Here is a 57,671-nt window from a genome sequence, read left to right on the forward strand (position 1 = left end):
AATCAACGGTTAAAGCAAGTGCTTTATCGGTTCCACGAACATCAACAACACCTGCATCACTCGGACGGTTGGTAGTCATGTTCAAGGTACCAACCATGGAATCGTATTGGTTATATACCCAACGTTTTGAAGCAATATTTGGATGAGAGATCAAATGATCTGCAACCGCTTTCAAATCAGCAGGCTCCTGTATGTCTTCAATTTTAAACGCACGGTGTTCTGCCATGTAAGCAGGCTCGCGATATTCACGGTGATAAACAGGAGCTCCGCCACCTAGAACTAAATCATCAGCAGGAACATCAGCAACCAATTCACCATGCATGTAATATTCTAAACGCTTGGTATCGGTTACTTCACCAATAATAGCGCAGTTCAGGTCCCATTTATCAAAAATAGCCTCAACAACAGCTTCTTTTCCTTTTTCAACAACTATAAGCATACGCTCTTGTGATTCGGAAAGAAGAATTTCCCAAGGCTTCATATTTTCCTGACGAGTAGGAACTTTATCAAGATCGATGCGCATTCCGTGTTCACCCTTAGCAGACATTTCCGAATTTGAACAGATAATACCAGCTGCACCCATATCTTGCATACCGATAACCGCGCCTGATTTAATAACCTCTAGCGTTGCCTCTAATAAAAGTTTCTCTTGGAAAGGATCACCTACCTGAACGGAAGGCAAATCGTTTACTGAATCTTCAGTAATATCTTTTGATGCAAATGCAGCACCGTGTATACCATCTTTTCCCGTTGCAGAACCAACGATGTAAACTGGGTTTCCTACACCATATGAAGTAGCTGATACTGTTTCGCCAACTTTAACAATACCCGCCGACATTGCATTCACCAATGGATTAACGTTAAAGCTTTCGTCAAAGAAAACCTCGCCACCAACGGTAGGAATACCGAATGCATTACCATAATCGCCAATACCTTTAACAACACCTTTGACCAACCATTTTGTGCGATCCAAGTTAATATCACCAAATCGCAATGAGTTCAATTGTGCCACCGGACGAGCACCCATTGTAAAAATATCACGATTAATACCTCCAACACCTGTAGCTGCTCCTTGATAAGGCTCCAGCGCTGATGGATGATTATGTGACTCTATTTTAAAACAACAGGCTAAACCATCGCCAATATCAACCAAACCGGCATTTTCTTCACCAGCCTTTGCAAGCATACGGTGACCTTCTTTAGGCAAGGTTTTTAACCAAACAATAGAGTTTTTGTATGAACAATGTTCACTCCACATTACAGCAAAAACGCTTAGCTCGTTAAAATTCGGCGTACGTCCTAAAATTTCTTTAATCCTATCGAATTCTTCAGGTAAAAGACCTAGATCTTTTGCGGTTTCAACAGTAGTTAACTGATTTTCCAATGTTTTGAGGGTTTTAGAAAGAAAGTGCAAAGATAAAAAAAGATTTTAGGATGCTAAGGAAATCGAAAAAGAAGCTCAATTTCATTGGAGAGGTACCGAGAAATAGCAATTTTAAATTTTATACACCTGTGAAGTTTAAAATATTTTAACTAGTATTATAACTAATTACAAATCAATCCTAAACAGGCATTCATGTTTAAATATGAGAAAAAAATTTGGGGGTTAAAAATGTATGAAAATTGGTTTGAATATAAATCGAACGATAATTCAATATTTTCTCTCAATGCGTATTTACATATACGAGATAATTCGCACAAAAAAACCTTTCATTTAAAAAGAAACTCATATTCTGTTGAAAATATACTTAATGAAAGCGATGACCAGTTACTAGCGCGATTTTCAAAAACAAATAGATACCAAATAAAAAAGGCAATTAAGGAGGGTATAAATTGTTCCCAAGAGAATGACCTTCTTAAATTTGAAAACTTTTTCAATCAATTTGCCAAAGAAAAGCATCTACCAAAAGTAAGTGCCCGAAACTTAAAATCATTAGAACCAAATCTCACAATTAGCTTTGCTTGCCTAAACAACCATACGCTGGTAGCTCACAGTTATATTACAGACCAGGATTTAGGAATTGTAAGACTTTATCATTCGGCATCAAAAAGACTGGATGAAACTTATGAAAACTTAACAATAGGAATGGCAAACAAGCTTCTTCATTATAAGGATATGATTTTTTTTAAAGAGAATGGATTCAAAATATATGATTTTGGAGGGTATTATGAAAGCACGAATAAAAGCTTACAAGGAATCAATAGATTTAAATTATCGTTTGGAGGAGAAAAGGTAACCCATTCAAACTATTTTAGCCCAACATGTTTAGTTTTTCGCAAAACTTCTCAGATAATTGAAAAAGTAAAAAAACGAATAGCTTATCTACCTCATGTACCTTTTTAATAAGAGGTAGTAATGTATTAAAAGCACTCATTATATATATAAACACCCGAACTGCCTTCATTTATAACTTTCCTTAAAAACTAAAAAATTCAAAAAAGCATAACAATTTCTAATTTTTTAAGCCAAAAACTAGAAAGCATACATCATTACGAGTAACAATGTAACAAATTACCTCTTTTTGCCGCGAAAACAAAACAACAAAAAAGCATTTATTTAATAATAAAAAGACCGTTTTAAACATAAAAAACTACCAACATTTCATTATTTATGAATTTTATACCAAAAAAACACATGAAAAATTGAAAAATTTCAATTCAAAGACTTGCAATTGATACTTTTTGAATTATTTTTGCTCTATAAAGTAAAAAAACTAAAACACATACACATGTCGCTACTTCGTTTTAAAGCTTTGGAATCTGCAATGCGCAGACCAGCAGTAAAAGTTACACCACCTTCAACGAAAATTTCTGATTTTTATGGTGTCAATGTATTTGACAAAAGCAAAATGAAGGAGTTTCTTTCAAAAGAAGCTTTTCAAAGTGTTATGAGCTCAGTCGAATTAGGTATTCCTGTTGACAGAACAATGGCTGACCAAATTGCTGCTGGCTTAAAATCATGGTCAATGAGTAAAGGTGTAACTCACTACTCACACTGGTTCCAACCATTGACAGGCTCAACAGCCGAAAAACACGATTCATTCTTTGAGCCAACAGTAGATGGAAAATCGATTGAAAAATTTAGCGGTGATGCTTTAGTTCAACAAGAGCCTGATGCTTCATCGTTCCCTAACGGTGGTATCCGCTCAACTTTTGAGGCACGTGGTTATACTGCCTGGGATCCTTCATCTCCAGCATTTATCATGGAAAGTGGTTCAGGTTTAACATTATGTATCCCTACCGTTTTCGTTTCATATACAGGTGAAGCCCTTGACTTCAAAGCTCCTTTATTAAAAGCCTTAAACTCTTTAGATAAAGCTGCTACAGCGGTTTGTCAATATTTCGATAAAAGTGTAACTAAAGTAAATGCTTCATTAGGTATTGAACAAGAATACTTTGTTGTTGACGAAGACCTCTTTTACGCTCGTCCTGACTTAGTATCTACTGGTCGTACTTTATTTGGACATGAGTCGGCACGTAACCAACAATTAGAAGATCATTATTTCGGTTCAATTCCTGAGCGTGTTTATGCTTACATGCTTGATTTTGAAACCGAAGCTTTGAAATTGGGTATTCCTTTGAAAACTCGTCACAATGAGGTTGCCCCAGGACAGTTCGAATGTGCTCCAATTTATGAAGAAATCAACTTAGCTATTGACCACAACCAATTATTGATGGATTTGATGGATAAAGTTGCTCGTCGTCATAAACTAAAAGTTTTATTACATGAAAAACCTTTTGCAGGTGTAAATGGTTCGGGTAAACACAACAATTGGTCATTAATTACCAATACTGGTAAAAACCTATTATCACCTGGAAAAACCCCTAAAAACAACTTGATGTTCTTAACATTTTTTGTTAATACTATCAAAGCTGTTTATAATCATGCGGATCTTTTACGTTCATCAATCGCTTCAGTAAACAATGATCATCGTTTAGGTGCTAACGAAGCTCCTCCTGCAATCATTTCAATTTTCTTGGGTGAACAATTGAATGATGTTTTAGATGAGATCGAATCGTCGCATGTTGTTAATCGTAAGAAAAAAGAAATGTCGGGTGCATTAGGGTTAAATATTCCTAAAATCCCACAAATCTTATTAGATAACACTGACCGTAACCGTACTTCTCCGTTTGCGTTTACAGGAAATAAATTTGAATTCCGTGCAGTAGGTTCATCTGCTAACTCAGCTAATCCTATGACCGTATTGAATGCAATTGTTGCTGAACAGTTAAATCTTTTCAGACAAGATGTAGAGAAATTGGTTAAAAAAGGAGAGAAAAAAGATGTGGCAATCATGAAGATCATTCGTCAGTACATCAAAGAATCGAAGAACATTCGCTTTGAAGGTAATGGATACAGTGATGAATGGGCAGCTGAAGCTGAAAAACGTGGTCTTTCAAACATCAAAACTACTCCAAAAGCTCTTGATGTATTGATTAGCGAACAAACAGCCGAATTATACACTAAACAACATATTTTCACAGAGCGTGAGTTACATGCCCGTCATGAGATTTTCTTGGAAAATTACACCAAAAAAATTCAGATTGAATCACGTATCATGGGTGATTTAGTAACTAGCCAAATTATTCCGGTAGCGTTAAATTATCAAACTAAATTAGTTGAGAATGTACGTGGCTTGAAAGAACTTGGTTTAAATGGCACTTCAACTGATTCTCAAATGGCTACCATTACTCAAATTGCTGAACGTGTAAACATTATTCAGAAAGCAGTGAATGAGATGATTGAAGAGCGTAAAAAAGCAAACGCACTTACTGATGCGCGCGAAATGGCAATTGCTTATGACGAAAAAGTGAAATCATTCTTCGAAACGATTCGTTACAACGTTGATAAATTGGAATTAATCATTGACGACGCTCAATGGCCATTGCCTAAGTTCCGTGAATTATTATTCATTAAATAATTTATACTCCTTAATTTAAGTTAAAGGCTGCCTTTGGGCGGCCTTTTTAATGTTTTCCCAGTTCATTTAAAATCTAAAACGAACACCAAGCGTTAAACCTAATCCGCCAATGTTAATGTAAGAACGAAGATCCTTAGCCTTTTGATTAGGGTCAAAGTTTGGATTATTGATTGGCGGGATAGTACCAGGAATATATTCAGTATTTGATGAGGAAGTTACGGTTTTTTCATAATCAGTAAGTTTCATTCCAATCGGTAAATCATTTAACCCGATTTGAGTTACCTGGCCATTAGTAGTGTTTGTTCTGGTTTCGCTATACGCTGTAACCTCTTTATCCTTACTATTAACAGCAGCATTGTTGTATTCCATCTCCAAAAAAACTTTCACTTTATGTACAACCGGATAATTAAACCCTATTGCTCCTTGAAAACCCAATGAAGCTGTGGGATGAACTTTCTCTGTACGTGCAATTTCACGGGCAGTACCAGGAATGTTAACATTGTCGATAATATTGGTATTAATCTTCAAATAACCATATAGGGGAATAATAGCTCCAAAGCGGGCATAAGGTTGAATTTGCCCTACGTTACCTATACTAAATACCAAACTTGGTGCAAAAATCAAGGCACGAACATCGCCTGTGGCAACAGAATTAATTAAAGGAGGCCCATCTTGAATCACAATTACGTTCCTTCTCATTAATTGCGATTTTCCACCGAAATAATTTACATCTACCTGTAGGCCAAAATATTTTGTAAACATATAACCACCACTTAAACCGGCTCTCCACCCTTCACCGAAAGAACCGGTAATTGTAGATTCAGTATAATTAAGTACTTGGGCAGGATTTAAAGGGTCGCGTTCTTCATAATGATCACGCGGTTGAAAGGGTCCAACATTCGGAAATTCACCAGGAGTAATTTCAAAAAAATAGCTAACGCCAGTGCCTATGTACCAGCCACGGCCCTCAATAGGTTTGACATCATTTTCCTGTGCAAAAGCACTCGAACCAATTACAGTAAATAGCACGATAAAGAGTATAGTTCCTTTCATAAAGTTCAAGGTTGATTAAATTAAATTTAATCAATTTATTACGATAAAAGAACTGATTTAAAGGTTAAATTATTGATATGCAATAATTTACACGCAATAAATTATTAATAGAATTCTGAAACATTATCAGTTATTCATCAAAAATTAAATTGATAAAGTACTGATTCAGATTTCTATCATTAATCCTATCTTTGCGCCATGCAAACAGATGCCAGATACAATCAAAGAGGCGTTTCAGCTTCAAAGGAAGATGTCCATAACGCAATAAAAAATATCGATAAGGGAATTTTTCCTAAAGCATTTTGTAAGATAATTCCAGATATGCTTGGTGCTGATCCGGAATACTGCAACATCATGCACGCTGATGGTGCGGGAACCAAATCATCACTTGCTTATGTTTATTGGAAGCAAACAGGTGACATAAATGTTTGGAAAGGCATTGCTCAGGATGCGATCATCATGAATCTTGATGATTTACTTTGCATTGGTGCAACCGATAACATTCTGCTTTCATCAACAATAGGGCGTAACAAAAACCTTATCCCAGGAGAAGTAATTGCAGCCATCATCAATGGAACCGAAGAAATTTTAGCAGAGTTACGCAGCCACGGAATTAATATCTATTCAACAGGAGGCGAAACTGCCGATGTTGGAGATTTGGTGCGTACCATAATCGTAGATTCAACTGTAACCTGTCGGATGAAACGTGAGGATGTGATTTCAAACGATCGTATTCAAGCAGGAGATGTAATTGTTGGTTTATCTTCATCAGGAAAAGCTTCTTACGAAACGGAATATAATGGCGGTATGGGTAGCAATGGATTAACATCTGCTCGACATGACGTTTTTAATAAATCTATTGCCGAACAGTTTCCTGAAAGCTTTGACCCTGCTGTTCCGTATGATTTGGTGTTTTCAGGCGGAAAGAAACTTACCGATAAAATCGAGATTCCAGGTTTTGGACAAATCGATGCCGGAAAACTTGTACTCTCTCCTACTCGCACCTATGCTCCGGTAATTAAAATGATGCTGGAACAATACAGAAGTCAGATCCACGGAATGGTGCACTGTAGCGGAGGTGCTCAAACCAAAGTATTACATTTCATAGAAAACCTGCATGTAATTAAAGATAATCTATTCCCTATTCCTCCTTTGTTTAAACTAATTCATGAACAATCGGGAACTTCATGGGAAGAAATGTATAAAGTATTTAATATGGGGCATCGTATGGAATTATATGTGCCTGCAGCCATTGCTGAAGATTTAATTGGAATTAGCAAGGCTTTTGGAATCGATGCTCAAATTGTTGGTCGTGTAGAAGCTGCCGAGAAAGCACAAGTTACTGTTAAATCGGAATTTGGTGAATTCATTTATCAATAAAAAACAGATTAACGGATTAAGTTAGGTTATTCGAGACGGAAGCTTAAAGGGCAAAGAATAAAAGATTAATTCATACATCCTGAAAGTTATCTTTCTTTTAATATTACATAAAAAATCCCCTTGAAATTTTCAAGGGGATTTTTTTATGCTAGACTTGAACTATTTTTTAGCCTTCGTCATTCCTTTAACCGGAGTCGACGTACTAACCAGCTTCATTTCATTTACGATATGTGGAGCATCGCCTAATTTCTCAATACACCATAAAACATAACGAATATCGGCAACAATAGTACGTTTGTATTTCTTATCAAAAACAATATCACCTGACATAGCTTCCCAGTTTCCATCAAAAGCTAAACCGATCAATTCACCGTTTCCATTTAAAACAGGGCTACCAGAATTACCACCGGTAATGTCATTGTTGCTAATAAAAGCTACAACTAACTTACCATTTTTATCAGTAAATCTTCCGAAATCCTTTTTATTGTATAAGTCGATGTATTTCTTAGGAAGATCAAATTCAAAATCTCCAGGGTTGTATTTCTCCATAACTCCATCAATTGTGGTCACATAATTGTATGAAACTGCATCTTTTGGAGAATATGCCTGAACTTGACCGTACGTTAAACGCAAAGTTGAATTTGCATCAGGATACATGTTTTTAGTAGAATTCATTTCAAGGATTCCTTTAGCATACATCCTTCCTAATTCCTCATTTTTTCCATTGAAAGAATCTATGTACTTCGCATATTTATACCGATAATTTAGAATAAAACTATTTACGTAATTGTAAAGTGGATCGCTACTTAGGGCTTCCGACGTAGGATTTGCTAAGAATGCCATCGTTTTATCTTTAGATGCAAAAATTGACGTTGCAAAAACATCATCAGCAAACTTTTTGAAAGACGCTTCTGGGTCTGCTTCACCATATTTGCTCAAAATTTCATCGATCAAAGCAGGATGTTGATCCTTTGGAATATCTGTATAGAAAGCATACAGCTCACTTGCCAATATTTTCTTATCAGAAGGCAAATTAAATGATTTAAAGAAAGTAACAGCTTGATCTTTCAATCCTGTTGTTGATTTCGATATATCTGCGGCATTACCCATTCGTAACAATTGGTCAAGCGATGCAAATGTACGAGCAAATGAAACGGCACTAGATGCAAAAATCCCCTGGCTAATGTAAACCGGATGAGCAGCATAAGGAGAATACTGGGTATATGCTTTAGTCCAATCACTAAACAAGTCTGCATATTCAGCCTTGCCGGCAGCCCATTGTTGAAACTTAACTTCTTGAGCTTTCTTGTAATCAACTACTTTTAAGTGTTTAATCTGTTCGGTTTGGCCAATGTAATATTTCCAATAGTTAGCAATTTGAGCATACTGTGATGATAATAATAAACGTACGCTATCACTTTTATCCATTTGTTCTTTCCATGCTTTTAGGCGAATATCACGAAGCTTCACAATAGCAGGATTCACTTTATCAATTGCTAGTTGCACACCGTTTGATGATTCATAACGATTTGTACGTCCAGGGTATCCAAATACCATTGAAAAATCACCCTCTTTAACACCATTCATTGATACATTTAAGGCCTTTTTAGGTTTGAATGGAACGTTGTCTTTGGCAAAAGTTGCAGGTTTATTTTCTTTATTAGCATAAATACGAAACACTGAAAAATCGCCGGTATGGCGAGGCCAAACCCAGTTATCAGTATCTCCACCATATTTACCAACCGATTGAGGAGGTGCTCCTACTAGACGAATATCAGTATACTTCTGCATAACAAACAAAAAGTATTGGTTGCCTTTGAACATATCCTTAACGAAAGTGTCATAGCTAGTGCCTTCAGCAGCTTTTTTAGCGATTTCTTTACTAACCTCAGCAATTTTAGAAGCACGTTGAGTGGCATCAACACCTTTTAAAGCGGCATTAACTTGGTCGGTAACATCTTCCATACGTACTAAGAAAGATACCCACATTCCTTCAATAGGTTTTTCTTCAGCTTGGGTTTTAGCATACCATCCATTATCCAAAATATTATCCTGAGGAGTTGAATTAGCAGCAATTGCTTCATAACCACAGTGGTGATTAGTTAACAACAAACCTTGTTGAGAAACAACTTCACCAGTACAGCCACCATTAAACCATACAATGGCATCTTTCAAACTGGCATTATTAACATCATAAATGTCTTTAGGAGTAAGTTTAAAACCCTGCTTTTTCATCTCATCATAGTTTTTATGAATGAGCATAGGAAGCCACATCCCCTCATCTGCTTTTACTTCATTGCCTAAAACAATGAACGTAAGAACAAGTAGTAATAATTTCTTAAAGTTCATGATTAATTTTTTTTTTGAAAGGTGAAAATTAAGGTTTTTTAATAAGAGCATAGCTATGTGGCAACTTTTTTACAATGAAAAACGCCTCTGATAAATCAGGGGCGTTTGCTCTAAAAACAGCTAGTGCTTGTATTTAAAATGTTTAGAACATCAAGTTTCATGTTTTATATGAGTTTTCATATACTCATCAACAGAAAGAGGACCCGAACCATATATAAAATAGAATATGAGAAGGAATAACACCAAAATTGACAACCATAATTCGGAATTGATGGCATCAAAACCATGCGTTATGTTAACAAAAAATACGGCGCCAAATAACACTGGCAATTGAAACGCAACTGCCATTCGAGTTACTAAACCACAAGCAATTAGTATACCGCCAACCAAATGAGCAAAAGCTACATAATGAATAATAAAAACGGGCACATATTTGAAATGAGCACCCATTAATTCTTGCAAAGGCCCTGTATCACCAATAAATGAAATACCTTTTATAAAAATAAACACCCCTAAGGCTATACGAATAACATCAAGCCACATGGTATGGTGGGTATCGCCCCAATGTTCTGCTTTTTGTACAAGATTCATAATTTTTTCCTTTACATAAGTATAAATCAATATAACATTATTATATCTGAAAATCAATAGGTTAAATTCATTAAACTATAAACAATCTTATTTGAGTTCTCCAATGAGTTTTCGATTAATAGATTTTGCCTAATTGCGTTTTCCAACATCTATTTCGAGCTTAATATTAGATAAATAACTAATAAACAAGGCATTGTAAACGTTTATAAACATTAATTTAACCTGATTTTTCAGAACATTTAAGAGGATAGGGGCATTTCTTTTCCTTATTTGCTACATTTGCAAACCATTAAAAAAAACAAAACTAAACATGAATTACGACGTAATTGTAATTGGAAGCGGTCCTGGTGGGTACGTTACCGCCATTAGAGCTTCGCAGTTAGGATTAAAAACTGCTGTTGTTGAAGCCGAAAATCTTGGCGGCATTTGCCTAAACTGGGGTTGTATCCCAACAAAAGCTTTATTAAAAAGCGCTCAAGTATTCGAATATATAAATCATGCTGCTGATTATGGCATTAAGGTAAACGGCTCAGAAGCTGATTTTACATCAATTATAAAACGTAGTCGTGGTGTTGCTGACGGAATGAGTAAAGGAATTCAATTCCTGATGAAAAAAAACAAAATCGACGTACTTAACGGCTGGGGAAAAATAAAAAAAGGTGGCGTAGTTGAAGTTAAGGGAACCGATGGAAAAACCGTTGAATATACTGCTAAAAACACTATTCTTGCTACTGGAGCGCGTTCACGTGAATTACCTAATTTACCGCAAGATGGCAAAAAAGTCATAGGTTATCGTCAGGCAATGAGTCTTGAAAAACAGCCTAAATCAATGGTTGTAGTTGGATCAGGTGCTATTGGTGTTGAGTTTGCCTATTTCTATAATTCATTAGGTACAAAAGTTACGATTGTTGAATACTTACCTAATATAGTTCCGGTAGAAGATGAAGATGTTTCGAAAGCATTAGAACGCAGCTTTAAAAAATCAGGCATCACGATTATGAACAACTCTTCAGTTGAATCGGTTGATACAAGCGGTGAACTTTGCAAAGTAAATATCAAAACAACTACTGGCATGCAAGTAATTGAGGCTGAGGTTGTACTTTCTGCTGTTGGTATTACTCCTAATATTGAGAACATTGGCCTAGAAGAAGTAGGGGTGAAAACCGACAAAGGCCGTGTTGTGGTTGATAATTTTTATCGTACTAATGTTCCAGGTGTTTTTGCAATCGGAGATATCGTTCAAGGTCAGGCATTAGCTCACGTTGCTTCTGCTGAAGGTATTATTTGCGTAGAAAACATCGCAGGTCACCACCCAGAACCATTAGATTATAATAACATCCCGGGTTGTACTTACTGCACTCCTGAAATTGCGTCTGTTGGCTATACTGAAAAAGCTGCAAAAGAAGCTGGATACGAAGTTAAAGTGGGTAAATTCCCATTCTCAGCCTCAGGAAAAGCAAGTGCGGCGGGTGTTAAAGACGGCTTTGTAAAAGTAATCTTTGATGCAAAGTATGGAGAGTTCCTGGGATGCCATATGATTGGTACTAATGTTACTGAAATGATCGCTGAAGCCGTAGTAGCACGTAAGTTGGAAACAACCGGAATGGAAGTTCTTAAAGCAGTACACCCTCATCCAACAATGAGCGAAGCTATGATGGAAGCTACTGCTGATGCGTACGGCGAAGTAATACATTTATAATTTTAGGATATTCAATTAATCAAAAAAATAAGAGGGGTGAATGCTTATTCATCCCTCTTATTTTTTGGTTAAACCACACTACCAAAGAAGTCATATTTTCCATTTCCATCTTCACTATTAAGTTTCCTAATTCATTAAATTCGCAACATGAAGCTACACACAATCAATACCGGTTTTTTTAAATTAGATGGAGGTGCCATGTTTGGGGTAGTACCTAAAACCATCTGGCAAAAAACAAATCCTGCCGATAATAACAACCTTTGTACCTGGGCAATGCGATGCTTGCTGATTGAAGATGGGAATCGGTTGATTCTGGTAGATACCGGTATTGGAAATAAACAAAATGAAAAGTTTTTTAGCCATTACTTTTTGCATGGTAATGATACCTTGGATAGCTCATTAAAAAGCATAGGTTTCTCAAAAGATGATATAACCGACGTTTTCTTAACCCATTTGCATTTTGATCACTGCGGCGGTTCAATTGTTCGTGATGGAGACAAACTTGTGCCTGCTTTTAAAAATGCAACCTTTTGGAGTAATGAGGCGCATTGGGATTGGGCAGTTTATCCGAATGAACGCGAAAAGGCTTCCTTTTTAAAAGAGAATATTACACCAATAAAAGAAAGTGGCCAGCTAAAATTTATTGAAACTCAGGATGGAGTTTCATTTACAGAGCATATCAAAATTCGGTTCATGCATGGTCATACGGATGCCATGATGCTTCCACAGATTCAGTATAAAGACAAGACACTGGTGTATTGTGCTGACTTATTACCATCAGTTGGTCATCTACCTCTACCCTATGTTATGAGTTACGATACCCGACCATTAGAAACCCTGAAAGAAAAAAAGGCTTTTTTGGAAGAAGCACAAATCAACAATTATGTACTCTATTTTGAACACGATTCTATTAATGAATGTTGCACATTAGAGATGACTGAAAAAGGAATTAGAGCTGCAGAAACATTTAATCTAAACGAATTATAAACCTTGAAATTGAAATAGATTATATTTCTGTTATTTTAATCAACTCTAAATCAAAACATTAATTTATTTTATTGAAATTTATTTATTCAAACTTTCTAACTCAATATTTGTTTATACCTTTGCACCTCTAAAATTTGGAATAACACTTGCAGCTAAAACAATTAGCTTTTTTTTAGATAACTTCTTGATTTTGTGAGCGTAATGACCCCTAAGCGAATATTACTAAGTTACTTAAACTTATTAAATAGTTATTTATTTTCAAATTATTAAAACATTATTGCGCTCCGCTCGTATAAATTGTAATTGATATATAAATATCATTTAAACTCCTAACAAATTAAAATTCACTTAATATTAAATAATGAGACAGCTAAAGATCACTCAATCAATTACCAACCGAGAAAGCCAATCTTTAGACAAGTACTTACATGAAATTGGAAAAGTTGACCTTATTAATGCAGAAGAAGAGGTTATTCTTGCCCAAAAAATCAGAGAAGGTGATCAAGCAGCTTTAGAAAGACTGACCAAAACAAATTTACGTTTTGTGGTATCTGTTGCAAAACAATATCAGAATCAGGGGCTAACCTTAGGTGATCTTATTAACGAGGGAAACCTCGGACTTATCAAAGCAGCTAAGCGCTTTGATGAAACAAAAGGTTTTAAGTTTATTTCTTACGCAGTTTGGTGGATTCGCCAATCTATCCTTCAGGCCATCGCAGAACAAAGTCGTATTGTTCGTTTACCATTGAACCAGGTAGGTTCATTAAGCAAAATCAGTAAAGCTTATTCAAAACTAGAACAAGAATACGAACGTGAGCCATCTCCTGAAGAATTAGCAGATATTCTTGAAACTACTGTCGACAAAATTTCTGACACACTGAGCAACTCAGGTCGTCATGTATCAATGGATGCTCCTTTCGTACAAGGAGAAGAAAACACACTTTTAGATGTTTTGGAGAACAATGACACTCCGAATACTGATAGTATGTTGATTAACGAATCACTATCTGAAGAAATTAAACGATCACTTTCAACTCTTACTGAACGTGAACGTGAAATCATCACACTATTCTTCGGTTTAGGAACTAATCATCCGTTATCACTTGAAGAAATTGGTGAAAAATTCAATCTTACTCGTGAGCGTGTTCGTCAAATTAAAGATAAAGCTTTACAGCGTTTACGCCATACATCAAGAAGTAAAATTCTGAAATCTTATCTTGGATAAGAAGAAATGATATTCTAGCTAAAGTCCTGAGTTACTCTCAGGACTTTTTTTATTTTTGTCCCACCAAATATTCAATAACCCTATTTACAAATTATGAAGCAAAAATATGAGTCGGAGCTCAATGCTTGGATCCAAAAGGAGAAAAAGGCATTAGAGCTGATCACCATTGTGGGCAAGTTGTGGTACGACAAGTCAATCGAACTGGTTATTTACCGCAAACCTTTGATTGATACAGGTTCGAGCGAAATCCTCAAACACCATTTGTATGCCCAAGAGATCTCTCAAAAACCCATTACAATTGACGAAACTCTTGGACTTGCAAAAGAGATTGAAAAGTTAGAAATGGCTCCTTCTCGAATTGATCTTGGTCGTTTAGCCGATGAATGGACCGAAGAAAAGAAATGGTTTTCTACCATGGGAGGTTTTATCAAAGCAAAACTGGCTTCGCATATTGGCAAGGACAAAATAGGGTTGCAACCAAAAGACGTCGTATTATACGGTTTTGGACGTATCGGTCGAATTGCGGCCCGGGAATTAATTTTACAAGCTGGAAAAGGTGAACAATTACGTTTACGTGCCATAGTAACTCGAAGCTATAGTGATGAGGATTTAATAAAACGTGCAGAATTATTGCGTAACGACTCTGTCCACGGTCCTTTTACGGGTACTATTGTTGAAAACTTTGAACAACAAGCATTAATCATCAATGGTCAAACAGTAAAAATGATTGTTGCAAAAGATCCTTCCGATGTGGATTACACCACTTACGACATTCATGATGCCTTATTAATTGACAATACAGGTATTGCGCGTGATCGCGAAGGCTTGAGTAAACACCTGAAATCAAAAGGCATTAGCAAAGTATTATTGACAGCTCCGGGTAAAGGCGATGTGCCTAATATCGTTTTCGGGGTGAATGGTAATGATCATGTGGCTGACGAAGCAATTTTCTCGGCGGCTTCATGTACTACCAATGCTATTGTTCCGGTTTTAAAAATCGTGAGCGATAAATTTTGTATTGAAAAAGGACATATTGAAACAGTACACTCGTATACTAACGATCAAAATTTACTGGACAATTTCCATAAAAAATACCGTCGAGGCCGTTCAGCTGCATTAAATATGGTAATCACTGAAACGGGTGCCGATAAAGCCGTAGCTAAAGTATTACCTGTATTAGCAGGCAAATTAACTGGAAATGCGGTACGTGTACCAACTCCGAACGTTTCATTGGCCATTCTTAACCTTACATTAGATAAAGCGGTAAGCAAAGAGGAGATCAACCAAATATTGAAACATGAATCATTACATGGTGAATTAGTTGAACAAGTTGAATTCTCCATCTCAAATGAATCAGTATCAAGTGATATGATTGGAAATTCACACTCTTCAATCGTTGACGGTCCAGCAACTATCGTTTCTAAAGATGGTAAATCAGTTGTCTTGTACGTTTGGTACGATAACGAATACGGTTACACTCGTCAGGTAATTCGTTTAGCAAAATCTTTAGCAGGAGTTATTCGTCTGACATATTACTAGTTTACTGTATTTGAAATAGCGATTTGCGTATTGAGAACTCAATATAAAATAACAAAGCCTTTCAGAAATTTCTGAAAGGCTTTGTTATTTTAGCAAAATGTCTACACTAAAAAAACTAAAAGTCTACTTTCTTTTTTATAGGAATTTCTTTCTCTGGAATATTCTCATGACAATGTTAATTGTAATTCTTGCTAAAACTAATAACATCGACAAATATTCCTGTTTACAAGCTTTTCTCTGGATAAAGCTAGGCATACTTCTCGTTACCATTTACATGTTTTCTTCATTTAAGAATCACGTATTTTATTTTTATTATAATTTGGGATTGAGCAAAACTCAACTGTTTATTTCATCATTTTTTATGGACATGTTTATTTCACTTCCAATTTTAATATTATTATGCAGATGAATACATTAGAAATAGATAGTGTAAATTTAAGTTTCGGAGAAAGAAGGATTCTGTCCGATATTTATATAAAAATTGAAACAGGAACAATAACCGGATTAATGGGAAGAAATGGCTCTGGAAAATCATGTCTACTGAAAATTATTTTGGGTACACTTAAGCCTTATTATTCTTCAATAAGAATTAACTCAGTAGTCCTTCAAAAATTGTATCAACATCCGGGATTAATTACCTACATACCTCAGTTTGATACTTTACCATCTCATCTGAACACCGATACACTGATTAAATATCTAAATTGTACAGAGGATGTCTATATGATAGAAATAGTAAATCAGCTATTAAAAACAAAAATAAGTAAGATGTCGGGCGGACAAAGACGCATGATCCAAACCTTGCTTTTGCTTCATACGAAGTCAAGATTTATTTTATTGGATGAACCGTTCTCTCATCTATCACCGGTACAAACGGAAAAAATAAGCGAAATTATTAAAGAAAAATCTGCTCAAAAAGGCATTCTAATTACTGATCATCTGTATAATGAGATTATGGCAATTAGTGATAAACTTGTGCTATTGCAAAATGGAAAAACTTACACTATTAACTCAAAAGAGGATTTAGTTGACAGAGGATACCTCAATTTTGCCTAATTCTCATAACAAAGCCTTTCAGAACTTACAGAAAGACTTTGTTATAAAATCAAACCTAAATCCTAAACCCTTTAGCCTAATATTCAGGCTGAACAGGTTTATTTCTGAGAATATTCTCAATACTATTCATCACTTTGTCAGTTAGTTTTGGTACAATTTCCAAAGCACCCAGATTTTGTTTCAGTTGATCAACTTTTGATGCTCCTAAAATCACGGTACTCACATTTGGATTTTTAAGACACCAAGCCAATCCTAATTGAGCCATTGGAACTCCCAATTTATCAGCGAATTGTCCTAATCGCTTCGCTTTTTCAATACGATCTTTGGCAAGCGTTCGGTTTTTCAACCAATCCATTCCTTCAATAAACAAGCGTGTATCTTTCGGATCGGCATTATTATACTTTCCTGAAAGCAATCCTGAAGCAAGTGGCGACCATATTGTTGTTCCCATGCCAAACTCCCTGAATAACATGCGATATTCCTTTTCCATCTTTTCTCGCTCAAACATATTGTATTGAGGCTGTTCCATCAAAGGGCCAATCAATCCGTTTTTTGCTGCATAGTAGTGCGCAATAGCAATCTCGACCCCACTCCATTCGGAAGTTCCCCAGTACAAAATCTTTCCTTGTTGTATCAAGGTATTCATCGCTTCTACTGTTTCTTCTATTGGGGTATTTTTGTCGGGACGATGGCAGAAAAACAAATCCAAGTAATCAACATGTAAACGTTTTATAGCTGCTTCACACGCTTCAAAAATATGCTTACGCGACAATCCGCGTTGATTAGGTAAATCCTTCTCCCAACCAAAAAATACCTTACTGGATACAATGTATGAACTGCGCGACCAATCTTTTGATTTTAAAATTTTCCCCAGAACTTCTTCGGCCTTACCCCGCGCATAGATCTCAGCACCGTCAAAAAAGTTTACACCTGCATCGTAAGCAATACTAAGCAACTTATCAGCGGTTTTATCATCAATTTGTTTACCGAAAGTGAGCCATGTTCCAAATGACAGGGCGCTTACCTGTAACCCTGACTTTCCTAATCTCCTGTATTCCATATTTTTTTTGATTTTAAATTATGAATGTTGAATTATAAATAGATTTAATGTTTTACATGCGTTTTATCAAAACTAATGTTATTCCTAACAAAACAGAAGTCTTATTGCATGTCTTTATTTGAATTTAGGAAAGAATGTTTTCTGAAAGATCTATATCTTTAAACCCATTTTGGATGCGATAAAGTAACCTATGAAAATGGACTATCGGGTTATATGTATTTCATAGATAACCCAATAACTAATAACGAATTTAAATGAAGTTAACGCGATTAGAGATAAGAGGATTTAAAAGTTTTGGTGATAAGATTACAATCAATTTTGACGAGGGAGTAACAGCCATTGTTGGCCCAAATGGTTGCGGCAAATCAAATGTGGTGGATGCTATTCGTTGGGTTCTAGGCGAACAAAGTGCTAAATACCTCCGTTCAGAAAAGATGGAAAATATCATCTTTAACGGAACCCGTTCACGAAAGCCAAGCAACCTTGCTGAGGTGTCGTTAACCTTTGATAATACCAAAAATATCCTGCCTACAGACTTTAGTCAGGTTACTATTACGCGCAAACTTTACAGAACGGGCGAAAGTGAATACCGATTAAATGAAGTAACCTGCCGGTTAAAAGACATTACCGATTTATTTTTAGATACTGGTATTGGTCCTGATTCCTATTCGATTATTGAGTTAAAAATGATCGAAGAAATGCTCAATAACAAAGACGGATCACGTCGTAACCTGTTTGAAGAAGCATCAGGAATTTCAAAATATAAAATCCGCAAGAAACAAACCTTCAATAAACTTCGTGATACAGAAGCTGATTTGAATCGTGTTGAAGATATTCTTTTCGAAATCGAGAAACAACTTAAAACACTTGAGTATCAAGCTAAAAAAACCGAACGATATTATCGATTAAAAGATCAATACAAGGAGCTTAGCACTCAACTGGCTACTTTCCGCATTCATACCTTTAAAACATCGTTTGATGATCTGGAAAAACACGAAATCAGACATACGGATGAAAAAATGGCTTTCCAAGCTGAAAGTGATAAAGTAGAGGCTCGACTGCAGGAAGAAAAAACACTGAATTTAATCAAGGAAAAAAATCTCTCCATACAACAAAAAGCCACGAATGATTATGTTAATGGCATTCGTCAGTATGAAAATGAGAAGAAAGTTAAAAACGAACAACTTAAATTTCTACAAGAAAAAGAAAGCCGACTTTCATCTGAACTGACAAATGATCGCAGTTGGTTGGACAATGCGAAAGAAACCCTAGTTCAACTGGAGGAGAGCCGTGCGATTGAATCCGAAAGAATGGATGCTATCCAAAAAATTCTGAATGAATTAAAATTTGAGTTAGAAGATAAAAAAACGGAACAGGATGAACTCAAAACCCAGGTTGACAGCTTAACGGCAAAAGGCCGCAGCCTGCAGGATGAAGTTTATAAAATTGAGAAAGAACGCGACATTCTTGAAATCCAAAGTGAATCCTTGCAACAGGAATTAAATCGAAACGCTAATGATACGCAAACCAAGCAGCTGGAGTTAGATGAGTTTAATACGGCCATTAAACAAGCGCAGGAGATTTATTCGGCTAAAGAACAAGAATTAAACACAGCGGTTGCTGATGAAGAAACGCTTCAGCAAACCATAAAAGATATTGAAGTTGATCTTCAGCAAACTAAAGATCGGATTTCGCAGGAAGGACGTACACTCGACGCCAAACAGAATGAATACAACCTAACCAAAAGTTTGGTTGATAATCTGGAAGGTTATCCTGAATCCATAAAATTCTTGCGTAAGAATGCAAGTTGGGCTAAAAATGCTCCGCTCCTATCCGATGTATTTTTCTGTAAAGAAGAGTATCGTATTGCCATTGAAAATTACCTTGAACCTTACATGAATTATTATGTGGTTCAAAATCATGAAGAGGCATTAACGGCCATTAAATTATTGAGTGACGCGGCCCGCGGTCGTGCAAACTTCTTTGTTTTGGACGCTTTTGCCAATTATGAAGAAAAAGAAACAAGCGCTGCTCCTGATAACTGTATCCCTGCCCTTTCGATCATAGATTCGGAAGATAAATACCGTAAGCTTTGTTCTTTTCTACTGAACAATGTATTCATGGCCGAAAAGGAGGAGGAAAACACTATCAAGGCTAATTCCGGTTCAGATCTTGTTTTGCTGAGTAAATCGGGCAAGTATGCAAAAGCTCGTTTCAGCATGGCTGGCGGATCGGTTGGTTTATTCGAAGGTAAACGTATTGGTCGGGCAAAAAATCTTGAGGTTTTACAAAAAGACATCAACAAACTTCAATCACTAATCGCAGAATTAAAAAACAAAACCGAGTTACTGGTTGAAGAGTTGCAAAAACTTAAAGCAAGCACTAAAACGAGTTTAATTAATCAACTGCGTCAGGAAATCAATAAACTTAATAGCGAATTAATTACACTGGAAGCCCGTCAAGAGCAGCATCGCACCTTTATCAGTAATTCCAATCTACGTAGAGAAGATATTGAGCTGAAGATTAACAGCTATACCAAACAATTGGCTGAAATTAATCCTCAAATTGAAGAATTGCTTGCGCAACGTGAAGACACTTTAAAACGCTTGAACACCCAACAGTATGAGTTTAACATCCTAAACGAAACGGTTACTAAATACGCTAGCAACTTTAATCAACAAAACATCAATTTCCATCAGCAGCAAAATAAATTATCGGTGATTTTGAAGGATGTTGAGTATAAATCCAATCAGCAACGTACCGCCCAAGAGCGTATCGAAAAAAACAGCATCGAGTTAAGTGAAGCAAAGGCAAAAATTTCTGTCTTACTGCAAACAACCGATGACAATGACGATGGTTTATTGGCCATGTACGAACAGAAAGATGCGATGGAAAAAGCCTTAAACGAGGCTGAAGAAGATTACTATAAATCGAAAGGTCAAATTAATGAGTTGGAAAGTTTAATCAATGAGCTGCGCCGTAAAAAGGATAATGTGGAAACGCTGGTAAATCAGTACCGTGAAAAGAAAACCCAGTTGATGATTGAGATAAATTCCATGAAAGAGCGTCTTTCTGTAGAATTCGGTATCGACATCGAAGATTTAAGTGATAGCGTACTTCCTGAAGAACCTGAAGATGAACTGAAACAACGAAATGACAAGGTTAAAAATCAGCTGGATAATTTTGGAGCGATCAATCCAATGGCGATGGAAGCCTATAATGAAATGAATGAGCGTTTTCTATTTATCCTAGCCCAGAAAAAGGATCTGATTGATGCGAAAAACTCATTGATGGAAACCATTACTGAAATTGACAATACTGCTAAAACACAGTTTTTTGACGCATTTACGCAAATCAGAAATAACTTCCAGAAGGTATTCCGTTCACTGTTTAATGAAGAAGACTCTTGTGATTTGATTCTTGCCGATCCTAATGATCCATTGGAATCTGATATCGAAATTATCGCCCGTCCTAAAGGTAAACGCCCACTAACGATCAATCAGCTTTCAGGAGGGGAAAAAACACTTACCGCTACGGCTATTCTTTTCTCGTTGTACCTATTGAAACCTGCTCCGTTCTGTATTTTTGACGAGGTAGATGCTCCGCTTGACGATACCAATATTGATAAGTTCAATAACATCATCCGCAAATTCTCAGACCAAAGTCAGTTCATCATTGTATCGCACAATAAGCGTACAATTGCCAGCACTGATGTAATTTATGGAGTAACAATGGTTGAACAAGGTATCTCGCGTGTTGTGCCGGTAGATATGCGTTCAGTAGAAGTTGATAATGTAGCATAGGTTAAGATGAAAGGATTTAGCCTAATTTACCTTTGACAAATAAAAAGAACTTAATTGAAGGTATTAATGAGTAATATAAAGGCAGGTTATACTAAATTTGGAATACTAGAAAACTTATACTTATGAAACGAAAAATCATTTTAGGAATCTTAGTATTCTTTGCTCTAATTCAATTTATTCGTCCTGCTAAAAATAAAGCATCAGAGATTGCTACAAACGATATTCGTAAGCAATATGCAATGCCGGCCAATGTTGAACAAAGCATGCAAACGGCCTGCTTTGACTGTCATAGCAACAACACCGTTTATCCGTGGTATTCTAATATTCAACCGGTTGCGTGGTGGTTACAACATCATGTGAATGAAGGTAAAGAGGAGCTCAACTTCTCTGAGTTTGCTACTTATAATCCTAAAAAAGCGAATCACAAGCTTGATAAAGTCATTAAATCACAGCAAGATAATTGGATGCCTCTGGATTCGTATTTGTGGATTCATAAGGATGCCCAACTTAGTCAGCAACAAAAAGATGCTATAATTACTTGGGCTAAAGGTGTTCAACAACAAATTAAAGCAGCGAATCCCGGGGTGGATTTCTCGATAAAGAAAAAATAGAAAAGAAAGTTAAAAAGTTAAAATCCGGAAGGATTGAAGCTTGAAAAAGACATCATAAACTGAACTTTTGAAACTTCAACCTTCAACCTTACACTTAAAACCTTACACCTTCACCAACTCTCCTACAGGTAAGAAATCTACAATAATATCGTTTTCAATCGAGGTGCCAATGAATAAAATATCGTCATTAATCAGGCCATGATCTAACTGCAGTTTTTCGAGGGTTTCTTTTTGTGTTTTACTGTCTGTTTCTTCCACAAAATAACAAGCCAGGTATTTTTCTAAATTATTCCATTCTATCTGGCGAATCTTATTGAGTTGTTCTTCTTGTTCACCTGAGGTTACTATAAAAATAAGCTTACGATCCGTTACCAGTTCTTGCATAAACTCCAGTACCTGTTTATACATGAGTAATTTCAAAGGCAAGCGCGATATGCGAAACAGACGTTCAAAATTTTCCTTTATCTCTTCATTTATATTGAAGTGATGCAAACAAGCATCTATTAACTCATTCCGATTAAGACTATCATGTTTCAGCACTAAAAAATCAACAATGCGCTTACCCTCTTGCAAACCCGGCGAGGTGTATTCCATAAACTGTCCAAAAAGATAATAAACCTGGAAATCGTAATCTTTAGCCGGGAAAATGGTATTATCCAAATCAAAAACAAAAGCTTTTTTATTGGAGTATTTCTCTAGCAATGAATTTTCGTAAACTGACATTCGTAATAAAACGTTTTTAGATAAGAGCTAACTCTTTATTTAAGTATAACAAGGGAAAATTCAAGTCGGTAATTTTACTTGAACCTTGCAATAAATGATTAATGGCTACTAATTGGATGACATTAGCTGTTGGTTGAAACGTAAGGATGAAATAACCATCTAGATCCAGTTCTTTAGTAATATGTTCAACCAAACCCGAAACTAAAGCTCCTTCTTCATTTTGGCGAGTGAATTTAACTACGGCTCCGTTTTCGGCTAATACATGAACGTTAAATAATTCTGACTCAGAATATTCGCTAAGAACAATTGGAGAAAAATCATCTTTCTTCAAAATTCTGTTCAGCAGTTCAAAATTAATCAACGGTTTTGCAGTATCAGGAAACAGTAAATTGTCGGTAGAAACTTGATCGTCAACGATTAACTGTTGTAAACCATTATTATTATTATTATTATTATTATCGGGTTGTATTTTTACTTTTTGCGAAGGATAACCTAAAGAAATCAATGCTTTTGATATCTCTTCAAAGCGCATAACTCGTTTAAATGCCGGCACTTTTACTTTTCTGTGGTTAAAAAAAGTATACAGCTGTGCTGAGGAAGTAATAATATCCAGCACTTTTTTATCGGGTGCTAAAATTTTTACTCCGTATTCTCCAAACAGCATTTTAGCCTGAGCTAACAATTTCACTTCTTCTGATAATAGCGGAATTACTGCCGATATTTGATTATCAAGACAAGTGGTAAGAATTTTATGAGCAAATGCAGGATCAACAAAAGAAGGAATGCGAATAAATTTTTCACCTACAAGCGGAGCTGAATCACTTAAAATAAGCTCAAAGCTTTGGTTTGATAAACAATTGTAAATATATTCTGCGGAAGCTGTGGTAGCTCCGGTTATTAGGATTTTCATTTTATAATTACGCCAATTTAAAAACAATGATTAATTGCGGGTTACGGTTTAAATAGAGTATAGAAGATTACCCTTCTTACTAATTATTAACTATTAACCAGTAACTATCCGCGTCAGTTGCTCAACACCAACAATTTTTCCATCTTTCATAAGTAACTCACGATCTGCCATACCAGCTAATTCTTCATTATGAGTTACTACCACAAATGTTTGTCCGAAGTGATTACGTAGATCAAAGAACAGTTTATGAAGTTCTTTAGCATTCGTTGAATCCAGGTTACCGGAAGGTTCATCGGCAAAAATGATAGCAGGGCGATTAATTAAAGCTCGTGCCACCGCCACACGTTGCTGTTCACCTCCTGATAGCTCGGTAGGTTTATGCGTCATTCGATCTTTTAAACCAAGCATTTCAAGTAGTTCACTCGCATTTTTTTCCGCTTCTTTTTTTGACTTATTGGCGATATAAGCAGGAATACACACGTTTTCAATGGCATTGAATTCCGGTAAAAGATGGTGAAATTGAAAAATAAAGCCAATTCGTGAATTACGAAACGCACTAAGTCGCTTAGGATTTAACGATCTGACATCGGTTCCATCAATAATTAATGAACCCTGATCTGCTTTATCAAGCGTTCCGGCAATGTGTAATAAGGTACTTTTACCGGCACCCGAAGCGCCGACGATAGAAACTACTTCTCCCTTTTCAACAAAAAGATCAACACCTTTAAGTATTTCAAGATTTCCGTAAGCTTTATGCAGATTAGTGGCTTTTAGCATGAGCCCAAAATTAGTAATTAGTAATAAATTTTAAGTTATAATTTAAAGCTGATTGCACCCAATCTTTGAGCGACACCTTACAACTATACAATTAAAATATAGCTTAAAATCAGTTATATTTATATATCAAGTTAAAGAAATATGAAAAAATCGCTCTTATTCCTTTCAACACTCCTCATTTATTTAGTCGCCTGTACACATTCAGAATCAGAAAAAGAAAAGAAAATTACTGCTTCCGATTCAACTAAAAATAAAACTGCTGACTCCTTTACTACAATTGATAGCCAAGTAAATGCCATTCAAAAATCAATTCCGTCTCTTCCATATGTGCGTAGCATGAAATATGAACGCAATGATTCTACCACTTTTGATGTTTCTGTTTATTTAAACGGTGCAAATCCGGTTTCAATGTACGAGGAAATTAACGCTGGAAAAAAAGGCTATAAACGTCGTACTATCTATTTTATAGATGATAAACCAAGCTTTGTATCAACAACCGAAAAAAAAGTAGACGGTAAAAATTACATCTTCAAAGAAACTAAATCTTACCTGGATAATGGAAAACTAGTAATCTCGTTATCAAGAAGTGCCACCCATACCAGTGAATTAATGAACAAGACATTTGAACCTGAAAATAACGACACAACAAATTATAATGAAATCCTAAAAAGGATGAACAGGGCTTTAGCTAAATCAGGTGAATTTGATCTACTGTTCAGTAAAATTAAAAAAGTAGGAAACCGAACTTATTTGGTTTTAAGTAAGCCTTCTAAAGATAGTTATCATACCAATTTACTCATCTTGCCAGGCACAAAAGATATTATGATAAAAAAAATACAGGCTAATCCAGAAAAATTTGAGGGAAAAAAGCTAGATGTAAAATGGGAATATCAAAATAGAAATGGCAGCGAACAACTCATCTACAATGGCGTGAACGCTAAAAACTAACCACTTACAACTAATAGTGTCAGATCACAGGTAAAATCCAAAGGCGCTATGATAGTTTACAAATTTCCTGTTAAAAAAAGAAAATGAGTGAGAAATTAAAAAATTGACAAAGAGCATTTTTTAAAATTGGCTATAAACACTACTTTTACGCCGAAAAATAAGTAGAACCTATTTCAAATGAATATTCACGAGTATCAGGGAAAATCAATTCTAAAAGGCTTTGGAGTTCGTATCCAGGAAGGTATCGTAGCCGATACTGCTGAACAAGCGGTTGAAGCAGCAAAACAGTTACAAGCTGAAACCGGCACCGGATGGTGGGTAGTGAAAGCTCAAATCCACGCAGGTGGACGCGGTAAAGGTGGCGGTGTTAAATTGGCTAAAAACCTGGATGAAGTTAAGGAAAGAGCTAGCCAAATTATCGGCATGCAATTGATTACTCCTCAAACCGGCCCTCAGGGTAAAAAAGTTAATAAGGTGTTGATCGCTCAGGATGTTTATTATCCTGGTGATACCCCAACTGCCGAATTTTACATGAGCGTTCTATTGAATCGTTCTACTGGCCGTAACATCATTATGTACTCTACAGAAGGTGGAATGGACATTGAAGAAGTGGCAGAACACACTCCTCATTTAATCTTCAAAGAAGAAATTGATCCTAAAGTTGGACTTCAGGGATTCCAGGCCCGCAAAATCGCTTTCAATTTAGGTTTAACCGGTGAAGCGCATAAAGAAATGGTGAAATTTGTAACTGCTTTATACAAAGCGTACGAAGCAACCGATTCATCTATGTTTGAGATCAATCCTGTATTGAAAACTTCTGATAATAAGATCTTAGCCGTTGATGCGAAAGTGAATTTGGATGAGAACGCTTTGTTCCGTCATCCTGATTTAGCTGCAATGCGCGATGAAACAGAAGAAGATCCTACAGAAGTAGAAGCTGGTAAATCAAACCTTAACTATGTTAAACTTGATGGTAACGTAGGCTGTATGGTAAATGGTGCCGGTTTAGCAATGGCAACCATGGACATCATCAAATTAGCCGGTGGTGACCCTGCTAACTTCTTGGATGTTGGTGGTACTGCAAACGCTAAAACTGTTGAAGCTGGTTTCAAAATCATTCTTAGCGATCCAAATGTAAAAGCAATCTTAATCAATATATTCGGCGGTATCGTTCGTTGTGACCGTGTTGCTCAAGGTGTTATCGATGCTTATAATAGTATCGGAAATATTCCTGTTCCAATTATCGTTCGTTTACAAGGAACCAACGCTGTTGAAGCTAAAAAATTGATCGACGAATCAGGCTTGCAAGTTTACTCTGCAATTGAGTTTAAAGAAGCTGCTGATTTAGTTACTAAAGTATTAGCGAAATAATAAGGACCTAAAGTCCATAGACCATAGTCCATGGTTTATAGTCACATTTCCATGGACTATGGACTATGGACTTTTTAATGAAAACACACACTCAAAAAAACATAACGCACATGGCAAAAAGAGCCAAGATCAAAGAGCTTCTGAAATCAACGGCGTTTGGTACAGAAGTTACTATTAAGGGTTGGGTACGTACGTTCCGCAACAGTCAGTTTATTGCAATTAATGATGGATCTACAATCAGCAACATTCAGGTTGTGGTTGATTTTAACAATACTGATGATGCTTTATTAAAACGTATTACTACCGGCGCGGCACTTTCTGTTACTGGTGAGTTGGTGGAATCTCTGGGTAAAGGGCAAACAGTAGAAATTAAAGCTAAACAGGTTGAAATTTTAGGTGATTGTGATGCGGAAAAATTCCCATTGCAACCTAAAAAACACAGTCTGGAGTTTTTGCGTGAAATCGCTCATTTGCGTTTCCGCACTAACACTTTCAATGCAGTTTTTAAAGTTCGGCATGCACTTGCATTTGCGGTACATAAGTTCTTTAATGATCGCGGGTTTGTGTACATGCACACTCCAATCATTACAGGTTCTGATGCTGAAGGAGCCGGAGAAATGTTCCGTGTTTCTACGTTAGAACTAGGCAATCCGCCAAGAACTGATGATGGTGCCATCAATTTCAAAGAAGATTTCTTCGGAAAAGAAACTAATCTAACCGTTTCCGGACAGTTAGAAGCCGAATTGGCAGCAATGGCTTTTGGTGAAGTTTATACTTTCGGTCCTACTTTCCGTGCGGAAAATTCAAACACAACCCGTCACTTGGCTGAGTTCTGGATGATTGAGCCAGAAGTTGCTTTCAATGATTTGGTTGATAACATGGATTTGGCAGAAGACCTGCTTAAATACGTGATCAAATATGCAATGGAAAACTGTGCTGAAGAGCTGGAATTCCTGAAAACACGTTTATTGGAAGAGGAAAAACAAAAACCTCAAACAGAACGCAGCGAACTGGATTTGTTAGCTAAGTTGAATTTCTGTTTAGATAATGAATTTGAGCGCGTTACGTACACCGAAGCAATTGAAATTTTGAAGAATTCAAAAGCTAATCAGAAGAAGCAATTCAAATATTTAATTGAAGATTGGGGCGCCGACCTTCAATCAGAACATGAACGTTACCTGGTTGAAAAACACTTTAAAAAACCGGTGATCTTAACTGATTATCCAAAAGATATTAAAGCGTTCTACATGCGTCAAAATGAAGATGGCAAGACAGTTCGTGCTATGGACATCCTGTTCCCAGGCATTGGTGAAATTGTTGGAGGTTCACAACGTGAAGAGCGTTTAGAGCTGTTGGAAAAACGTATGCAAGAAATGCATATTCCTGCTGAAGAAATGTACTGGTACTTGGATACCCGTCGCTTTGGTTCTGCTCCGCATGCAGGCTTCGGTTTAGGTTTTGAACGTTTGGTATTATTCGTTACCGGTATGACCAACATCCGCGATGTAATTCCTTTCCCACGTACACCGAAGAATGCTGAATTTTAAAAAAATAAAAGATTAAAGTATAAGGCAAAAAGCTGTTCCATTGTAGAACAGCTTTTTTTATAGAAATAGAGTTTAAAGCGAAGAATTACAAAGTGGTTTCCACGATTTTAAGTCGTGCCTCCACTAACTGAGTTGCAATGAGCAGCCTCCTTCTACACCATAATCCAACAGGCCCGAATCTTTAAGATTCGGGCCTTCTAAAATCTTATTTATTTAAGTAGAAAATTACAAACCTACATTTGCAGTATACTTAATAACTGCAGTGCAGTGTAGAGGCTCAGTTGTAGCACGACGAGTTGCACCAGATACCCTTACGTAAAAGTTTGAAGCCGAAAAATAATCTTTCAAATCAATAGTACTGTTTACTGGAATCTCTAATCTGGAAGCTGTAGTAGTAGGATTTGAAGCTACTTCGGCAAGAGTAACAAAGTTTGTATTGGTATTTGATGAAAGCTCTACTTTTACATTTTGTAAAGCAGAAAAATCATTATCCCTTATTATAGCGGTGTTTAATTCTAATACACAAGATGTAATTTTCAATGATCTTATATTATTCACCCCAAATTTCTCTCCGGCACTTGCTTTAATCAGTGCATTTACATCCATTGCGGTAGAACCTGTGGTAACCGCAACACTACCTTGAGCTGTTTTCGGAATATCAAATGTAAGGGTCGACATACTCAAATTCACATCAGCTGTTACTAAGTCTTTAACTTTCTCGCAACTAGAAGTTGTTAATCCTATAATGGTTAACAGGGCAATGGAGGCAATTTTAAATTGTTTTAGCATCGTTTTAATTTTAAAGAGTAAGTTTTTTATGTTTAAGGTTGCAAAAATAATTTTATAAATTAATAAAATATCCAATGATAAACTATTAAAAAGCAAAAGGAATAAAAATTCCTTTTAAGAATTACAAACCGGCCATTCAGCTTCTAAATCAAAACTGTTGACCTATCGCCCATGGACTAAAGACTGATTTCCTTATCTTTACTTATCATGTTATTAAAAATCTACCCAGAAAACCCGAATCCCAAAGCGATAGAACAAGTGGTGGCTTGCCTTAAAAAAGGTGGAGTGATCATCTACCCTACTGATACCGTTTACGGAATGGGTTGCGACATTACCAATCATAAGGCTATTGAACGCATTTGCCAGATTAAAGGTATTAAACCTGAGAAAGCCAATCTTTCTTTCATCTGTTATGATTTAAGTCACTTGGCTCAGTATACCAAACCCGTTGACACTGTAATTTTCAGAATGCTTAAAAGTCATTTACCGGGTCCGTTTACCTTTATTTTTAATGCCAGCAGTCTGGTACCTAAGCTACTGAACAGTAAAAAGAAAACTGTGGGTATTCGTGTACCTGATAATGACATAGCCCGTGAAATTGTAAACCAGTTGGGTAATCCTATTGTATCAACTTCTATTCATGATGAAGATGAGATCATAGAATATTCTACGGATCCGGAATTGATTTATGAGAAATATCAAGATTTGGTAGATATAGTAATTGACGGTGGTTATGGGGATAACGAAGCCTCTACCGTAGTGGATTGTACCAGTGATCCGATTGAGGTTATTCGTCAGGGAAAAGGAATATTAGAAGGATAATTTTCGATGATGGAATCAGGATAAATTGATAACATTAACAGATTTATATATGTATTTTAAAAGGACCACTTTATTATTCTGTTTGTTATTATTTCTAGCCTCCTTTAAACCGGAAAACAATTCCTGGATACGCATTAATCAATTGGGTTATATTCCCAATGGAATAAAAGTAGCAGTTTGGGTGAGTAAAGAAAACGTATCCATCACCAAATTTCAGCTAGTTGATTCAGCAACACAGAAAGTTGTATTTACAGCAAAATCCGGCAAAGCATTCGGTAGTTACGGCCCTTTTACTCAATCCTATCGATTAAACTTTTCTACTTTCAAACAACCGGGAACCTATTATTTGAAAATGGGAGAAACTGAATCTCCAGTTTTTAAAATTGCTGCAAATGCGTATGCAGGCACGGCAGATTTTGCCCTACGATACATGCGCCAACAACGCAGCGGCTTTAATCCTTACCTTAAAGATTCTTGTCATACTACTGACGGTTACACCATGTACGGCCCGATGCCGGATACTACTCTCATCAATGTTTACGGTGGCTGGCATGATGCTTCTGACTATTTACAATACTCAACAACTTCGGCCAATGCAACCTATCACCTGTTAGCAGCTTACCGAGATTTCCCTACTGTATTTACGGATCGTTACCTTACCAATGGCCTGGAGGGTAACAACGGCATTGCAGATATTTTAGACGAAGCAAAATGGGGATTGGATTGGTTGTTAAAAATGCATCCCAAAAAAGACTGGTTGTTTAATCAAATTGCCGATGATCGAGATCATCAAGGAGTACGTTTACCTACGCTGGACTCAATTGATTATGGACTAGGTAAAGCCAAAGGCCGACCAGTATATTTTGCAACCGGGCAACCACAGGGTTTAGGAAAATTTAAAAACCGATCAACCGGAGTAGCGTCTACTGCAGGAAAATTTGCCAGTGCATTTGCGTTAGCTGCCCAACTCTATAGTAAAGATTCTTCACGCTATTCTTTATTCAGAAGCAAAGCATTATCCTCCTATCAGTTGGGGTTGGCTAAACCAGGCGTTTGTCAAACAGCACCCAACCGGGCTCCTTATTTTTATGAGGAAGAAAATTGGACGGACGATATGGAACTCGCAGCGGCCGCTTTATTTCAACTTACCGGTGAAAAAAAATACGCTGACCAATCGTTAAAATATAGTTTGGGAGAAAAAGTTACGCTATGGATGGGAGCTGATACTGCAAGACATTATCAATGGTATCCGTTTCACAACTTTGGGCATTATGAATTGGCAAAAACTTCAGATTCTAAAAACAAGGCTGAATTAATCGGGTATTATAAACAGGGTATTGATCGCGTTTGGCAAAAGGCAAAAAACAATGCTTTTTATCGCGGTGTGCCATTCATTTGGTGTTCCAACAACCTAACAACCTCATTTGTCATACAATGTTATTTGTACCGTAGTATCAGCAGTGACAAGCAATATGCTGAATTAGAGCAAGCCAATATCGATTGGCTTTTTGGCTGCAACCCATGGGGAACCAGTATGGTTTATGGCCTCCCTCAAAATGGTGATACTCCAACTGATCCACATTCGGCTTTTACGCATCTGAAAAAATATCCAATAAATGGTGGATTAGTCGACGGGCCGGTTTATGGATCCATCTACAAAAATCTCATCGGAATAAAATTGAATGAACCCGACGAGTATGCTGAATTCCAATCCAACCTGGTGGTTTATCATGATGACTATGGTGATTATAGTACCAACGAACCCACAATGGACGGAACAGCCTCTCTGATCTACCTGTTGGCGGCAAAAGAAAATGAATCCCGGGAGGTGATTAAACCAAAAAAGCAGTAGTTGATTCATATGGAGCTATCATACGCGGTGACACTTCCAAAAAACAAATAGCCCTGGTTTTTACCGGTGATGAGTTTGCCGATGGTTCAGAATTCATCCTCAATACGTTAAAAAAACAAGCTATTCATGCTTCCTTTTTCTTAACCGGTAAATTTTACAGCAATCCGGCTTTTGCTTCCATTATTCAAAGAATGAAAAAAGAAGGGCATTATTTGGGAGCTCATTCTGACCAGCATTTGTTGTATTGTGATTGGACCAAACGCGACAGTCTGTTAGTTACTCATGAGCAATTTACGACCGATTTAAAAGCCAACTATAAGCGCATGGCACAACTGGGCATTACGAAAACCGATGCGCCCTATTTCCTTCCACCCTATGAATGGTATAATACCAAGATAGCCGAATGGACAAAAGAACTGGGATTACAATTAGTTAACTTTTCTCCCGGAACCCGTTCAACTGCTGATTATACCTGGCCAGAAATGGGCCTAAGGTACCGTTCATCTGATGAAATTTACCGTTCAATTATCGATTATGAAACGAAAAATCCGCAGGGATTAAATGGGTATATCTTACTCCTTCACATCGGTACGGATCCGAGAAGAACGGATAAATTTCATTTACAATTGGATAAACTGTTAAAAGAACTAAAAAGCAGAGGTTATACATTTTTTAAGATAAATGAATTATTAAACTAAATGCTATAAAGTTGGTTTATCTTTAAACCACATTAATTTGTATCTAAAATAAAACGCTCATGGTAAAAGTAGCATTATTGGCAAGGCTGGAAGCTAAACCAGGTAAAGAAAAAGAATTAGCCGATTTTCTTGAAAGTGCCTTCCCCCTTGCATTAGCCGAACCCGATACCATTAGTTGGTATGCAATACAACTAACACCATCTACTTTTGGTATTTTTGATACTTTCCCGCATGAAGAAGGTCGTAAAGCTCATCTTGAAGGTAAAATTGCTGCTGCTTTAATGGCAAATGCATCCAAATTATTGAGCCAACCACCGGTAATAGAACATGTAAATATAATAGCTGCAAAACAACCCATTCAAGCTAAACAATGGCATTAGAACCAGAATTAAAAGAAGCGATTCTAAATTTATCGGCTAAGGATAGAGATAAGTTGTTGCTTCGACTTATTACCAAAGACAAAAAACTAACAAAACAATTACAACATCAATTACTCGATGGACCAGAAAGTCTGGATAGAAAACGCGAGGAGGTTAGTAATACCATAAATGAACATATTAATCGAATTGGTAATTACCATCCTCCTCGTGTTTTTTTAAGTAACCTGCGTGAATGGAGTGCATTGATAAGTGAATATGCTTCCATAACGAAAGACAAATACGGTGAGATGGAATTGAGGTTGTTTCTACTTGAAAAAATACAAGAATTTGGCGCCGACTATTTGGTTAACCTTAGCGAAAAAAATGAAAAACTGGCGAGTTACGTTGCCGGAAGAATCAAACAAATTTTACCCATCTACCATAAACTTCACGAGGATTTTCAATTTGATTTCAGAGAGCGATTGAACAATGTGCTTTCCTTTGCTCGTTCTTCAGTAGTTTATTATTACGCGAAGGAACTAGGGTTTCCGAAGGAGGTTTAGGAAATTTCTTATGGCCAGCATTTCGATTTCGAAAGTGCTCCCTCTAATGTAGGTCCATATCAGATTTAATATTTATTTTTTTAGAAATAACACTATGAACTAATTTTATTAACTGATTATAAGAGGCATTAGTATCATGAAGCAAATTTTATTTAATGACATCGTTATACCGACCTAGTTTAAATAACTGTTTAATGAAAACTCTTCTTCATGGCATTATTCAGCGTATGGGCGCTCCAATAGCCACTGGCAATAATTCGGCGAATGGTGAACAATGGATCTTCCTGATCTTTTTTGTCGGCCAGGCTAAATGCAGCTTTAAAGCCTCGTTGTCTTAACTCCGGAAAAGCTTCTTTATTCCATAAACCAAAGGGATAAGCAAAGTAATCAATCGTTTTACCGGTAATTGTTTCCAATGTTTTGGTAGGCTTTTCAACTTGAGTTACCCAATCCTGACCTTGGTATTTTTTTACGTTATGATGATCCCAGGTATGACTGCCAATTACATTTCCTTCATCTGATAACTGTTTAATTTGATCTTTGGTCATGTAATTTGGACGTCCAATTGAAACCGTCATTATAAAATAGACTGCTTTAAAGTCATACTTTTTAAGCTCTTGGTTGGCAACCACAAACTGATTGGCCTCGGTATCGTCGAACGTTAACATAACCGGCTTTGATGGAAGTGGATCACCATAAACAAGGTAATTATAAACCTGGTCGGGCAGAACCGTGTGATAACCACTATCGGCAAGCATTTTTACATGCTCCTTAAAAGTGTTTACAGGTATAATATAATCTTTGGCTGCTTTTGAGTCCGAAGCCTTCCAGTCTCGTATTTGATGGTAGCAAAGGATAGGAACTTCTTTGCGTGCAAGAATTTCAGCCACACTTGCCGCTTTGCCATCAATTTTATTTACTGATGCATGCCCTACCGTTGAATCGGCATTGATTTCAACTACTTTGCCCGAATCAACCGATGATTTCTCTCCTGTTGACTGACCTTTTTGTCCACAAGAAACCGCCGAAATCAACATTCCAGCAAGTAAGGTATATTTTAAATAATGCTTAATCATAATTGCTATAAAAGCTGCAAATTAATAGAATGGAAATTTGTAAAGCAACGTTAGAACCAAAAAAGTGGTGGCCAAACTTAGAGTCGTGCCACTCTTTTAAAAGAAATGAAAAGAAAAAGCCGTATTTTGTACCGGTGTACCAAACCGTAAAATTTCATTTAATAGTTTGGGATTACTCTTAAAATAATCCTTGTTTACATCATGGGTAAATACGTTCATGCCTTCAACATTACCAATGTAATAACAATGTAGTATCTCGATGATATCTTTTGATTGGGGATGCACATAAAAACATAAAATATCAATATCGTCTTCAGTGTTGACGCAGCGGTCACTTCCAAGTTTCAATGAAACAGAAGAATCTGGCTGGCCGATGCAATGCCATCATGGTAAACCTCTTGTATCTTGGGTCTTGAATCTTTAATCTAAATAAGCAGATTCCTCTTTTTTCTTAAGCCCTACTTTAACCAATAGGTAGCCAACAAAACCTGAAAGAAGAGAACCGACAAGGACAGCAATTTTTGCGAAGCTTTGGAGCTCGGGTTCTTTAAAAGCGAGCAGGGAAATAAAAATGGACATGGTGAAGCCTATACCTCCAAGAAACCCTACGCCTACAATCTTTTTAAAATTAATTTTTGAAGGCCAGGAAGCCATTCCTGTTTTAACAGCCAGGTAAGAGAACAAAGAAATGCCAACAGGTTTACCAAATAGCAATCCTAAGATGATGCCAATACCAAGAGAAGAAGTATAAACCTCCTTAAATGGCATATTAAACACAATTCCGGTATTGCATAAGGCAAAAAGTGGCATGATTAAATAAGAAGAATACTGATGCAGGCCATGTTCTAAATATTCGGCAGGAGAATGATCGTGGTATTCTGATTTCATAGGGATGGCAAGTGCGAGCAAAACACCGGCAATAGTGGCATGAATACCCGATTTAAGCATAAAATACCACATAACAACACCTATTAATAAATAAATGGATAGATTAGTAAATTTTAGTTTATTGCAGATTAAAAGCGCAGAAAAGACCCCCAAAGCAATCAGTAGATTTTGCAATACTAAACCATGTGAATAAAAAATAGCAATCACTACGATAGCACCCAAATCATCAACCACAGCCAAGGCCGTTAAGAAAACCTTTAAGCTTAAAGGCACACGTTTGCCCAACAGGGAGAGAATACCAAGTGCAAAAGCAATATCGGTAGCCATTGGAATCCCCCAACCTCCTGCAGTTGGAGTACCTTTGTTGATGAACAAATAAAGAAGCGCAGGAACAAGGGACCCTCCGAATGCTGCCATAAGTGGTAAAGAGGCTTTCTTAAAGGACGAAAGCTCTCCATTAATCAGCTCCCGCTTAATTTCTAGGCCAACAACCAAAAAAAACACGGCCATCAACCCATCATTTATCCAGTGTTCAACACTCAATTTCAAACTTAAACTGAAACCTTCAAAACCAACATATTGATGCCAAAAACTGAGATAATGTTCACTCCATCGGCTATTTGCAGCCAACAAAGAAAACACAGTACAAACAATCAAAATTACACCTGAGACTTGTTCTGCTTTAAGAAAGGAAATAATTGGCCTGAAAACTTTTTTTCTGATAGTATAGGTAGCTTCATTCATAAGAAAGGCAAATTTATAGAATTGCTTTAACAAATTCTTGTACACGAATTTCGTCAAAGCCTTCATTCAAGGATTTCACAAACGCACTACCAATAATTGCCCCATTGGCTGTTCCGCAGGCTTTTGTAAAACTTTCACGATCCGAAATACCAAAACCAATCATCAAAGGATTTTTAAGCTGAAGGTTTTTCAAACGATTAAAGTAGATATTGGTTTGATCAGAGCTGACTGCTAAGTTCTTACCAGTGGTAGCCGATGAAGAAAGCGCATAAATAAACCCTTCGCTAAGTGCGTCGATTTTACGAATGCGTTCATCAGAACTTTGTGGCGTTATCAAGAAAATATTGCACAAATTATTTCGCATAAAATAATACTGATACATTTCTTCGTATTCGTACATTGGCAAATCCGGAACGATTACGCCGTCCACTCCTGCCGCTGCCACATCAGTACAAAACTTCTCTACCCCATACTGCAAAACAGGATTTACATACCCCATCAAAATAATTGGAAGATTGATTTCTTTACGAAGATCTTTTAATTGTTCAAATAATACCTTTAAGCTCATCCCATTTTTCAGGGCAACTTCGCTGCTTTGCTGAATAGTTGGCCCATCTGCTACCGGATCTGAGTACGGAAAACCAATTTCCAGAAAATCAGCACCCGCATTTTCCAACGCTTTTGCAATTTTTAACGTATCCGTCAACTCAGGATAACCAGCAGTGAAATAGATGGATAAAAGGTTATTTTGTTTATGCTTGAATAATTCAGTTAGTCGGTTGTTCATTTTTTATGAGTATTGTGATCTGCGATGTGAGATATGAGTATTATTTATCTCAATACTCCTCTCTCGATACTTACATCTCTATAATTTAAAATAATCCATATAGGTTTGAAGATCCTTATCTCCACGACCGGAAAGACAAACCACTACTTGTTCGCTACCCTTGAATTTCATTTTTTCCAGATAAGCCAATGCGTGAGCCGATTCAATTGCCGGAATAATACCTTCGAGTTTGGAAAGCAACATACCTGCCTGCATCGCTTCGTCATCCGTTATATTCACGTATTCTCCCCTGCCAGATTTAAACAAATGAGCGTGTTGTGGACCTATACCAGGGTAATCCAAACCTGCAGAGATAGAATGTGGTTCAATCACTTGGCCATCCTCTGTTTGCATTAAGATCGAACGACTACCATGCAAAACACCTTCATTTCCCAAGGTGGTAGTTGCTGCCGACATACCCGAATTCACACCGTGTCCACCAGCTTCCACTGCAATCAATTTAACCGATTCATCATTTAAGAAATGATAAAAAGCCCCCATAGCATTGCTACCTCCTCCTACACAAGCCAATACGTAATCAGGTAGTTCTCTTCCTATTTTTTCTTTCAGCTGTTCCCGAATTTCAGCACTAATAACCGACTGAAAACGAGCAACCATATCAGGATAAGGATGAGGACCAACCACTGAACCGATAATGTAATGCGTATCAACAGGATTATTGATCCAATCGCGCATGGCTTCGTTGGTCGCATCTTTTAAGGTTTTGCTACCACAAGTTGCAGCCCGAACGGTTGCACCCAGCATTTTCATACGCGCCACATTGGGCGCCTGCCGCTTAATATCCACTTCACCCATATAAACCACACATTCCAATCCACGCAGCGCACAAACCGTTGCAGTTGCTACACCGTGTTGCCCGGCACCTGTTTCTGCAATAATTCTTGTTTTGCCGAGTCTTTCAGCTAACAGAATCTGTCCGATGGTATTATTTACCTTATGTGCACCGGTATGATTCAAATCCTCCCGCTTCAGGTAAATATTAGTTCCATAGCGTTCTGAAAGACGTTTTGCATAGAACAATGGCGTTTCTCGTCCTACATAATCTTTCAGTAACTGCCTGAATTCTTCTTGAAATGAAGGATCGTAAATGATATCCAAATAATTTTGACGTAATTCTTCTACGTTAGGATAAAGCATTTCAGGGATGTAAGCTCCGCCGAAATCACCAAAATAGCCTTTTTCATTAACGTAGTAGTTTATAGTGGTCTCGTTCATATATAGTTATGAATTTATTGGTTTAGAATTATTCGACATTTATTTTTTAAATCCAGTATTCAATGATTTTCAGCTTTCTGCATTTCGCTAAATACTGCACTTACTTTGTTAAAATCTTTTAAGCCGGGCTCAGTTTCAAGTTTACTGTTAAAGTCAATACCATAAATGTTCAAACCGGATACCTTGAGTTGTACTATTTCTTCAATGTTTGCGGCATTGATCCCTCCACTTAAAAAAAATGGTTTCTTATTATCGTACTGCTTCAGTATGGACCAATCAAAAGTTTCTCCTGAGCCCCCGTGATCAACCGTTTTAGTATCAAACAAAAAATAATCACATGCGGATTGATATTTTTTCAATTGAGCAAAATCAAAATCCTTATCCACTCCAAACGATTTAATAACCTCAACGCCGGGCGATCTTAACTGATTACAGTAATCAGCGTTTTCCTTTCCGTGTAATTGAACTGCATCAAAATCATGGTCGGCTACAATTTCCATTACATCTTCCAATTTTGCATTTACAAAAACGGCTACTTTCTTAACACCGGCGGGTACAGCTTTTAGAAGCTCCAACTTATCAAAATACCTAGGTGATTTTGGATAAAAGATAAAGCCTAAATAATCAGGAACCAAAGCTGCCACCTGAACGATATTTTCGGCATGTTTCATTCCGCAGATCTTGATTTTCATAGTATTATTAAAACAATTACTTTTCACTTCCAACTTTTACTAATTCAATAAGGCTTTAAAACTAGCAAGCGCTTTTCCTCCAAGCAATGATTCTTCGGCCTTTGCCATACAATCGTCCAATGAAGCGTGTTCCTCAATACACTGAATTGCTAGTCCTGCATTACTAACCACTACTTTATTTTGAGCGGGAGTACCTTCACCTTTTAACACCTTCATAAAAATAGCTGCTGATTCTTCTACCGAATCTCCTCCTTTAATACTTTCAGCATTAAGCCGCATTCCCAACTCCTCAGGCTGATAGATGCGTTCTCCGCTTTTTGAAAACGTTTTAAATGCATCGGTAAGTGATATTTCATCATAACCTTCGAGCGTATGCAGAATAATGTAATTTCTGGTTGATTTCTGATATAGATAAGCGTATAAACGGGCTAATTCTAAACTAAACACGCCTACAATTTGATTTTTAGGTTTTGCAGGATTCACCATTGGACCCAACATATTGAAAAACGTTTTCACCCCTAATTCCTTTCGAATGGGTGCAACGGTTTTCATGGCCGGATGAAATAATGGCGCATGAAGAAAACAAATACCTGATGTTTCCAACTTACGCTGCAATGTTGAACTATCATTCGTGAATTTATAACCTAAATATTCCATTACATTTGATGAACCACATGCCGAAGAAACGCCGTAATTCCCATGTTTTGCAACTTGGTATCCGGTACCGGCAACCACAAATGATGCTAAGGTGGAAATATTAAAAGTATTCTTACCATCCCCTCCGGTTCCGCAAAGGTCAATCAGATTATCAGCAGGAAGCTCTATCTTTAAACAAAGTTCAAGCATGGCATCCCGAAAACCTTCCAACTCTTCAACGGTAATACTGCGCATACAATAAGCCGTCATAAAGGCTGCCATTTGGGAATTATTGTATTTACCGGAAGCAATATCAGTAAGAATTTCTTTTGATTCTTCCTTTCCAAAGGTTTTTCCTTCGAATAAATGCGATAGTATTTTTTTCATCTTAATTTAGATATGCATATGGAGAAAACATTTCTCTCTTTAACAATTCTGAATACATTTATTTAATCATTTTTTCATTCCTGCTCTCCCCTCTGGCGGAGAGGTCAAGGCTGAGACAATAAAAAAGGGTTACCGTCGCACGATAACCCTTCATAAGCTTAATATTTTGGTTTACTTAAAATATACCCGGTTACCGCAAATTATCTTTGCTTGCCACCAAATGATATTTAAGTTTAATAAGTTCATACCTGTTTTTTTCTGTAAGTGGTTGTTTTTTTATTGGTCATCTAGACCCCCAACAAACCTTCCCGAGATTGAATTAACTCATACGGTTTTTTCAAATATGAACACAATTTTATTTAGATGCAATAAGGAATTAAAAAAAGTTCAACTAAAAGTTATCGCTTCCACCTTATAGCTTAAAAAAAATCTGTTATTTTTAAAAATATGCAGAGCAAAGCTAAAGTAACCAAGAAAATAAACCGAAAAACTAATATTTTAAGTATTCTTTTAATATTAGCCGGCATATTTTCAGCAGCTTTTGGGTTAGAAAGCTACTTGATTCCTAATGGATTTATTGATGGCGGCGTTACGGGCATTTCCCTATTGGTTAATAGCGTAACAGGCCTCCCTCTTTCCATTTTAATCTTCCTATTTAACATCCCATTTATTATCATGGGATACCATCAAATCGGAAAAAAATTTGCTTTAAAAACACTTTTAGCCATTATTGGGTTAGCATTGGTACTTATTTTTGTAAAGTTTCCAATAATCACAACTGATAAGCTACTCATATCCATTTTCGGAGGCTTTTTTCTGGGCGGAGGAATCGGTTTGGCTGTGAGAGGTGGTTGCGTAATCGATGGCACCGAAATTTTAGCGGTTTTTATTACGCGAAAAAGTGTACTAACCATTGGAGACACTATACTTGTTATTAACATTATCATCTTTACAGTTGCTGCTTTCATCTTAAGTATAGAAACAGCAATGTATTCTATTCTTACTTACATATCAGCCTCAAAAACTATCGATTTCATCATTCAAGGTATTGAAGAATATACAGGAGTAACCATTATCTCTATAAAAAGTAAGGAGATAAAAGAAACCATCATGCACGACTTGGGCAGAGGCGTAACGATTTATAAAGGAGAACGAGGATTTGGCTCCCACGTTTATCAAAACAAAGAAATAGATATTGTATTCACCGTAATTACGAGATTAGAAATAGCAAAACTAAAATCTGTGGTGGAACAAATTGATCCAACTGCATTCGTGGTGATGCATAGCATCAATGAAACTAAGGGTGGAATTATTAAACAACGACCGCTGCATTGAAATATGAAATATTTAAAGATAGGTAAGAAGTTTTGGAAGTATGAGTTGCATGATCTGGGTTTTAGCGAACGGCTCACTGGCAGCAATCATTCTATCAATAAAAACGGATCGTTTAACGTACAACGTGTAGGTCATTCAAGTACTACTATCGATGACATTTACAACAACCTCATTAACATGAAGTGGAGTAAATTTTGTCTTGTCATTTTAACATGGTTCATTGTTATCAATGCATTATTCGCTTTCATATACATGGCTGTTGGGACCGAATACCTTGCGGGAGCTCACGGGCGTGATAAGATTGCAAAGTTTCTCGATTGTTTTTTCTTCAGCGCACAAACCCTTTCAACAGTTGGCTATGGTCATCTTAGTCCGAGTAATTATTGGATGAGTGGCGTAGCTGCCCTAGAATGTTTGCTCGGTTTGTTAGGATTTGCTTTAGCCACAGGCTTATTATACGGACGTTTTTCACGTCCGGCAGCTAAAATTCTATATAGTGAAAACATGTTGGTTTCTCCTTATCAGGATAAACAAGCAATCATGTTCAGAATTGTGAATGGCCGAAAAACGCAACTGATTGAAACAGAAATAAAACTCATTTTAGCACTAAATGTAGATGAAGATTCAAAAAAAGTTCGGCGTTTCTTTGATTTAGCACTTGAACGCAGCAAAGTGAGCTTCTTTCCGATGAGTTGGACGGTTGTGCATCCATTGGATGAGAATAGCGTATTATTTGGTTATACTCCGCAAATGCTGGAAGAGGCGGGATTGGAAATTTTAATTTCGATTAAAGCTTTTGATGAAGTTTATTCACAAACAGTTTACTCTCGTTATTCCTATTTAAGCAGTGATATTGTTTGGAATGCTCGTTTTACACCAATGATCGGCGCAAGAAATGGTATTAATATTTTAGCGCTTGATAGCCTGAATGAATTTGAAATCTTAGAAACAGAAACCATTAACCAGTAACGTTGCATAAAATGAGTTGTAATTAGATAGTTCATGGTCGATAACCAAATTAACCATGAACTATCATGTATGATCTACTTCAATAGTGGATCCTTTTCTTTAGTAAAGTGATTGTACACCAATTTATCAGTTAAAGCTGGGAACCAACGACTTAAAAAGACGGTTAATTTACCTTGTCCGGTGATGATCAGGTCGCGTTTACGTTTTTTAACACCGGTTACAATTATACGTGCAACTTCTTCTGAAGTCATCATTTTGCCTTCATCCATTGATGATTCACCTTGTTGTTCGTTATTCTTGTTTAAGGCTGAATTACGAATATTAGAAGCTGTAAAACCCGGACAAGCTAATAAAACGTGTACGTTATTCTTCAAATTTTCAATACGAACGGATTCCAAGAAACCTTGCATAGCAAATTTTGAGGCTGAATAGCCTGTACGGCCGGGTAAACCTTTGTATCCTGCAATCGATGATACTCCAACAATGGAACCTTGAGATTTTATAATTGCCGGCAAAGCGTACTTAGTACAATATACAGTTCCCCAGAAGTTTATATCCATTACCTGACGTAAGACATTAAGATCAAGATCCTTAAACAATGCTCGCATTGAAATACCTGCATTGTTAACAAGTACATCAATCTTTCCGAAGGTAAGCTGTGCCTGACCAATTAAATGTTTGCAATCTTCTTCACGTGAAACATCCACTCCTACTGCCACGGAACGAATTCCATACTGTTTCTCCAATTCCTGACTAAACTCACATAATGCTACATAAGAACGAGCCCCTAATACCAAGTTGGCTCCCTGACGAGCAAATTCTTTGGCACAGGCTTTTCCTATTCCGGATGAAGCGCCGGTAATGATTACTGTTTTTCCTTGTAATGACATGATCCTGATTTAAAAAAGCAATAACTATCGATCGTATTATCGCTTCTCAAAAATGAAAAAAAATATACTAAGTTAAGATATGAGATTTGAGTATTGCGAATTGAGATAATGAATGAACAATTAAAATAGCGTTATTTGACATTTATTAAACCATTAATCCTTTGTTTTATCTTAAAAGACTATTTTCATAAGGTACGCGCGTCATGATTGATCGGCCTAATGTTACTTCATCAGCATATTCAATTTCGCCGCCAAATGCAATACCACGGGCTATGGTGGTTACCTTTATATCGAAATCCTTTAATTTTTTATAGAGATAGAAAATAGTGGTATCACCCTCAATGGTTGGGTTCAAGGCTAAAATTACTTCTGAAACTTCACCCAATCTCACGCGCTCCACAAGCCTTTCTATGTTAAGATCAGATGGTCCAATGCCTTCCATAGGAGAAATCAACCCATTTAACACATGATAAAGGCCATTAAATTGATTCGTATTCTCAATAGCCATAACATCTCTGCTATCTTCAACCACGCATACCAAGCTACGTTCGCGTTTAGTATGACTACAGATGGTGCAAACCGGAGTATCGGAAATATTTCCGCAATTGGTACAAAATTTAATCTCTTTACGAAGTTTAATCAAGGTATTTCCAAACCTATCTACTTCATCCTGACGTTGGTTAAGCAAATGTAAAACCAAGCGTAAGGCGGTTTTTGAACCTATTCCGGGCAGTTTTGAAAACTCATTTACGGCTTCTTCCAGTAACTTCGATGAAAATTGCATGCTGCAAATTTAACAGGAAAACTCTAGGTTTTAGATGATAAGTTTACTACTGATTCTACATCCGTTTCAATTAGTTTATTCAAAAAAAGATTGAACTATATTGGATTTTTTTCATCTTTAACATATTAGCATTATTTATAACAACTAAACATATGTCAGCCTCTTTACTTTTTACATTTGTTGCTCTTTATTTTTTAATTCTCTTAATTGTAGCCTATTTCACCTCTCGCAACGCTGGAAACAATACATTCTTTATTGGAAACAAAAACTCAAACTGGATGTTGGTTGCCTTTGGTATGATAGGTACATCGCTGTCGGGAGTGACGTTTGTAAGCGTCCCTGGATCAGTTGGAGGTGATGCCTTTGCCTACTTTCAAATCACCATAGGCTATTTTATTGGCTATCTGGCAATAGCATTTGTTTTGCTGCCACTGTACTACAGGCTCAATTTGACTTCTATTTATAATTATCTGAATACCCGGTTAGGTTTTCATTCTTATAAAACCGGCGCTTCTTTTTTTATTCTTTCCCGCACTTTAGGAGCCACTGCCCGTTTATACTTAGTTGTTAAAATTTTACAAGACGCCATCCTGTCACAATTCAACATTCCTTTTGGAGTTACCACACTCATTATCTTATTGATGATATTACTTTATACTTATGAAGGTGGAGTAAAAACCATTGTCTGGACAGATACCTTACAAACTACATGCATGCTGGCCGGACTCGTAATTTGCGTAGTTTACATTTTGCAACAAATGAACCTGACCTTAGCCACTGGTCTTGACGCGATGAATTCAGCAGGTTATTCGAAAATATTCTTTACAGATGCGAATGATAAATTATTTTTCGTGAAACAGATACTGGCAGGAGCATTTATAACCATTACAATGACTGGTATGGATCAGGAAATGATGCAGAAAAACATTTCAGTTAAAACATTAAAAGATGCTCAAAAGAATGTTGTAGTTCTTTCCTTCATCATGTTATTTGTAATTCTGCTGTTTTTATTTTTAGGAGGGCTATTACATCTGTACGCTAGAGAAATAGGCATAAATGATACCGGTGATAAACTCTTCCCTGCTGTTGCTTTAAACCACATGCCTCCGATGGTTTCTATCATCTTTATTATTGCTCTTATATCGGCCTTGTTCCCAAGTGCCGATGGAGCAATTACCGCCTTAACCTCATCGTTCTGTATAGATATTCTGGGCATGCAACGAAATGAAGAATGGACAGATGAGAAGAAAAAGAAAATACGTCAACGTGTGCATTTATCATTTGCCGTTTTATTCCTCGCCTTGGTTATGATATTTAAATGGGTTAATAACCCGAGCATGATCGGTTTAATATTAACAATCGCCAGTTATACCTATGGCCCATTATTGGGACTATTCTCATTTGGTATCCTTACTAAACGCACATTAAACGAAAAAATGGTACCTTATATATGTTTAGGAGCTCCAATAATCTGCTTTGCATTAGACAAGTATCAAAATGTGTTTTTCGGGGAATTTCATATTGGCTTAGAATTACTAATTATTAATGGACTACTTACTTTTTTAGGATTATTAGCAATCTCAAAAAAGAAACAATTGGAGCCCACTACCGTTTAAATTATCCCAACATTACATTTTTTTGATCATGATAGAAGAAGACGAAAGAATTAGAAGCGCATTTGAAAATAAAGATTGGCCAGAAATAAAAATCACCGACTCATGGCAGATTTTTAAAATAATGGCTGAATTTGTTAAAGGGTTTGAAACGATGGCTCGTATTGGGCCATGTGTATCAATTTTTGGATCGGCCCGCTTAAAACAAGGAGATCCCTACTACGAAATGGCAGTAGAAATTGCCAATAAACTCACCAAGAAGGGATATGGAATTATTACGGGTGGAGGCCCGGGTATTATGGAAGCCGCCAATAAAGGTGCTTTCCAAGCAGGGGGAAAATCAGTAGGCTTGAATATTGAATTGCCTCACGAACAATTTCACAACGTTTATATCGATAAAGATAAGTTGATGACTTACGACTATTTCTTTGTTCGTAAGGTAATGTTCGTTAAATATTCCCAAGGTTTTATTGTAATGCCGGGCGGTTTCGGTACGCTTGATGAATTGTTCGAATCAATGACATTAATCCAAACCGGAAAAGTAGCACGTTTTCCAATTGTGCTGGTAGGAACATCTTATTGGGGTGGTTTACTGCATTGGATTAAAACACAACTATTAGAAGGCAAATACATTTCAGAACACGATCTTGATTTATTCCGCTTGGTTGATACTCCTGAAGAAGCTGTTGAACACATCGTTCGTTTCTACAACAAATACGTAATCAAACCGAATTTTTAATAATATTTTCCCTCCATATCTGGAGGGAAAATATTATTTCCTTCCGCTCTACAACTCACTCACACCACCTGAAACCACATATTTCATAACATCTGCCGAAGGTAAATTTAAAGGTTGAACCTTATCGGCCGGAATAATATGGAATTCACCCATGATTCCGTATGAATTCGGAAAGTAAACCCCTACTTCGCCGTTCAAATTAAATTTTGAAAGATCCTTATCCGTTACAAAGCCAATTTTTTTCAAACCATAATCATTAAACTGCACTATTACCGGCTCATTAAACTTCTTTTTATCGCCAAAAAAGCTCTCCATAAAATCTTTAATGGAGCTATAAATAAGCTTAAATACGGGTATTTTATTCAGTAAACCTTCAAAATAGATATAAAGCGAATCAGAAATCACATAGGTCACAAACATACCTATCAAGGTTACCGACGTTAATACCACCAATAAACCAAAACCAGGAAGATGAATGTATTGTTGCATACCTCCTATCGATCTCCACGGAATACTAACATTGATAATACTATCTACCCATGAAATTGCTTTAAAAATGATGTATAGTGACAGACCAATTGGCAATACAAATAATAAACCTTTGATAAAAAAGCCGAAAAGGGTTGTCAAGGCAATACGGTAATGAGCTTTTCGACGTAACTTGTTCATATTTTCCATTTTTTACTAAATTCTATTCATAAACGTAAATCCTTTTCACTCGTTGTGAAATGGCAGTAAGTAATTCATAGGGAATTGTCCCAACATGATCGGCCAATTCCTCAACCCGCAACTCATCGTTAAAAACAATTACTTCATCTGTTTCATTGCAATCAATTCCGGTAACATCAAGCATCGTCATATCCATGCAAACGCTGCCAATAATTGGAGCACGTTGTCCATTAACAAGCATAGAGCCTACCCTATTACCTAATTTTCGGTTGTACCCATCGGCATAACCAATCTTAACGGTTGCAATACGAGATGGCTTATCAACGCTGCTTCTTCTATTATAACCGATAGAATCTCCTGCCGGTACTTCTCTTATTTGTGAAATTGTAGTTTTAAGCGTTCCGATTGGTTGAAGTGCAAAATTGTTTTTTATTGCGCTATCAATTCCATACAAACCAATTCCCAAACGAACCATATCAAGCTGAGCCTCCGGAAAACGAGTTATAGCAGCAGAATTTGCAGTATGTTTAATAAATGGATAACCTAAAGCATGTTCTAATTTAGAACAGACCCGCAAGAGCGTATTTAATTGCTTATGGGTAAACTCATCGTGTTTAACCTCATCACTACCGGCCAAATGTGAAAACACTGACTGAATGTGTATTTGTGGATTTTCGCCAAGCATTTCCAGTAACTCATCTATTTGATGTTCTTCAAAACCCAAACGATGCATGCCGGTATCAATTTTAAGATGTATCCGATATTCGGTAATACCTTGATTTTTAAGGAAGGCGATAAACTCTTTAAAGATTCTAAAGCTGTAGATTTCCGGTTCAAGGTTATGTTCGATCAAACTTTCAAAGCTTGACACTTCGGGACTCATCACCATGATTGGCAACTTAATTCCGGCTTTACGCAGATCAGCACCTTCATCAACATAAGCAACCGCCAGGTAATCCACTTTATGAAACTGAAGCACATTGGCAATTTCATAACTTCCGCTTCCATACGAAAATGCCTTTACCATCGCCATCATTTTAGTTCGTGGCTGCAATTTCGATTTGAAATAATTCAGATTACTGATTAAAGCATTAAGGTTAATTTCAAAAACTGTTTCATGGACTTTCAGTTCCAACAGTTTACTGATGCGCTCAAAACCAAAACTTCTTGCCCCCTTCAACAAAATGGTTTCATCGTTAAAATTCTGATTCAAAAATTGTTCGGCAAACTCAGCTGTTGATTCAAAAAAATCAGAATTTGGAGCAAATAATGATTTAAACACATTTAGCTGCGGCCCGATGGCAATTAACCGATCAATTTTTTTTGAGCGAAGCAAGGCCGCCACTTTAGAGTAAAGTTGATTAGCAGGAATTCCCGTTTGAAAAATATCTGAAAGAATAACGGTTCGTTTATGATGTTGATGTTGTTGATGCAAGAAATCTAAAGCAATTTCTAAAGATGCTAAGTCAGAATTATAGCTATCATTAATGAGCGTACAGTTGTTAATTCCCTGCCGCAATTTCAAACGCATTTCAATGGCGGCTAACTCAGCCATGCGTTGTGCAATGACCTCATGGTTATACCCTAAGCAAATCATCGTACTCCAACATATCACTACATTATGAATGTATGCCTCATCCGTAAACGGAATGGTAATTGAATATTGCTGATCTTTAAAACTTGCAACTAAAACACTTTTACCTTTTGATTTTGTTATGCTTAATACGTTCAAATCAGCTTGTTCAGAAGCATCAAATGTCCAGGTGAATGTATTGGGAGAAGTAATTAAGTGTTCTTTTCCTTCGACATCTTTTGAAGAATAAATAAGCAGATTGCAATGCTTAAACAGGCTTAACTTTTCTTCTACTTTCTGTGCTTTACTGGTAAAACCTTCGTCATGCGCTGAACCAATATTCGTTAAAATGCCAATAGTGGGCTGAATGATTTCTTCCAAATGAGCCATTTCTCCCGGCACAGAAATTCCAGCCTCAAAAATGCCAAGATTGGCATCTTGATTTAATTGCCAAACCGATAATGGTACTCCGATTTGCGAGTTATAACTTTTAGGACTACGAACAATATTTTTATCAACTGAAAGCAATTGAAACAACCATTCTTTCACAATAGTTTTACCATTGCTACCCGTAATTCCGATAACATCACGCTTGAAACCCTTGCGATGCACAGCAACAAGATGCTGTAATGCTTCCAGCGTATTGTCGAGCTTGATATAATTTACATCAGCTAATCCTATTAATGATTTATCATTAGAAACTACAAAATTTCTGACGCCAGCCTTATAAACATCAGCAAGAAAATTATGGCCATCATTTCTTCCTTTCAAAGCGAAAAATAAAGATGCTTCAGGATGAGCAATTTTTCTACTGTCGATAATTAGGTTGATGACTGTTGAATTTCCATCGGTTAGACTAGCGTAACCACCCAGTATGTCAGCTACTTGTTTAATTGTATATCCGTTTTCGGGCATGGTACAAATATAGTATCAAGATACAAGAATAAAGATGCCAGAAGATAGAATTAAGGGCCGAAGTGTAAGAATCGAGATACAAGAGTATAAAGAGAACAAAATGCTATTTTTACCTCGAGAGTGCTGTCACTCCAAGCGAGACGGGGCAACCTTTAAACTATATGCAAGAAGAATCAACCAAAAAGAAACGAATCACTGATAAAGGAATTGCTTTGGCAAAAGCCGAACATTATTGCGCCTACCAGGAAAGAAGTCAGCAAGAGGTACGAACAAAATTATATGAATGGGGTTTATGGACAGATGCAGTAGAAGAAATCATTTCAGAATTAATCATAAATAACTTTTTAAACGAAGAACGATTCGCCAAAGCCTATTCGCAAGGTAAGTTCAGAATGAAAGGTTGGGGACGAATTAAGATAAAACAAGGCTTAAAGTTCAAAGGAATTTCAGAGAACTGCATCAAAAAAGGGCTGGCAATTATCGATCCTGAGGAGTACGAACAGAAACTTGCAGAAATAATTAAAAAAAAATCAGCGGTTGAAAAAGAAAAAAACGAGTTAAAAAGAAACTATAAGATAGCCAGTTATGCCATTTCAAGAGGCTTTGAAGCAGACTTGGTTTGGGAAAAAATTAAGAATTTTTAAAATTAGCTATTGACAGAAACGGTTGTTTGCCTATATTTGCATTCCCAAACGAAAGGGAAAACAAATTAATCGCAAGATAATTCGTTTTAAAATTGAAATAATGCGAAAGTAGCTCAGTTGGTAGAGCACAACCTTGCCAAGGTTGGGGTCGCGAGTTCGAATCTCGTCTTTCGCTCCAAGATTGTTCTTTAAAAATTTAACAACTATCGATTTTAATCGATGCTCTGGTGGTGGAACTGGTAGACACGCAGGACTTAAAATCCTGTGACCCTTACAGGTCGTGCGGGTTCGATTCCCGCCCGGAGTACTAAGACTTGAAAGACAGTCTTGTATATGCGAAAGTAGCTCAGTTGGTAGAGCACAACCTTGCCAAGGTTGGGGTCGCGAGTTCGAATCTCGTCTTTCGCTCTAAAGCTCCTCGAATAATTGAGGAGCTTTCTTTTTTTGTTTTATGATCGTAATTCGAAGTGCGTCTTTCGATCTAAATTGTTCTTTAAAAAATTTATAAAATAATATCGATTTTAATCGATGCTCTGGTGGTGGAACTGGTAGACACGCAGGACTTAAAATCCTGTGACCCTTACAGGTCGTGCGGGTTCGATTCCCGCCCGGAGTACTAAGACTTGAAAGACAGTCTTTATATGCGAAAGTAGCTCAGTTGGTAGAGCACAACCTTGCCAAGGTTGGGGTCGCGAGTTCGAATCTCGTCTTTCGCTCTAAAGCTCTTCGAATATTCGGAGAGCTTTTCTTTTTTAGTCCCATTCCTACTTGAATCTATTTTCAAGTATGGTTGACTGTCAAATAAAAAATCTCAGAAAAAATCAATACTCAACTTCATCCGTACCTAAAGTTTGCTAAATTAGTTTAACAAGCGATAGTAGCTCAGTTGGTAGAGTATTAGTTTCCCAAACTAAAGGTCGCGGGTTCGATCCCCGTCTATCGCTCTTTTTTTCAATCTTTTCTCGCTCTTTTTTACTCCTATATGACTTATTAGGGCTTAAAACACTAAAACCAAATCCCTATCTTTGCGGTTTGAAAATCATATGAGCAAGCACGGAAGAATTTTGGTGGCTATGAGCGGCGGTATCGATAGTTCGGTAGCAGCAATCATGCTACATGAGCAAGGCTACGAAGTAATCGGCCTAACCATGAAAACCTGGGATTATGCCTCGTCGGGTTCCTCTTCTAAAGAAACCGGATGCTGCAGTCTTGATTCAATCAACGATGCACGTTCTTTAGCCGTTGATTATGGATTTCCACATTACATACTCGACATTCGTGAAGAGTTTGGCAATTTCGTTATCGACAACTTTGTAGATGAATACCTCGCCGGACGAACACCGAATCCTTGTGTATTATGTAATACCCACATAAAATGGGAAGCATTAATGAAACGTGCCGACAAACTCGATTGTGAATTCATTGCAACAGGTCATTATGCAAACATCCGTCAGGAGAATGAGCGCTATGTGGTTTCAAAGGGATTAGACGACAATAAAGACCAATCGTATGTCCTTTGGGGTGTTTCACAATATAATTTAAGCCGTACCAAATTGCCACTGGGAAGTTTTCGTAAAACAGAAATTCGTCAAATGGCAATGGACATGAATCAGATCGATCTTGCCAACAAGAGTGAAAGCTATGAAATCTGTTTTGTACCTGATAATGATTACCGTTCATTTCTGCGTCATCGTGTTCCTGATTTAGAGCAAAAAGTTGATGGAGGAAACTTCGTCATGAGCGATGGCACAATAGTAGGTAAACACAAAGGTTATCCGTTCTATACGATCGGTCAGCGCAGAGGGTTGGGTATTGCCATGGGTGAACCTGTATTCGTCACCCGTATACATCCTGAAACGAACACAGTGGTTTTAGGACGTGAAGATGAATTATTAAAAAGTGAAGCACTGGTTCGTAATTTCAACCTTATTAAATATGGCTCTATCCAAGAACCTATCGAAGCTGTTACAAAAATACGCTACAAGGATGCCGGTACAATGAGTACTATTGTAGAAGAAAACGATAAGATTAAAGTTAGCTTTGATCACTCGGTTTCAGCGATCGCACCGGGCCAATCAGCGGTTTTTTATGAAGGAAATGATTTATTAGGCGGTGGCTTTCTTTGTTAATTAAATAACCAAAAATTTTTCATTTATATATGTCTGAGCAATTAGAACACATTCATTGCCTGATTATTGGATCAGGCCCGGCAGGATATACTGCAGCAATTTATGCAGCTCGTGCTGATCTTAAACCTGTTATGTATACCGGTTTACAACCAGGCGGACAATTAACTACCACTACTGAAGTTGAAAACTTCCCGGGTTACCCTGAGGGAACTCAAGGTCCTGAAATGATGGAGGATTTCAAAAAACAAGCGGAGCGTTTCGGAACAGATGTTCGTTTTGGTATTGTTACAGCTGTTGATTTTTCGTCATTACCTCATAAAGTAACGCTTGATGATGGTAAAACGGTTACCGCTGATTCAGTAATTATTTCAACCGGTGCTTCAGCAAAATGGTTAGGATTAGAATCTGAACAAAAATACAATGGTTTTGGCGTTTCAGCTTGTGCTGTTTGTGATGGATTTTTCTTCCGCGGACAAGAAGTTGCAATTGTTGGAGCTGGCGATACAGCTGCTGAAGAAGCAACTTACCTGGCTAAACTTTGTAAAAAAGTATATATGATTGTTCGTAAAGGTGAAATGCGTGCTTCAAAAGCAATGCAACACCGTGTTGAACATACTGAAAACATTGAAGTTCTTTTCCATACAGAAACCAAAGAAATTTTGGGCGATGGTCAAAGTGTTACAGGAGCTCGCATCATTAACAATGAAACCGGCGAAGAAAAAACCATTAATGTTACCGGTTTCTTCGTAGCTATTGGTCATAAACCAAATACTGATGTGTTTAAAGGTTGGCTTGATATGGATGAAACAGGCTATTTAATTACTCAACCTGGTAGCACTCGCACCAACATTGAAGGAGTATTTGCAAGTGGTGATGCACAAGATCATATTTATCGTCAAGCGGTAACAGCTGCCGGTTCAGGCTGTATGGCAGCTCTTGATGCTGAACGTTACTTAGCTGCCAAAGCGCACTCTTCAGTTTATGCTGAAGAAGTATCAAAATAAGATATTTAAAAATTTAGTAAGAAAAACCATTCCCCAACAAGGAATGGTTTTTCTTTTTCACAATATCCCGATTGCATAAAAACTTGGTATATTACTTTAAATTTTATTTAATAAACTGGAATTAAACCCAATGCCATTTTTTCAATTTTAATTTGGCAGTACGCTACTTTTAAAATTCACATATCTATCAGTCAAAATAACAAATGAAGAGAATAACACTGACCTTGCTGATTCCATTACTGGTACTTACATCACAAAGCTTATTTGCCCAGAATGAACGTATAACCAAGCATAATGATTCCTCCAATACTGTAATCCTTAAAGATTATCAACTAAAATTGGCAGAAATTGAAAAACAACACATCGCCGATTCTCTTCAAAAATTAAAATTAGAAGCTCAGATTAATGCGTTAAAAACAACCGATAATTTAAAAAAGGAAGAATTACAGAAAAAAATACAGGAATTAAATTCGAAAGAGGAAAAACGACTGGCTCAAAAGAAAGCACGTATCGATTCCTTACGGCATACGGCCCAAAATTTTCCTGTATACGGTTTTTTCAATGATACTTTGTTTAATATCTATAGCAATTTAGGAAGCTTTTCCGCACGCGAACGAGCAGAAGCAGTTAGTGAAAGAATAAAAAAAACAGCTAATGATTTCAAATTTAATCGTGATTCACTAGTTATAAGCCAATCGGAATCAACAGTTGAAATTAATTTTGGTGAAACCATCCTCATGAGTGTATCAGAGAATGATGCCCTATGGAATAATTCAACTAAACTTGAGTTGGCAAAAAAATATCAAGACATAATTAGCAATGCTATTCTGGAATATAAATCCGAAACTAGTTTTACAACTTTGATAAAAGAGATCGGTCTTTCATTACTTGTTCTTTCAGTTTTGGGTGCAATCATCCATTATTTTAAAAAACTATTCAAATGGACAGCAATTAAAATTCAACAGCATGAAAACAATAGGATAAAAGGTATAAAGATTAGGGATTACACCTTATTTAATGCTAAACAACAGGTAAACGCGCTATTGAGTCTTAACAATGTTCTCAAATGGTTATTCATTCTATTGGCCGTTTATATTACATTACCGATACTTTTTGGAATCTTTCCATGGACTAAAAACTTCACAACCACTTTATTTGGTTACGTTTTAAACCCTCTAAAAAAAATTGTGCTCGCTTTCTGGAGCTATTTACCGAACCTCATTACCATAATTGTAATAATCATAGTATTTCGCTACATTTTAAGAGGTATTAATTTTTTAAAGATTGAAATTCAGAGAGGTAATTTGAAAATCTCCGGATTTTATCCTGATTGGGCCAACCCTACCTATCAAATTGTTCGCATTTTGGTATTAGCTTTTATGGTGATTGTAATATTCCCATACCTACCAGGCAGTGATTCTCCAATATTTCGCGGGGTTTCAGTTTTCCTAGGATTCCTATTCACTTTTGGCTCAGCAGGTTCGCTTTCAAATATTATTGCCGGTTTAGTACTTACCTATATGCGATTATTCAAAATTGGAGACAGGGTTAAAATTGGAGAAGAAGTAGGTGATGTTATAGAAAAATCAATGCTGGTTACACGAATAAGAACCATAAAGAATGAAATAATATCGATCCCTAATTCAACAGTAATGAATAGTCACACGATCAACTATAGCAGTGATGCTCCGGATAAAGGATTGATACTACATACTACTGTAACTATTGGTTATGACGTTCCCTGGAGAAATATGCACAAAGCATTGATAGATGCGGCTATAAAAACCGAACATATTTTACCGGATCCTGCTCCTTTTGTATTACAAACAAGTTTAGATGATTTTTATGTTTCCTATCAAATAAACGCATACACAAAAGAACCTAACAAACAAGCTTTTATCTATTCCAATCTGCATCAAAACATACAAGATTGTTGTAATGAAGTGGGCATAGAAATTCTTTCTCCTCATTATAGAGCAGCAAGAGATGGAAATATGACCACCATCCCATCAAATTACCTTGATAAAAATTATAAAGCTCCGGTATTTACAGTAAGAAATGTGAATACAAAAGAATAAGAGTAAAAATGACGGTAACTAATAAAAAGCTAAACGAATTAAAGGCTACGGCTATTTGTGGTAACGATATAAGCTCTTCCTGTTTATATGTTTCGGCCCTTACCATATTATATGCAGGCCAATATGCATGGATTTCCCTGCTTTTCGTAGCATTTGTTTTATTCTTATTCCGTAGAATATATGGAGAGGTTGTCGGAGCTATTCCGTTAAATGGGGGCGCATACAATGTATTATTAAACACAGCAACCAAACGGATGGCATCTCTTGCTGCCACGCTTACCATTTTATCTTATATGGCCACAGCCGTTCTCTCTGCCGGTGAAGCCATGCATTATTTAAGCAAAATATTTTCTTCCTTGGATGTAACTATTGCTACCATTGTTGTACTCTTTACATTCACCGGTTTGGCTATTTTAGGCATTGGGGAATCAGCAATAGTGGCGATGATAATTTTCATTGTCCACCTGCTTACCCTTTCTTTTTTAGTATTGGTTTCAATTTGGTTCTTAATTAACAATGGCTTATCAACATTTCATATAAACTGGCAGGTTCCTATCAAGTATGGCAATCTAACGCATGCTTTATTTTTTGGCTTTTCAGCGGCTATGCTTGGCATTTCTGGGTTTGAAAGTTCTGCAAATTTTGTAGAGGAACAACAGCCTGGAGTATTTCCTAAAACACTGCGTAATATGTGGGTAGTAGTGAGCTTTTTCAATCCTGTTATTGCCTTGCTTGTCATATGCATTATCCCGATTTCGCAAGTTGGGGAACATAAAGAATCATTACTCGCCTTTTTAGGACAAACAACCGGAGGGTCATTATTTGCTTATCTCATTTCCATTGATGCTGTTTTAGTTTTATGTGGAGCTGTATTAACTTCTTTTGTCGGAGTTTCAGGCTTGTTGGAACGAATTACCTTAGATAGAATACTCCCTAATTTCTTCCTGAAGAAAAATAAACGTGGAGCAAGTTATCGTATCATCATTACATTTTTGATTTTGTGCGTATCGGTATTAATGGCTACTAGTGGAAATCTTGAAGCCTTAGCAGGTGTTTACACCTTTTCATTTCTTACGGTAATGGCTTTATTTGCTGTCGGTAACCTTTTATTAAAATTCAAACGAAAAAAACTACCACGACCAGAAAGGGCCAAAGAGCATATCGTTATACTTGCCATAGTGGCTGTATTAATAGCTTTCTTAGGCAATGTTAAACTAAACCTCAATTCTCTTTATACATTTATAGAGTATCTGCTGCCTTCATTGCTATTCATTTACATGATGCTCAATCGGGCATTTTTACTAAAGGTGTTAATTGAAGTAATAGAATATTTCTATGAACCATTACGCAAAGCAGTAGTAGTGAGTAATCGATACCTAACTACTATGCATTCAAAGATCAATGCGCAGGAATTTGTATTTTTCACTAAAGGAGATAATGTTGCCGTACTCAATAAAGTAATGCAGTACGTTGAATTGAATGAAACAACAAAAAAACTGAAGATTGTTAATATTAAAAAGAAAGGTGATACAAATGAGTTACTTAAAGTAGATATTGAAGTTCTTGATAGAGCATATCCTGATATTGCCATTGATTTTATTGAAATAGAAGGAATCTTTGGCCCTGAAATCATCGATGAACTTTCAAAAAAATGGCATATACCCAAAAACTTCATGTTTATAGGATCGTTAAGTAATAAATTCCCGTATCATATTTCAGAATTAGGAGGCGTACGGTTAATCATGTAAAAAATGGAAATCGCGATCGTATTGGGTTTGTTGGTTATCGTGTTAGCACTTTTTATTTCCGAAAAACTTTCGGTTGATGTGATAACTATTTTAATGCTCATCACACTGATTTCCAGTAAAATAATAACCAAAGAAGAGGCCTTTAATGGATTTGGAAATGACTTTATCATTATGCTTGCCTCCATTTTTGTGATAGGAGCTGCTATTCAAAAAAGTGAAGTATTTAATACCGTAAGTTCAAGCTTAGTTGTAAAATTAGGCAGCAAACCCATTATCATTTTAAGTACCATTATGGTTTTTACTGCGCTCCTCTCGGCCTTCATGAATAACACTTCAATAACCGCTATGCTTATCGCACCGGTACTGGCCATTAGTAAAAAAATAAACATAAGCGCATCCAAATTTTTAATGCCGGTAGCTTTTGCCTCTATGTTAGGTGGCACATGTACACTTATTGGGACC

The 57,671-nt window shown here is 36.7% G+C and carries 47 protein-coding genes and 6 tRNA genes (2 of these 53 only partly in view); 34 read left to right on the top strand and 19 right to left on the bottom strand.

Annotation, left to right across the window (positions count from 1 at the left end):
• Positions 1-1,384: the 5' portion of a phosphoribosylformylglycinamidine synthase subunit PurL gene (gene purL / locus FN756_RS05045; RefSeq protein ID WP_142602017.1), read on the bottom strand. Its footprint begins 839 nt before the window's first position; only the first 1,384 of its 2,223 coding nucleotides appear in the window; the start codon lies at positions 1,382-1,384; its stop codon lies beyond the left edge, outside the window.
• Between the two features lie 192 nt (positions 1,385-1,576).
• Here purL and FN756_RS05050 point away from each other — a divergent pair, with 192 nt between their 5' ends.
• Positions 1,577-2,344, top strand: a complete 768-nt coding sequence (locus FN756_RS05050; RefSeq protein ID WP_142602018.1) for a hypothetical protein — start codon at positions 1,577-1,579, stop codon at positions 2,342-2,344.
• 385 nt (positions 2,345-2,729) lie between these two features.
• Positions 2,730-4,922, top strand: coding sequence for a glutamine synthetase III family protein (locus FN756_RS05055; RefSeq protein WP_142602020.1), 2,193 nt, complete (start codon positions 2,730-2,732; stop codon positions 4,920-4,922).
• Between the two features lie 66 nt (positions 4,923-4,988).
• On the opposite strand, the gene FN756_RS05060 is transcribed toward FN756_RS05055, so the two are convergent.
• Complete coding sequence (locus FN756_RS05060) at positions 4,989-5,975, bottom strand: outer membrane beta-barrel protein (protein WP_142602022.1); 987 nt, start codon at positions 5,973-5,975, stop codon at positions 4,989-4,991.
• Between the two features lie 198 nt (positions 5,976-6,173).
• Between FN756_RS05060 and FN756_RS05065 the strand changes: the two genes are divergently transcribed.
• Positions 6,174-7,355, top strand: coding sequence for an AIR synthase related protein (locus tag FN756_RS05065; RefSeq protein WP_142602024.1), 1,182 nt, complete (start codon positions 6,174-6,176; stop codon positions 7,353-7,355).
• A 159-nt stretch (positions 7,356-7,514) separates the two neighbouring features.
• Here the strand turns inward: FN756_RS05065 and FN756_RS05070 are convergent, their stop codons facing one another.
• Together FN756_RS05070 and FN756_RS05075 are read right to left on the bottom strand one after the other, a co-directional pair.
• Positions 7,515-9,704: a S46 family peptidase gene (locus FN756_RS05070; RefSeq protein ID WP_142602025.1), complete on the bottom strand. Its 2,190-nt coding sequence runs from the start codon at positions 9,702-9,704 to the stop codon at positions 7,515-7,517.
• A gap of 150 nt (positions 9,705-9,854) precedes the next feature.
• Complete coding sequence (locus FN756_RS05075; protein WP_142602027.1) at positions 9,855-10,295, bottom strand: DoxX family protein; 441 nt, start codon at positions 10,293-10,295, stop codon at positions 9,855-9,857.
• A 310-nt stretch (positions 10,296-10,605) separates the two neighbouring features.
• On the opposite strand from FN756_RS05075, the gene lpdA reads away from it, so the two are divergent.
• The 5 genes from lpdA (at position 10,606) to FN756_RS05100 (ending at position 16,801) form a co-directional block, all read left to right on the top strand.
• Positions 10,606-11,994, top strand: a complete 1,389-nt coding sequence (gene lpdA / locus FN756_RS05080) for a dihydrolipoyl dehydrogenase (protein WP_142602029.1) — start codon at positions 10,606-10,608, stop codon at positions 11,992-11,994.
• A 147-nt stretch (positions 11,995-12,141) separates the two neighbouring features.
• Positions 12,142-12,981, top strand: coding sequence for an MBL fold metallo-hydrolase (locus FN756_RS05085; protein WP_142602031.1), 840 nt, complete (start codon positions 12,142-12,144; stop codon positions 12,979-12,981).
• Positions 12,982-13,342: 361 nt separating this feature from the next.
• Complete coding sequence (locus FN756_RS05090) at positions 13,343-14,206, top strand: sigma-70 family RNA polymerase sigma factor (RefSeq protein WP_142602033.1); 864 nt, start codon at positions 13,343-13,345, stop codon at positions 14,204-14,206.
• A 93-nt stretch (positions 14,207-14,299) separates the two neighbouring features.
• On the top strand, positions 14,300-15,745 hold the full coding sequence (locus tag FN756_RS05095; RefSeq protein WP_142602035.1) for a glyceraldehyde-3-phosphate dehydrogenase: 1,446 nt from the start codon (positions 14,300-14,302) through the stop codon (positions 15,743-15,745).
• A gap of 405 nt (positions 15,746-16,150) precedes the next feature.
• Positions 16,151-16,801, top strand: a complete 651-nt coding sequence (locus FN756_RS05100) for an ATP-binding cassette domain-containing protein (protein ID WP_185955183.1) — start codon at positions 16,151-16,153, stop codon at positions 16,799-16,801.
• Positions 16,802-16,877: 76 nt separating this feature from the next.
• On the opposite strand, the gene FN756_RS05105 is transcribed toward FN756_RS05100, so the two are convergent.
• The gene (locus FN756_RS05105) at positions 16,878-17,861 is read right to left on the bottom strand and encodes a potassium channel beta subunit family protein (RefSeq protein WP_142602038.1); all 984 of its coding nucleotides are present in this window, start codon (positions 17,859-17,861) and stop codon (positions 16,878-16,880) included.
• 254 nt (positions 17,862-18,115) lie between these two features.
• On the opposite strand from FN756_RS05105, the gene smc reads away from it, so the two are divergent.
• Together smc and FN756_RS05115 are read left to right on the top strand one after the other, a co-directional pair.
• Complete coding sequence (gene smc / locus FN756_RS05110) at positions 18,116-21,664, top strand: chromosome segregation protein SMC (protein ID WP_142602040.1); 3,549 nt, start codon at positions 18,116-18,118, stop codon at positions 21,662-21,664.
• Between the two features lie 122 nt (positions 21,665-21,786).
• Positions 21,787-22,275: a heme-binding domain-containing protein gene (locus tag FN756_RS05115; protein WP_142602041.1), complete on the top strand. Its 489-nt coding sequence runs from the start codon at positions 21,787-21,789 to the stop codon at positions 22,273-22,275.
• Positions 22,276-22,377: 102 nt separating this feature from the next.
• Here the strand turns inward: FN756_RS05115 and FN756_RS05120 are convergent, their stop codons facing one another.
• The 3 genes from FN756_RS05120 to FN756_RS05130 all read right to left on the bottom strand — a co-directional run bounded on the left by FN756_RS05120 (position 22,378) and on the right by FN756_RS05130 (position 24,685).
• Positions 22,378-22,998 carry an HAD family hydrolase gene (locus FN756_RS05120; RefSeq protein ID WP_142602043.1) on the bottom strand — a complete coding sequence of 207 codons (621 nt, stop codon included), beginning with the start codon at positions 22,996-22,998 and terminating at the stop codon, positions 22,378-22,380.
• 16 nt (positions 22,999-23,014) lie between these two features.
• Complete coding sequence (locus FN756_RS05125) at positions 23,015-23,908, bottom strand: ATP-grasp domain-containing protein (protein WP_142602045.1); 894 nt, start codon at positions 23,906-23,908, stop codon at positions 23,015-23,017.
• Positions 23,909-24,001: 93 nt separating this feature from the next.
• Positions 24,002-24,685 carry an ABC transporter ATP-binding protein gene (locus FN756_RS05130; RefSeq protein ID WP_142602046.1) on the bottom strand — a complete coding sequence of 228 codons (684 nt, stop codon included), beginning with the start codon at positions 24,683-24,685 and terminating at the stop codon, positions 24,002-24,004.
• Positions 24,686-24,826: 141 nt separating this feature from the next.
• On the opposite strand from FN756_RS05130, the gene FN756_RS05135 reads away from it, so the two are divergent.
• The 3 genes from FN756_RS05135 to asnS all read left to right on the top strand — a co-directional run bounded on the left by FN756_RS05135 (position 24,827) and on the right by asnS (position 28,551).
• Complete coding sequence (locus FN756_RS05135; protein WP_142602048.1) at positions 24,827-25,633, top strand: hypothetical protein; 807 nt, start codon at positions 24,827-24,829, stop codon at positions 25,631-25,633.
• Between the two features lie 177 nt (positions 25,634-25,810).
• Positions 25,811-27,004, top strand: a complete 1,194-nt coding sequence (gene sucC / locus FN756_RS05140; RefSeq protein ID WP_142602049.1) for an ADP-forming succinate--CoA ligase subunit beta — start codon at positions 25,811-25,813, stop codon at positions 27,002-27,004.
• Between the two features lie 110 nt (positions 27,005-27,114).
• A complete protein-coding gene (asnS, locus tag FN756_RS05145) occupies positions 27,115-28,551 on the top strand; it encodes an asparagine--tRNA ligase (RefSeq protein ID WP_142602051.1) in 1,437 nt (478 codons plus the stop codon).
• A gap of 225 nt (positions 28,552-28,776) precedes the next feature.
• Here the strand turns inward: asnS and FN756_RS05150 are convergent, their stop codons facing one another.
• Positions 28,777-29,340, bottom strand: coding sequence for a hypothetical protein (locus FN756_RS05150; RefSeq protein WP_142602053.1), 564 nt, complete (start codon positions 29,338-29,340; stop codon positions 28,777-28,779).
• A gap of 207 nt (positions 29,341-29,547) precedes the next feature.
• Here FN756_RS05150 and FN756_RS05155 point away from each other — a divergent pair, with 207 nt between their 5' ends.
• Genes FN756_RS05155 through FN756_RS05170 form a run of 5 tightly spaced genes read left to right on the top strand, consistent with a single transcriptional unit; the run spans position 29,548 to position 33,634 of the window.
• Entirely contained in the window at positions 29,548-30,162 is a 615-nt protein-coding gene (locus FN756_RS05155; RefSeq protein ID WP_142602055.1) for an L-threonylcarbamoyladenylate synthase, read from the top strand.
• A 49-nt stretch (positions 30,163-30,211) separates the two neighbouring features.
• Positions 30,212-32,014, top strand: coding sequence for a glycoside hydrolase family 9 protein (locus FN756_RS05160; protein WP_185955184.1), 1,803 nt, complete (start codon positions 30,212-30,214; stop codon positions 32,012-32,014).
• A gap of 53 nt (positions 32,015-32,067) precedes the next feature.
• Entirely contained in the window at positions 32,068-32,712 is a 645-nt protein-coding gene (locus tag FN756_RS14625; RefSeq protein ID WP_246085431.1) for a polysaccharide deacetylase family protein, read from the top strand.
• A gap of 59 nt (positions 32,713-32,771) precedes the next feature.
• The gene (locus tag FN756_RS05165) at positions 32,772-33,092 is read left to right on the top strand and encodes a putative quinol monooxygenase (protein WP_142602056.1); all 321 of its coding nucleotides are present in this window, start codon (positions 32,772-32,774) and stop codon (positions 33,090-33,092) included.
• Entirely contained in the window at positions 33,083-33,634 is a 552-nt protein-coding gene (locus FN756_RS05170; protein ID WP_142602058.1) for a hypothetical protein, read from the top strand. Before FN756_RS05165 ends, FN756_RS05170 begins: the two co-directional genes overlap by 10 nt.
• A gap of 191 nt (positions 33,635-33,825) precedes the next feature.
• On the opposite strand, the gene FN756_RS05175 is transcribed toward FN756_RS05170, so the two are convergent.
• The 6 genes from FN756_RS05175 to trpD form a co-directional block, all read right to left on the bottom strand.
• Entirely contained in the window at positions 33,826-34,710 is an 885-nt protein-coding gene (locus tag FN756_RS05175) for a polysaccharide deacetylase family protein (protein ID WP_142602059.1), read from the bottom strand.
• A 420-nt stretch (positions 34,711-35,130) separates the two neighbouring features.
• Positions 35,131-36,342, bottom strand: a complete 1,212-nt coding sequence (gene nhaA / locus FN756_RS05185; RefSeq protein WP_142602062.1) for a Na+/H+ antiporter NhaA — start codon at positions 36,340-36,342, stop codon at positions 35,131-35,133.
• A gap of 13 nt (positions 36,343-36,355) precedes the next feature.
• The gene (gene trpA / locus FN756_RS05190; RefSeq protein WP_142602064.1) at positions 36,356-37,129 is read right to left on the bottom strand and encodes a tryptophan synthase subunit alpha; all 774 of its coding nucleotides are present in this window, start codon (positions 37,127-37,129) and stop codon (positions 36,356-36,358) included.
• Positions 37,130-37,207: 78 nt separating this feature from the next.
• Complete coding sequence (gene trpB / locus FN756_RS05195) at positions 37,208-38,404, bottom strand: tryptophan synthase subunit beta (protein WP_142602065.1); 1,197 nt, start codon at positions 38,402-38,404, stop codon at positions 37,208-37,210.
• A 59-nt stretch (positions 38,405-38,463) separates the two neighbouring features.
• Positions 38,464-39,096, bottom strand: a complete 633-nt coding sequence (locus tag FN756_RS05200) for a phosphoribosylanthranilate isomerase (RefSeq protein ID WP_142602067.1) — start codon at positions 39,094-39,096, stop codon at positions 38,464-38,466.
• Between the two features lie 39 nt (positions 39,097-39,135).
• The gene (trpD, locus tag FN756_RS05205) at positions 39,136-40,119 is read right to left on the bottom strand and encodes an anthranilate phosphoribosyltransferase (RefSeq protein ID WP_142602069.1); all 984 of its coding nucleotides are present in this window, start codon (positions 40,117-40,119) and stop codon (positions 39,136-39,138) included.
• A 447-nt stretch (positions 40,120-40,566) separates the two neighbouring features.
• Between trpD and FN756_RS05210 the strand changes: the two genes are divergently transcribed.
• Together FN756_RS05210 and FN756_RS05215 are read left to right on the top strand one after the other, a co-directional pair.
• Positions 40,567-41,454, top strand: coding sequence for a YitT family protein (locus FN756_RS05210; RefSeq protein WP_142602071.1), 888 nt, complete (start codon positions 40,567-40,569; stop codon positions 41,452-41,454).
• Positions 41,455-41,457: 3 nt separating this feature from the next.
• Positions 41,458-42,423, top strand: coding sequence for an ion channel (locus FN756_RS05215; protein WP_142602073.1), 966 nt, complete (start codon positions 41,458-41,460; stop codon positions 42,421-42,423).
• Between the two features lie 74 nt (positions 42,424-42,497).
• Here FN756_RS05215 and FN756_RS05220 read toward each other — a convergent pair whose 3' ends face one another.
• Complete coding sequence (locus FN756_RS05220; protein ID WP_142602075.1) at positions 42,498-43,313, bottom strand: SDR family oxidoreductase; 816 nt, start codon at positions 43,311-43,313, stop codon at positions 42,498-42,500.
• 166 nt (positions 43,314-43,479) lie between these two features.
• Entirely contained in the window at positions 43,480-44,097 is a 618-nt protein-coding gene (gene recR / locus FN756_RS05225) for a recombination mediator RecR (protein WP_142602076.1), read from the bottom strand.
• A 152-nt stretch (positions 44,098-44,249) separates the two neighbouring features.
• Here recR and FN756_RS05230 point away from each other — a divergent pair, with 152 nt between their 5' ends.
• Complete coding sequence (locus tag FN756_RS05230) at positions 44,250-45,713, top strand: sodium:solute symporter (RefSeq protein ID WP_142602078.1); 1,464 nt, start codon at positions 44,250-44,252, stop codon at positions 45,711-45,713.
• A gap of 28 nt (positions 45,714-45,741) precedes the next feature.
• Positions 45,742-46,449: an LOG family protein gene (locus tag FN756_RS05235; RefSeq protein WP_394344411.1), complete on the top strand. Its 708-nt coding sequence runs from the start codon at positions 45,742-45,744 to the stop codon at positions 46,447-46,449.
• 48 nt (positions 46,450-46,497) lie between these two features.
• On the opposite strand, the gene FN756_RS05240 is transcribed toward FN756_RS05235, so the two are convergent.
• A complete protein-coding gene (locus tag FN756_RS05240; protein ID WP_246085427.1) occupies positions 46,498-47,118 on the bottom strand; it encodes a DUF502 domain-containing protein in 621 nt (206 codons plus the stop codon).
• A gap of 22 nt (positions 47,119-47,140) precedes the next feature.
• Positions 47,141-49,606, bottom strand: a complete 2,466-nt coding sequence (locus FN756_RS05245; RefSeq protein WP_142602082.1) for a bifunctional UDP-N-acetylmuramoyl-tripeptide:D-alanyl-D-alanine ligase/alanine racemase — start codon at positions 49,604-49,606, stop codon at positions 47,141-47,143.
• Between the two features lie 161 nt (positions 49,607-49,767).
• On the opposite strand from FN756_RS05245, the gene FN756_RS05250 reads away from it, so the two are divergent.
• From FN756_RS05250 to FN756_RS05305, 12 genes are all read left to right on the top strand, one after another.
• Entirely contained in the window at positions 49,768-50,250 is a 483-nt protein-coding gene (locus FN756_RS05250; RefSeq protein ID WP_142602084.1) for a regulatory protein RecX, read from the top strand.
• 102 nt (positions 50,251-50,352) lie between these two features.
• Positions 50,353-50,428, top strand: a tRNA-Gly gene (locus FN756_RS05255).
• Between the two features lie 43 nt (positions 50,429-50,471).
• Positions 50,472-50,557: transfer RNA gene (locus tag FN756_RS05260), tRNA-Leu, on the top strand.
• A 28-nt stretch (positions 50,558-50,585) separates the two neighbouring features.
• A tRNA-Gly gene (locus FN756_RS05265) sits at positions 50,586-50,658 on the top strand.
• 122 nt (positions 50,659-50,780) lie between these two features.
• Positions 50,781-50,866: transfer RNA gene (locus tag FN756_RS05270), tRNA-Leu, on the top strand.
• 27 nt (positions 50,867-50,893) lie between these two features.
• Positions 50,894-50,966: transfer RNA gene (locus FN756_RS05275), tRNA-Gly, on the top strand.
• Positions 50,967-51,121: 155 nt separating this feature from the next.
• Positions 51,122-51,194: transfer RNA gene (locus FN756_RS05280), tRNA-Gly, on the top strand.
• A 99-nt stretch (positions 51,195-51,293) separates the two neighbouring features.
• Positions 51,294-52,379: a tRNA 2-thiouridine(34) synthase MnmA gene (gene mnmA, locus FN756_RS05285; protein WP_142602086.1), complete on the top strand. Its 1,086-nt coding sequence runs from the start codon at positions 51,294-51,296 to the stop codon at positions 52,377-52,379.
• 29 nt (positions 52,380-52,408) lie between these two features.
• Complete coding sequence (gene trxB / locus FN756_RS05290) at positions 52,409-53,383, top strand: thioredoxin-disulfide reductase (RefSeq protein WP_142602088.1); 975 nt, start codon at positions 52,409-52,411, stop codon at positions 53,381-53,383.
• Positions 53,384-53,586: 203 nt separating this feature from the next.
• Positions 53,587-55,461: a mechanosensitive ion channel domain-containing protein gene (locus FN756_RS05295; RefSeq protein WP_142602090.1), complete on the top strand. Its 1,875-nt coding sequence runs from the start codon at positions 53,587-53,589 to the stop codon at positions 55,459-55,461.
• 8 nt (positions 55,462-55,469) lie between these two features.
• The gene (locus tag FN756_RS05300) at positions 55,470-57,209 is read left to right on the top strand and encodes an APC family permease (RefSeq protein ID WP_142602092.1); all 1,740 of its coding nucleotides are present in this window, start codon (positions 55,470-55,472) and stop codon (positions 57,207-57,209) included.
• Positions 57,210-57,212: 3 nt separating this feature from the next.
• A protein-coding gene (locus FN756_RS05305; RefSeq protein WP_142602094.1) for an SLC13 family permease crosses the window boundary here: on the top strand, positions 57,213-57,671 show its start. The gene runs 1,329 nt beyond the window's last position; 459 of the gene's 1,788 nt are visible here — the first part of the coding sequence; its start codon is at positions 57,213-57,215; its stop codon lies off the right edge, out of view.

Source organism: Solitalea koreensis (genome assembly GCF_900182575.1).
Lineage (GTDB): Bacteria > Bacteroidota > Bacteroidia > Sphingobacteriales > Sphingobacteriaceae > Solitalea > Solitalea koreensis.

Coding starts and splice junctions, on each gene's coding strand:
- FN756_RS05050 (WP_142602018.1), top strand. CDS start 1,577: ATGTTTAAATATGAGAAAAAAATTTGGGGGTTAAAAATGTATGAAAAT.
- FN756_RS05055 (WP_142602020.1), top strand. CDS start 2,730: ATGTCGCTACTTCGTTTTAAAGCTTTGGAATCTGCAATGCGCAGACCA.
- FN756_RS05060 (WP_142602022.1), bottom strand. CDS start 5,975: ATGAAAGGAACTATACTCTTTATCGTGCTATTTACTGTAATTGGTTCG.
- FN756_RS05065 (WP_142602024.1), top strand. CDS start 6,174: ATGCAAACAGATGCCAGATACAATCAAAGAGGCGTTTCAGCTTCAAAG.
- FN756_RS05070 (WP_142602025.1), bottom strand. CDS start 9,704: ATGAACTTTAAGAAATTATTACTACTTGTTCTTACGTTCATTGTTTTA.
- FN756_RS05075 (WP_142602027.1), bottom strand. CDS start 10,295: ATGAATCTTGTACAAAAAGCAGAACATTGGGGCGATACCCACCATACC.
- lpdA (WP_142602029.1), top strand. CDS start 10,606: ATGAATTACGACGTAATTGTAATTGGAAGCGGTCCTGGTGGGTACGTT.
- FN756_RS05085 (WP_142602031.1), top strand. CDS start 12,142: ATGAAGCTACACACAATCAATACCGGTTTTTTTAAATTAGATGGAGGT.
- FN756_RS05090 (WP_142602033.1), top strand. CDS start 13,343: ATGAGACAGCTAAAGATCACTCAATCAATTACCAACCGAGAAAGCCAA.
- FN756_RS05095 (WP_142602035.1), top strand. CDS start 14,300: ATGAAGCAAAAATATGAGTCGGAGCTCAATGCTTGGATCCAAAAGGAG.
- FN756_RS05100 (WP_185955183.1), top strand. CDS start 16,151: ATGAATACATTAGAAATAGATAGTGTAAATTTAAGTTTCGGAGAAAGA.
- FN756_RS05105 (WP_142602038.1), bottom strand. CDS start 17,861: ATGGAATACAGGAGATTAGGAAAGTCAGGGTTACAGGTAAGCGCCCTG.
- smc (WP_142602040.1), top strand. CDS start 18,116: ATGAAGTTAACGCGATTAGAGATAAGAGGATTTAAAAGTTTTGGTGAT.
- FN756_RS05115 (WP_142602041.1), top strand. CDS start 21,787: ATGAAACGAAAAATCATTTTAGGAATCTTAGTATTCTTTGCTCTAATT.
- FN756_RS05120 (WP_142602043.1), bottom strand. CDS start 22,998: ATGTCAGTTTACGAAAATTCATTGCTAGAGAAATACTCCAATAAAAAA.
- FN756_RS05125 (WP_142602045.1), bottom strand. CDS start 23,908: ATGAAAATCCTAATAACCGGAGCTACCACAGCTTCCGCAGAATATATT.
- FN756_RS05130 (WP_142602046.1), bottom strand. CDS start 24,685: ATGCTAAAAGCCACTAATCTGCATAAAGCTTACGGAAATCTTGAAATA.
- FN756_RS05135 (WP_142602048.1), top strand. CDS start 24,827: ATGAAAAAATCGCTCTTATTCCTTTCAACACTCCTCATTTATTTAGTC.
- sucC (WP_142602049.1), top strand. CDS start 25,811: ATGAATATTCACGAGTATCAGGGAAAATCAATTCTAAAAGGCTTTGGA.
- asnS (WP_142602051.1), top strand. CDS start 27,115: ATGGCAAAAAGAGCCAAGATCAAAGAGCTTCTGAAATCAACGGCGTTT.
- FN756_RS05150 (WP_142602053.1), bottom strand. CDS start 29,340: ATGCTAAAACAATTTAAAATTGCCTCCATTGCCCTGTTAACCATTATA.
- FN756_RS05155 (WP_142602055.1), top strand. CDS start 29,548: ATGTTATTAAAAATCTACCCAGAAAACCCGAATCCCAAAGCGATAGAA.
- FN756_RS05160 (WP_185955184.1), top strand. CDS start 30,212: ATGTATTTTAAAAGGACCACTTTATTATTCTGTTTGTTATTATTTCTA.
- FN756_RS05165 (WP_142602056.1), top strand. CDS start 32,772: ATGGTAAAAGTAGCATTATTGGCAAGGCTGGAAGCTAAACCAGGTAAA.
- FN756_RS05170 (WP_142602058.1), top strand. CDS start 33,083: ATGGCATTAGAACCAGAATTAAAAGAAGCGATTCTAAATTTATCGGCT.
- FN756_RS05175 (WP_142602059.1), bottom strand. CDS start 34,710: ATGATTAAGCATTATTTAAAATATACCTTACTTGCTGGAATGTTGATT.
- nhaA (WP_142602062.1), bottom strand. CDS start 36,342: ATGAATGAAGCTACCTATACTATCAGAAAAAAAGTTTTCAGGCCAATT.
- trpA (WP_142602064.1), bottom strand. CDS start 37,129: ATGAACAACCGACTAACTGAATTATTCAAGCATAAACAAAATAACCTT.
- trpB (WP_142602065.1), bottom strand. CDS start 38,404: ATGAACGAGACCACTATAAACTACTACGTTAATGAAAAAGGCTATTTT.
- FN756_RS05200 (WP_142602067.1), bottom strand. CDS start 39,096: ATGAAAATCAAGATCTGCGGAATGAAACATGCCGAAAATATCGTTCAG.
- trpD (WP_142602069.1), bottom strand. CDS start 40,119: ATGAAAAAAATACTATCGCATTTATTCGAAGGAAAAACCTTTGGAAAG.
- FN756_RS05210 (WP_142602071.1), top strand. CDS start 40,567: ATGCAGAGCAAAGCTAAAGTAACCAAGAAAATAAACCGAAAAACTAAT.
- FN756_RS05215 (WP_142602073.1), top strand. CDS start 41,458: ATGAAATATTTAAAGATAGGTAAGAAGTTTTGGAAGTATGAGTTGCAT.
- FN756_RS05220 (WP_142602075.1), bottom strand. CDS start 43,313: ATGTCATTACAAGGAAAAACAGTAATCATTACCGGCGCTTCATCCGGA.
- recR (WP_142602076.1), bottom strand. CDS start 44,097: ATGCAATTTTCATCGAAGTTACTGGAAGAAGCCGTAAATGAGTTTTCA.
- FN756_RS05230 (WP_142602078.1), top strand. CDS start 44,250: ATGTCAGCCTCTTTACTTTTTACATTTGTTGCTCTTTATTTTTTAATT.
- FN756_RS05235 (WP_394344411.1), top strand. CDS start 45,742: ATGATAGAAGAAGACGAAAGAATTAGAAGCGCATTTGAAAATAAAGAT.
- FN756_RS05240 (WP_246085427.1), bottom strand. CDS start 47,118: ATGAACAAGTTACGTCGAAAAGCTCATTACCGTATTGCCTTGACAACC.
- FN756_RS05245 (WP_142602082.1), bottom strand. CDS start 49,606: ATGCCCGAAAACGGATATACAATTAAACAAGTAGCTGACATACTGGGT.
- FN756_RS05250 (WP_142602084.1), top strand. CDS start 49,768: ATGCAAGAAGAATCAACCAAAAAGAAACGAATCACTGATAAAGGAATT.
- mnmA (WP_142602086.1), top strand. CDS start 51,294: ATGAGCAAGCACGGAAGAATTTTGGTGGCTATGAGCGGCGGTATCGAT.
- trxB (WP_142602088.1), top strand. CDS start 52,409: ATGTCTGAGCAATTAGAACACATTCATTGCCTGATTATTGGATCAGGC.
- FN756_RS05295 (WP_142602090.1), top strand. CDS start 53,587: ATGAAGAGAATAACACTGACCTTGCTGATTCCATTACTGGTACTTACA.
- FN756_RS05300 (WP_142602092.1), top strand. CDS start 55,470: ATGACGGTAACTAATAAAAAGCTAAACGAATTAAAGGCTACGGCTATT.